At 61.9% G+C, this 42271-nt stretch carries 30 protein-coding genes and 1 pseudogene; 11 read left to right on the top strand and 20 right to left on the bottom strand.

The window, feature by feature from the left end:
• On the top strand, nucleotides 1-293 hold a 293-nt coding region (locus tag SB822_RS48960; RefSeq protein WP_410858136.1), incomplete at its 5' end, for a hypothetical protein.
• A gap of 1747 nt (nucleotides 294-2040) precedes the next feature.
• Here SB822_RS48960 and SB822_RS48955 read toward each other — a convergent pair.
• The 4 genes from SB822_RS48955 to SB822_RS48940 form a co-directional block, all read right to left on the bottom strand.
• Nucleotides 2041-3006, bottom strand: a complete 966-nt coding sequence (locus SB822_RS48955; protein ID WP_007738304.1) for a ParB/RepB/Spo0J family partition protein — start codon at nucleotides 3004-3006, stop codon at nucleotides 2041-2043.
• Nucleotides 3007-3018: 12 nt separating this feature from the next.
• A complete protein-coding gene (locus tag SB822_RS48950) occupies nucleotides 3019-4170 on the bottom strand; it encodes a ParA family protein (protein WP_007738302.1) in 1152 nt (383 codons plus the stop codon).
• An 84-nt stretch (nucleotides 4171-4254) separates the two neighbouring features.
• Nucleotides 4255-5559 carry a replication initiation protein gene (locus SB822_RS48945; RefSeq protein ID WP_007738300.1) on the bottom strand — a complete coding sequence of 435 codons (1305 nt, stop codon included), beginning with the start codon at nucleotides 5557-5559 and terminating at the stop codon, nucleotides 4255-4257.
• A gap of 1175 nt (nucleotides 5560-6734) precedes the next feature.
• The gene (locus tag SB822_RS48940) at nucleotides 6735-7577 is read right to left on the bottom strand and encodes a MipA/OmpV family protein (protein WP_086915675.1); all 843 of its coding nucleotides are present in this window, start codon (nucleotides 7575-7577) and stop codon (nucleotides 6735-6737) included.
• Nucleotides 7578-7708: 131 nt separating this feature from the next.
• Between SB822_RS48940 and SB822_RS48935 the strand changes: the two are divergent.
• Together SB822_RS48935 and SB822_RS48930 are read left to right on the top strand one after the other, a co-directional pair.
• Nucleotides 7709-8149: pseudogene (locus tag SB822_RS48935) on the top strand (helix-turn-helix domain-containing protein); the annotation flags it as partial.
• Between the two features lie 231 nt (nucleotides 8150-8380).
• Nucleotides 8381-9358: a zinc-binding alcohol dehydrogenase family protein gene (locus SB822_RS48930; RefSeq protein ID WP_410858135.1), complete on the top strand. Its 978-nt coding sequence runs from the start codon at nucleotides 8381-8383 to the stop codon at nucleotides 9356-9358.
• A gap of 8 nt (nucleotides 9359-9366) precedes the next feature.
• Here the strand turns inward: SB822_RS48930 and SB822_RS48925 are convergent, their stop codons facing one another.
• The 5 genes from SB822_RS48925 to SB822_RS48905 form a co-directional block, all read right to left on the bottom strand.
• Nucleotides 9367-11250: an ATP-binding cassette domain-containing protein gene (locus SB822_RS48925; protein WP_410858134.1), complete on the bottom strand. Its 1884-nt coding sequence runs from the start codon at nucleotides 11248-11250 to the stop codon at nucleotides 9367-9369.
• Nucleotides 11247-12119 carry an extracellular solute-binding protein gene (locus SB822_RS48920; protein WP_410858133.1) on the bottom strand — a complete coding sequence of 291 codons (873 nt, stop codon included), beginning with the start codon at nucleotides 12117-12119 and terminating at the stop codon, nucleotides 11247-11249. The genes SB822_RS48925 and SB822_RS48920 overlap by 4 nt, the downstream gene beginning before the upstream one ends.
• A 116-nt stretch (nucleotides 12120-12235) precedes the next feature.
• The gene (locus SB822_RS48915; RefSeq protein ID WP_079490748.1) at nucleotides 12236-13696 is read right to left on the bottom strand and encodes an efflux transporter outer membrane subunit; all 1461 of its coding nucleotides are present in this window, start codon (nucleotides 13694-13696) and stop codon (nucleotides 12236-12238) included.
• A gap of 19 nt (nucleotides 13697-13715) precedes the next feature.
• Nucleotides 13716-14957 (bottom strand): efflux RND transporter periplasmic adaptor subunit, encoded by a 1242-nt coding sequence (locus SB822_RS48910; protein WP_009771380.1) that lies wholly within the window; start codon nucleotides 14955-14957, stop codon nucleotides 13716-13718.
• A 9-nt stretch (nucleotides 14958-14966) separates the two neighbouring features.
• Complete coding sequence (locus SB822_RS48905) at nucleotides 14967-18164, bottom strand: efflux RND transporter permease subunit (protein WP_009771381.1); 3198 nt, start codon at nucleotides 18162-18164, stop codon at nucleotides 14967-14969.
• A 326-nt stretch (nucleotides 18165-18490) separates the two neighbouring features.
• On the opposite strand from SB822_RS48905, the gene SB822_RS48900 reads away from it, so the two are divergent.
• Nucleotides 18491-18817 (top strand): DUF4148 domain-containing protein, encoded by a 327-nt coding sequence (locus tag SB822_RS48900; protein WP_007738285.1) that lies wholly within the window; start codon nucleotides 18491-18493, stop codon nucleotides 18815-18817.
• 91 nt (nucleotides 18818-18908) lie between these two features.
• Here SB822_RS48900 and SB822_RS48895 read toward each other — a convergent pair whose 3' ends face one another.
• Together SB822_RS48895 and SB822_RS48890 are read right to left on the bottom strand one after the other, a co-directional pair.
• The gene (locus tag SB822_RS48895) at nucleotides 18909-21101 is read right to left on the bottom strand and encodes a molybdopterin cofactor-binding domain-containing protein (protein ID WP_410858132.1); all 2193 of its coding nucleotides are present in this window, start codon (nucleotides 21099-21101) and stop codon (nucleotides 18909-18911) included.
• A gap of 3 nt (nucleotides 21102-21104) precedes the next feature.
• Nucleotides 21105-21566 carry a (2Fe-2S)-binding protein gene (locus tag SB822_RS48890; RefSeq protein WP_007737278.1) on the bottom strand — a complete coding sequence of 154 codons (462 nt, stop codon included), beginning with the start codon at nucleotides 21564-21566 and terminating at the stop codon, nucleotides 21105-21107.
• A gap of 271 nt (nucleotides 21567-21837) precedes the next feature.
• Here SB822_RS48890 and SB822_RS48885 point away from each other — a divergent pair, with 271 nt between their 5' ends.
• On the top strand, nucleotides 21838-22518 hold the full coding sequence (locus tag SB822_RS48885; RefSeq protein WP_007737279.1) for a DUF4410 domain-containing protein: 681 nt from the start codon (nucleotides 21838-21840) through the stop codon (nucleotides 22516-22518).
• A gap of 22 nt (nucleotides 22519-22540) precedes the next feature.
• On the opposite strand, the gene SB822_RS48880 is transcribed toward SB822_RS48885, so the two are convergent.
• From SB822_RS48880 to SB822_RS48865, 4 genes are all read right to left on the bottom strand, one after another.
• A complete protein-coding gene (locus SB822_RS48880; RefSeq protein WP_410858131.1) occupies nucleotides 22541-25483 on the bottom strand; it encodes an EAL domain-containing protein in 2943 nt (980 codons plus the stop codon).
• Nucleotides 25480-26736: an ABC transporter substrate-binding protein gene (locus SB822_RS48875; RefSeq protein WP_236674313.1), complete on the bottom strand. Its 1257-nt coding sequence runs from the start codon at nucleotides 26734-26736 to the stop codon at nucleotides 25480-25482. The genes SB822_RS48880 and SB822_RS48875 overlap by 4 nt, the downstream gene beginning before the upstream one ends.
• 464 nt (nucleotides 26737-27200) lie before the next feature.
• On the bottom strand, nucleotides 27201-28784 hold the full coding sequence (locus SB822_RS48870; protein WP_410858130.1) for a Na+/H+ antiporter: 1584 nt from the start codon (nucleotides 28782-28784) through the stop codon (nucleotides 27201-27203).
• 33 nt (nucleotides 28785-28817) lie between these two features.
• Nucleotides 28818-29810, bottom strand: coding sequence for a helix-turn-helix domain-containing protein (locus SB822_RS48865; protein ID WP_410858129.1), 993 nt, complete (start codon nucleotides 29808-29810; stop codon nucleotides 28818-28820).
• A gap of 190 nt (nucleotides 29811-30000) precedes the next feature.
• Between SB822_RS48865 and SB822_RS48860 the strand changes: the two genes are divergently transcribed.
• Together SB822_RS48860 and SB822_RS48855 are read left to right on the top strand one after the other, a co-directional pair.
• Nucleotides 30001-30423, top strand: a complete 423-nt coding sequence (locus tag SB822_RS48860; RefSeq protein WP_009771389.1) for an ester cyclase — start codon at nucleotides 30001-30003, stop codon at nucleotides 30421-30423.
• A 1-nt stretch (nucleotide 30424) separates the two neighbouring features.
• Nucleotides 30425-31048, top strand: coding sequence for a TetR/AcrR family transcriptional regulator (locus SB822_RS48855; RefSeq protein ID WP_079502149.1), 624 nt, complete (start codon nucleotides 30425-30427; stop codon nucleotides 31046-31048).
• 19 nt (nucleotides 31049-31067) lie between these two features.
• On the opposite strand, the gene SB822_RS48850 is transcribed toward SB822_RS48855, so the two are convergent.
• The 4 genes from SB822_RS48850 to SB822_RS48835 all read right to left on the bottom strand — a co-directional run bounded on the left by SB822_RS48850 (nucleotide 31068) and on the right by SB822_RS48835 (nucleotide 34685).
• The gene (locus SB822_RS48850) at nucleotides 31068-32423 is read right to left on the bottom strand and encodes an epoxide hydrolase family protein (RefSeq protein WP_114223835.1); all 1356 of its coding nucleotides are present in this window, start codon (nucleotides 32421-32423) and stop codon (nucleotides 31068-31070) included.
• A 249-nt stretch (nucleotides 32424-32672) separates the two neighbouring features.
• Nucleotides 32673-33137 (bottom strand): MarR family winged helix-turn-helix transcriptional regulator, encoded by a 465-nt coding sequence (locus SB822_RS48845; RefSeq protein WP_410858128.1) that lies wholly within the window; start codon nucleotides 33135-33137, stop codon nucleotides 32673-32675.
• A gap of 70 nt (nucleotides 33138-33207) precedes the next feature.
• On the bottom strand, nucleotides 33208-33624 hold the full coding sequence (locus SB822_RS48840; protein ID WP_007737293.1) for an organic hydroperoxide resistance protein: 417 nt from the start codon (nucleotides 33622-33624) through the stop codon (nucleotides 33208-33210).
• A gap of 134 nt (nucleotides 33625-33758) precedes the next feature.
• Nucleotides 33759-34685, bottom strand: coding sequence for a LysR family transcriptional regulator (locus tag SB822_RS48835; RefSeq protein WP_007737294.1), 927 nt, complete (start codon nucleotides 34683-34685; stop codon nucleotides 33759-33761).
• 124 nt (nucleotides 34686-34809) lie between these two features.
• Between SB822_RS48835 and SB822_RS48830 the strand changes: the two genes are divergently transcribed.
• Nucleotides 34810-36930 (top strand): 3-hydroxyacyl-CoA dehydrogenase NAD-binding domain-containing protein, encoded by a 2121-nt coding sequence (locus tag SB822_RS48830; RefSeq protein WP_410858127.1) that lies wholly within the window; start codon nucleotides 34810-34812, stop codon nucleotides 36928-36930.
• On the opposite strand, the gene SB822_RS48825 is transcribed toward SB822_RS48830, so the two are convergent.
• Nucleotides 36925-37077 carry a hypothetical protein gene (locus SB822_RS48825; protein ID WP_410858126.1) on the bottom strand — a complete coding sequence of 51 codons (153 nt, stop codon included), beginning with the start codon at nucleotides 37075-37077 and terminating at the stop codon, nucleotides 36925-36927. The genes SB822_RS48830 and SB822_RS48825 overlap by 6 nt on opposite strands.
• 256 nt (nucleotides 37078-37333) lie before the next feature.
• Between SB822_RS48825 and SB822_RS48820 the strand changes: the two genes are divergently transcribed.
• The 3 genes from SB822_RS48820 (at nucleotide 37334) to SB822_RS48810 (ending at nucleotide 41928) form a co-directional block, all read left to right on the top strand.
• On the top strand, nucleotides 37334-39814 hold the full coding sequence (locus SB822_RS48820) for a type VI secretion system Vgr family protein (protein WP_410858137.1): 2481 nt from the start codon (nucleotides 37334-37336) through the stop codon (nucleotides 39812-39814).
• Nucleotides 39804-40685 carry a hypothetical protein gene (locus SB822_RS48815; protein WP_410858125.1) on the top strand — a complete coding sequence of 294 codons (882 nt, stop codon included), beginning with the start codon at nucleotides 39804-39806 and terminating at the stop codon, nucleotides 40683-40685. Before SB822_RS48820 ends, SB822_RS48815 begins: the two co-directional genes overlap by 11 nt.
• Nucleotides 40686-40764: 79 nt before the next feature.
• Complete coding sequence (locus SB822_RS48810; protein ID WP_410858124.1) at nucleotides 40765-41928, top strand: WD40/YVTN/BNR-like repeat-containing protein; 1164 nt, start codon at nucleotides 40765-40767, stop codon at nucleotides 41926-41928.
• Nucleotides 41929-42271 lie beyond the last annotated feature (343 nt).

Here is a 42271-nt window from a genome sequence, read left to right as displayed (position 1 = left end):
CGCTGTCGCTGTCGCTGTCGCTGTCGCTGTCGCTGTCGCTGTCGCTGTCGCTGTCGCTGTCGCTGTCGCTGTCGCTGTCGCTGCAACGTGTGCGGCGCCAGAGCCTAATTCGCTCCGGAGGTCTGGCTGCGGCCGTTATCGCAAATGATCTTGCCTCGGCCATGGAGATCCCGACGGGCGCCGAACGTGGAAAGTGGGTTCTCGTCGGAATCCCTGCATCAGCTCAATCGTCGTCCCATGTCATCCACAACCGCATCCACCGCGTGCCCATCAATGCCGTGGGCAGAACGTAGAGGTGGTTCGACGAAAGTGCCTTCGGTCGCCGCACGACCGCCGCCGTTGATGTGACATGTGACAAGCGAAGAACCGCAGTATCACCGGAGCCCACGTCGTCAGTTCGCCTACGACAGCGCGGCTGACCGTGGCTTCGAAGACTACGGCTGAGTGTTCGACGTCTTCCAGCTTATGGTCCGGTCATAATTTATCGGAGACGATTAACGCTCTGTGTACGTGGCATGTGGACTGATAGCGCATGGTCCACTCCTGAGGTGTGACTTCTCGCGCCGGGTCTCGAGGGAGAAGTTCGACCGCTGACCATATTCCCCAGAATCGGAAAGCGTCATTTTTGATCGATCGCGATTGGCCTACGTTGGCGTCTCATCTACACAATCTGCCCTGCGGATATCGTGCGGCGAAGTGCACTGGCAGTCGCCCTTCACGGCGACCCGCGCGCCTTCGAGCAGCAAACACGAGCCGTCTTTCATGACCAGACGAGCTTCCAGTATCTGACGCGCTCGTTCCTCTCAGAACACGGCAGCTCGCCACGGCGTATCAGCGCACCACACCGGGATTCGGTCGAAGTCCATTTGTCATTTTCACGGACGCGCCCGTAGGGCAGCTATTTACGGTAAATATCTCTGGGACGCGATGACTAGTGCACGGCGCCAACTAGCGCAGGTTATTTACGGTAAATAGCCCTATGCCCGCCCGACTTAGCGTTCACGTCGGACTTTCAATCGAGGCGAATTCCTCGTGCATTTTTCCCAATGCAAAGCCGCAGGAGATCGCACCTTCTGCGCACACTCGGCCACGTCCGCAGCCTTATTTACCGTAAATAACCCGACACTCTCCCAAACATCTACGAAGCATTCCCCCGCGAAGCCCCTAAACAAGCGAACCAGCAAGCGCGCTCGCCGGGCCCTCCGCGACGCAACACGCACACACGACGCGACGGGCCCGACCAACGAAATCCCACCCCAAAGAGCCGCGAACCATCGCCAGAGTCTGAAGCACCACCCACCAGCAACGCCGCGCCGAAGTACCCCAACTGGCGGAAGCGCCGTGCTGGACCAAATCGCGGAGAGTGAGGAAGAGACGTCGAACGACCGAGAAGAAAAGCGGCGTCACCAAAACAAACGCCGCAAGGGGAAAGCATTCAACTACCGAAACAAAACAAGCCACATCAGGCCGGGGGGCCCACCGCGCACACGACGTCACGGCCCCGATCAAGGAAATCCCACCCACAAGCGCCGAGCGAAGAATCGTCGTAGCGCAACGCCCCCACGAGCAACGCAACGCCAAAGCACGCCGGCCGGCGGCGCCGTGCTGGACCAAATCGCGGCGAGTGAGGAAGAGAGGTCGAACGACCGAGAAGAGAAGCGGCGTCACCAAAAATGAACGCCGCTAGGGAAAGGCATCCAGCTACCGAAACACAAACAAGCCACATCAGGCCGAGGGCCCACCGCGCACACGACGTCACGGGCCCGATCAAGGAAATCCCGCCCACAAGCGCCGCGCGAAGAATCGTCGTAGCGTAAAGCCCCTCACGAGCAACGCCACGCCAAAGCACGCCAGCCAGCGGAAGCGCCGTGCTGGATCAAATCGGGGAGAGTGAAGAAGAGACCGGTCGAACGACCGAGAAGAGAAGCGGCGTCATCAAAAATAAACGCCGCTAGGGAAAGCCATCCAACAACCGAAACACAAACAAACCACATCAGGCCGGGTGCCCACCGCCGATCAGCCAGGCACCCCGCCAAAACCTCAATCAGCTGCCGACTGCACGTCCTCCAGAAACCCGGTAATCAACTGCCGCAACTCTTCGACGCGATCTTGCGGCACACCGCTAGCACGCAGACGAATCACCAGCAGTTCGCCCTTTCGCTCTATCCCAACCTCCTCTTCCTTTCGAACAGGAGCCGCAGGACGAGCCGCCGCCAGCAACGCAGAAAGCACCTCAGGAGCCGTCCGCGACGAATCCTCGACAAGCTCTACCGCCCGCTGCACGATCTCGTCGGCTGCTTTCTTGAGCGCGACCGACAGCTTCCGCGCAGCCTGAAACTGGATATCGTGCGGCGACGGAAACGCACCAACCACCTCGGCCGGAAGCTCGGCCACGAGAAGCGCGCTGGAAATATTCCCCTGCGACAGACCACACGCCTTCGCCATCGCGTTCTGCGACGGCCACAACTTGTCGTCGAGCGCACGCTTGTACCAGACGCCCTGTTCCCACGGACTCAGGTTCTTCCGCGCGCGGTTCTCCTGATCCATCTGGACAAACTGGCCTTGCTCAGTGATCTCGCCGTCGACGATCGCGTTCACCGGCAAATCGAGCTCCAGACACGCGCGATGCCGGCGATGCCCGAACACAATCTCGTATCCTTCACCGTCGCCCGAAGGACGCACCTTGATCGGTTGCGTATTACCGCCCGCCTCCGCGATCAGCGACTTGAGTTCGGCAAAACTCTCGTCGCCGAAATCCTGGCGGTTCGCCCATTTCGACGCCTGGATCGTCTTCGGATCGAGCGCACGGATCGCAACGGCGCCGTCGTACTCCTTGAGCTGGGCTTCCAGCTGCGAGACCCGATCAGAGCTCTCCCGCATCGCGCTGCGAAACGCCAGCATCTGCCCCGGCGCCGTACGCGGTGATGCATTCCTTCCCGCCTCCTGGGACGGGGCAGGAACCATCAAGTCCCCCGTCTTCTTCGCAAGCCTGTCCTTGATCGACATTTACTCCTCCCTTTATTCTGACTTCGCCCAGAAGGCCACAATGGATTGCTCGACGATCTCCGTCACACGGTCATAGGCTTCGCGCGCCCTTCGGTACGTCTTCGCGTTGCCGTCGTATCGGGAAATGTCGTACACGGTGCCGAACTCAGCCGAGCTTGCCGCCGTCACCGCGGTCTTCGGAATCTCGACGGGCAGAACCTTCTCCGCATACGTCGCCGAGATCCATTCGCGCACGACGCCCGCCGCTGCATCAGCAGGGTCCACGCGCGAAAGCAGCACGTGGATGAACTCGAACGATTTGTCCGTGTTCGTTTCTGCCGTGAGGTTCGACGCGAGATCGCTAAAGAGTGTCCAGAATTGCGCCGAGCTGGCGAAGTCGAGCGCATTCGGCGGCGTCGGAACGATCAGGCCATCGGCGGCCATGAATGCGTTGACGGTGCCGTAGCTCAGCGCCGGCGGCGTGTCGATGATGATCACGTCATAGTTGCTGCGCGCCTGCTCGAGGCTCGTATTCAACACGTTCCAGAATTCGAAGTCCGGTTCCTTCATCTGCCGGCTCGGCAAGATGAATTCCACGTTGAAGAGCGACGACGACGCGGGCACGAGATCGATGCCATCCCAATAGGTCTCGCGGATCGCGTATTCGATGCTCGTTTGATCGCCCGTCGCCAAGGCCGTGATCGTCGAATCTTCCTCGACTTCGGTATCGGGAAGAATGCCGAACAGCGTCGTCAGCGAACCCTGCGGGTCGGTGTCGATCACGAGCACGCGATGACCGCGCAGACTCAAACCCTGTGCGAGCGTCATCGCCGTCGTCGTCTTACTGACGCCGCCCTTGAAGTTACCGATGGCGACTGTCATGGCCGGCGCCTTCGCCGGCCGCAGCGCGTTGCCGCGGTAGGCGCGTACCCATTCGCGGGCTTCCACCAAGGAGAATTCGCGCCGCGAGCCCGTTGCATTGACGGTGCCCGGGGGAAGGTCCCCCTTCGACGTGCGATAAGTGATTTGACTCTTGTCGACTTCACACAGCGCAGCGAGCTGCGAAGCGTTAAAAACAGGAGGGTTTTTGCGTGCGTTCGGGGCCAGCATGCGACCCCGAACCTGCGAGACGATGTCAGTCGCGCGAGCGGCCTGATCGACGATGTCTTGAATAGTGATGTTCATTAGCTGATCCGCAAAAGACGATGCAGTCAGCTTATATCAGATGGCTCGACAGAAAGCCATCCGCTCAACGGAAAATCGCTATTTTTATGAATTCCGTTGCAACGAAACTTCCTGGTGATTCTCAGAAAGCCAACCGTCGAACTTTGTCGCGTCGAATTCCGGACGCACGCGGTTTCTCAGCCACGACGCGAAATTCACACGTCCCACGGAGCCGGAAAAGAGTCCCGGGCTATCCGGGCGGAACTCACGCGCATACTTCGCTCCGTCGCCTTCGACGAACTGTCGGGCAAACGCGCGCTTCTCATCCTGCGTCAGCACCTTGACGGCCGAGGCGCACTGGAGGCGATCGAAGTCGATCCGCAATTCCTGCATGCGGGCGTCGAGCGTGCGCGTGCGCGCTGCCGCCGCCTGCTTCTGAGCCTTTTCTCGCTTTTCTTTTTCGTATTCCGGCTCAGAAACATCTGCCTTATTTTCGATCAGCGTGCGAATAAAGCCGGCTGTAGAACGCTTAATCTGACCTTTGCGGTCTTTCTCTTCCGCCAACTGCACAACCAGACGGGCCCGCTCCTCGTCCTCGATGACGAAACTGAGCGCCAGCTTGTCGCCAATCCCGTGAGCCCGAAGCTTCCGATAGATTTCGCTGTCACGCACGTGCGCGAACTCGTCTTCTGTCTCAGGCGTAAGAAGCGACTGCTGCGCGCCTTGCCGGATAAGAAACTTCACACCCGTCACTGACCTTCCGAGGCGCTGATATTCGACGTCGACGTTAATGTCTGAGACGTCGTTGATCTCCTTCACGGCCTTCTGAATCACCTTGCTGTTCAGTCGGCGAAAATCGTCGTAATACTCCTGGGTCGCACCCAGCAGTTTCCGAAGGACGGGTAGTTCGATCCAGCCGGTCGAGCCAACCTTCTGAAAACGCAGGCAGTTTTCGTAAAGCGTCAACGCATGCGACTTCGAAAATTTGCGCTGCACGCCGAGATTGACGGTCGCGTAAATCGACGGATCGAATAGCTTTTCCGCCAGCGCCTCGTCGTAGCGATATGAGCAGACGCCCGCGCGAATCTCCGCAAACGACAGAATCGGCATAACGCTCCACCGTTCCCGGCCGTCGTCCATGACGTTGAACTCGACGGCCGTGGTGGCAAGCTGCTTGAGCGCTTCTCGAAGCTTTTCGGTGTTTTCGCTTTCGGTCCAGCCGAGCACGAGCATGAGCGTCCGCACCGGTAGACGGTGGGTTCTCGTGTTCAGAAGGTTGTCGTATGAATGCAGTAGCAGCACGTTGGACAGCTTGCGCTCCAGCAGCGAAAGTTCGCCGCTCGTGTGGATGGCCGCCACGTGCTTTTTGACGCTTTCAGTACGAACCTCAGTCGGTGAAGATCTGGGCATGCCCGGGATTGTGCTCTAAATGACCCCACCGCGCAATCACCATACGGGACATCTGTTCGACGAGAAAGTTGAAACGTCCCAATTTGCGTTGCGCGACGAGACCTATCCACACCCCTTTCGATCGATTCACCACAAACGGGGACGCTTCCGCCGCATTTGGGGTCGCGAAACGCCCCAGACGGGGACGTATAGCCGGAAGTGACACCCCGAACAGGGACAGTTAACGCCCCAACCGGGGACGTTTACGTCTGGAAAGCCTTACTGGATAAGGGTTCTAGGTGTGTAAACGAAGTAAACGTTGTTTACCAAACGGTATACAAACCTCAATACACCCCATCCGGGGACAATCGCCGCGCTTTTGCTGCTGTTTCCTACCGAGAGATTCGATTGCAAAGCAAACATTCAGAGGTCGTGCAAATCGAACAAAGCTCGACGCGTTAACAGCAACCAGAGCTAACTCTCTGAGTGCAAAACGCAATTTTCTTGAATCGCAAAATCGCAAACGGGCGGCCCGTGTATTTATCGTAAATAAGTGCCAGCCAGTTCGGTGCTCGCCAGAATCTGTCGCCCCAGTTGGGGACAATTGGACGCGTTGTCCTTTGCGGCACCGGACGCCACCCCGAATGGGGACATTGAACCGATTCTGCCGTGATGGCGCGGCGGAAAGGGCTTCCATCCCGCCTTAGCAGCCTTGAACGGCAATACAGACACGCCGTTTCTAAAGAATCGCTCACACCGGTCACCCTAGATGGGGACATTCGCGCGGATGCCCTGCAGACAGCAGCGCATCGAGACCAGGGTCACCCCAAGCGGGGACATCACGCCGATCCGCCGTCTATTTACGGTAAATAATCGCGTGCCGTTACCCGCTCAACGCCAAAAGCGGGTCGCACGCGACGCAAACCTACGGCCAACATCACCAGCCGCTAGTCCGTTTTCGACCAGCAAGCGCTTGCATTCACTCATTCGCGGAGCCAGGAAACCTGCCAAAAACAGCCCCAAAAGCGTCTCGCCAACTGCCCGGCGGGCGCTACTCGAGCGCTGTCTCCAAATCGACCGTAAGGATCACCAGGTAATTCGAAGGGATAAAAACGACCGAAACAGACCGCCCAACACCCATCTCCCGTCCGCGCTACGACAATCCCTCGAAGCGCGAACCCCTGATCCGAAACACCCTAAAACTGATAATTGATCGACACATCGCACACGCCGTTCGTCTTTGTCTGCGTGATCGGGCTGTTGGCCGCGCTGCCCAACAACCGTTTGAGCGCACCATCCGCCGTCACGAACCAATGCTTGTTGACGAACCAGATCATCGTGACGCCGAACCCTGCCGATTTCAGCCCCGCGCTGGCGTCGTATTGCGAGTATTGGGAATTCGCCGCCTGCATCGCATTCACGCCGAACCAGCTATTCATATACTTCGAGTCGGCAAAAGTCACCGACGGTCCGGCGAACCAGAAGAAACTCTCCGAACTGCCCGGCAACGGCATATACGCGCCGAGGTCCGCGACCCATCCGTTGGACCCACCGAAGCTACGCGTCACCGCGCCGCGAAACACCAGCGGAAACTCCTTCGAAATCACATATTCCCCGGCCAGCTTGACCTCGGGCGCTGGATTGATATTGCCAAGGCCATCGAGTCGTGAGGGATCGTCGTGCGCGCGCCGGCCAAGATCGTAGACGGCCGCGATGCTCACGCGCCAGTTCGGGCCTTGCAGAACATTGACGCCCAGCCCTTCGCCTGTCGAAAGGAAAGCGAGGTCCTTGTAGCGGATGTCGGTACTTGGCCCAACCAGCGTGTGATAGCGGTTGGATCCGTCGTAGCGCGGCTCGAACGTTGAACCGATACCGATCCGCGCCTCCCAATCGGGCCGGTTGTTCGGCTGGAACAGCTTGTCGAGTGGGATACCTGCGGAGTATTGCCATTCGCCAAGGGGCGACGGCGTTTGCGCCAGGGCGGCTGGCGCGCTGCAGATGAGATAGGCGAGGCTGGCGTAGACCGGGAGCTTTGTCATGTCGACGAACGTCTTGGGTAATGGATCGCGGACGCGGTCCGTTGCGGCCACACATAACGTGTTCAATTCAGGAAGAGGGAATCCGGCGGGAATGCAGCAAACGCCATACCTGACCCTCAATGAATTGCGGATTTGCGTGTGCCGTCGTGTCGATCGAACTGCCTCCGTTGCGGCAGCGCGCCGACGATATTCCCGAACTGTTCGCCCACTTCGTGCGGGCAGCGTGCGCGCGATACGGCAAACCCGAACCCGCCTGGACGTCGGAAGACATGATGCGTTGGCAACTGCATGACTGGCCGGGCAATGTCCGCGAACTGAAGAACGTAGCGGAGCGCTTTACGCTCGGCCTCGATGATGGCTTGCCGCAGCCTCCCGCAGGCGCCGATTCGCTCGCATCGCGGATGGTGCGTGCGGAGCGCGGCTATATCGAGGAAGCGCTGCGCGGTGCAGGTGGACAGGTGATCAGGGCTGCTGAACAGCTGGGTTTGCCGCGTGAAACTCTGTACGACAAGATTACTCGCCATGGCATCGACCCAAACGCGTTCCGCCAGATGTCGCCTCCGAAGGCGTGACATTGCAATTCGGGACGCGGGCATATAGCACGTTCGCTACCCGCGCCGGTTGTGAATCGCCATCAAAACAGCGTGCTTTCATGATCTACGTCATGGAAGCCATACGTTGATCAGTTGAGTATCGCCACAACGAGAGAAATCTCCGAATAACCGCGAATTTTTCATCGCGCGCGGCACACACGCCGTGCCGCGTCGAATCGACATCCGGAAAACTACACAAGGGAGACAGTCATGGCGACGATGACGGCTGTAGTCATCCGTACACCTGGCGGACCGGAGGCGTTAAGGCTCGAAGAACGCATGGTGCCTGTGCCTAAAGTCGGCCAGGTGCTCATTCGCGTCAAGGCGTTTGGGCTGAACCGTTCCGAACTCTTCACGCGCCGTGGGTTTTCACCGGACGTGAGCTTTCCACGCATTCTGGGAATCGAAGCCGTCGGTGTCGTTGAAGACGCGCCCGGCGGCGAATTTCAAAAGGACGATGTAGTGGCCACGGCGATGGGCGGCATGGGGCGTCAGTTCGATGGCGGCTACGCGGAATACACCTGTGTGCCGGCAAGCCAGATCCAGAAGTTCGACGCGAACCTGCCGTGGGAAAAACTCGGCGCGTTGCCCGAGATGCTGCAAACAGCATGGGGATCGCTATCGAGGGCGCTCGGACTGCAACACGGAGATCGCTTGCTGATCCGTGGCGGGACGACTTCCATCGGCCTTGCAGCCGCAGCGCTGGCGAAGCATGCGGGCGCGTACGTGATCTCGACCACGCGCAATGCATCCAAAGGGCCATTTCTGCTGCAAAACGGCGCCGACGAAGTCGTGATCGATTCGGGCAGCATCGTGGAGGAAGTCAAAGCACTTCCGGGCGGCGGCGTCGACAAGGTAATCGACCTCGTCGGGACGACGACCTTGAAGGACTCGCTGCGTTGCGCGCGACCGAATGGAATTGTCTGCATGACGGGCATCGTCGGCAACGCGTGGACCTTCGACGATTTCGATCCGCTGGAAGCCATTCCGAGCACAGTGAAGCTGACCGTCTACAACGGCGGTTCACAGGAATTCGTCACGACACCTTTTGCACGCCTGATTCGCATGATCGAGCGAGACCAGTTGCGCATCAACGTCGGCAAGGTGTTTCGCCTGGACGAAATTGTCGAGGCGCATCGCTGTATGGAGCGAAACGAAGCGAACGGAAAGATCGTCGTGTTGACCTGACGCGACGGCTACGGCTGTGAGGCAATCGATAAGAGGCTTTCCGGTGGCGTGACGCGCGTGCCACTGGTCCACACGCTGACGCCGCGCGGATCGATTGCAAAGCGCGCGGGGCCGCGTTGTAGCACATGCGCCGGTTCGGCATCGCAAGCGATATCGAAGCGCATGCCGCCGATATCCGCGACCGCGAACAGATCGCCGTGCCGTAGCTCGACGGAATCGATATTTCCGACGTGCGCGCCGTCCGCCGCGATCGCAATCGAAGACGGCGCGACACGCCACATCACCCGCTGGCCGACAGGAATGGCTCGGTCCGCCGTGTCGATCGCGAGCCCCGACGCGGTTTCGATCGAACCCGGCGCGCGTATCGCGCCTTCGCCCACGTTATGCAATCCAAGCAGCGCCGCGACCTGCAGTGACGCGGGCTGACGGAAAACGTGATCGACGGCGCCTGCCTGCAGCACGCGCCCACGCTCGATGACGAGCACTTCATCCGCGAGCAATGCGGCTTCGTCGGGATCGTGCGTGACGAGCACGGTGACGGCCGAAATTTCGTGCTGCAACGCGCGCAGCGCCTGTTGAAGCCGGCGACGGCGCGGTGTATCGAGCGCGGAAAACGGCTCATCGAATAACAAGAGCTGGCTGTGCCGCGAAAGCGCGCGCGCCAGCGCGACGCGCTGCCGCTGACCGAACGATAGCTGACGCGGCAAGCGATCCATCAGCGCCGACAGTCCAAGATGTTCGGTCCAATAACGCGCGCTCGCGGCATCCGCATCGACGGGAAACGACAACTGGCGCTTCAGCGTCATGTGCGGAAACAGCCCGTAGTCCTGCGGCACATAGCCGATGTGGCGCTGCTCGGGCGGCAGCGCATCCAGTTGCGTTTCGCCGAAGCGCACGAACCCCGCTTCATTGTGTTCAAGGCCAGCGATCAACTTCAGCGCGAGCGATTTACCCGAACCCGACGGGCCAATGATCGCGAGCCGCCGTGTCGAAGGCGTCCATTCGATGTCGAGATCGAACGCGCCGAGATGACGTTTAAGCGCGAACGCGAGACGTGGATTCGGCAGGCCAAGGCGCGCTTCAACCCGCGCCTGTTGGTCCGACGCATCGCCGTTTTCGACAGTATCGAACAGGCTCGGACGACCATCACGCCACGCCACCGAGAGCGCCGCGCACAACACGGCGATGACGAGTGTCGGCAGCAACAACGGCATCATCGCGGGCAAGCCCTGGCCGCCGAATACGACGTACGTGTACACAGGCAGCGAATACGGATGATAGGCAACCATCACCGTCGCGCCGAATTCGCCGAACGCACGCAGCCACGCGAGCACCAGACCGGCGCGGATCGACGGCCAGGCGATGGGCAGCATCACGCGGAAAAAGCGGCTTGCCGCGCGATGTCCGAGCGTGGCCGCGACGTCTTCGTAGACGGGATCGATCGCAGCGAACGCCGAGCGCGCCGCGACGACCAGAAACGGCGCAGCCACGAACGTTTCGGCGAGCACGATGCCCGCGAACGAATCGGTGAGGGCGCCGTTCGTCAGTCGACCGAGCCAGCTATACGGCCCGAGTAGAAACAGCAGCAAAATGCCGCTCGTCAGTGGCGGCAGCGCCAGCGGCAACTGCACGATAAAGCCGAGCAGCGCCATGCCGCGCGACGTCGAACGCGACAGCCAGTAGCCGAGCGGCACGCCGCCTATCAGGATCACGAGCGCCGCGACACTTGCGCTGCCCGCCGAGACCGCCACAGCCGACCACGTGCCGCGCCAGTCGACGCCCGTCCAGTCCGCGTGACCAACCTGTGGAATGCTCGCGATGAACGGCGCGCACAGATAGACGGCGAGCAGGCAGGCAAGCCACAGCAGCGGCCGCGCGGTCTTGCGTGTCATTGCGCGGCGTCGAGCACGGCTTGCACGGACGACGGCACGGCTTGCGCGTTACCCGTCACGACCGGCTTGACGATATCGACGCCATGCTGCTTCAGCAACGCACGACCGGACGCGCTCAGCAGAAAGTCGACGAAGCGCGCCGCGCCCGCCTGATTGGGCGCGTCATTGAGGATAGTCAGCGTATAGCTGGCCTTCGCTTGAAGCTCGGGCGCGGGGCGCAGCGCGGGAATCTTCAGATCGGAGGTCTCCGTCGAATAGAAGAAGCCTGCATCGAGCTGACCCGATTGCAGCCGCCCGACCAGCGTCTCTTCGGGCAACACCTGCGCGGGGTTCTCCGGATCGCCGAGCGTCTTCTCGACGAGGTCCGGATGTTTATAGAGCTCAGCCGCCTTCGTCATCATCTGGACCGTGAAGGCGCCCTTCGGATCGAGCTTCGGATCGGTGCGCCCGATGCGAATGCCCGGCTCCTGCAGCACTTCATCCCAGCGCTTCTTTTTGAAGTCGGCGGCGAAGCGGCTTTGCGGGTTGTAGCCGATCATCAGCGGCGACTCGGCGAACGTCACGTACCACGAGACATGATCGCCGTTCGCCGCGCCCATCAGGCCCGGGTTGACGGTCGGGCTCGCGCTGATGAACACGTCGCCGCGCCGCAGCTTGCCCTTGATCTGATTGGCGATCAGGTTCGAGCCCGCCGCATAGCCCTGAAAATGCAGACCTGTTTCCTTTTCGAAAGCCGGACTGACGCTGCGTTCCATCAGATTCACCAGCGAACCCGCGTACAGGACCTCGACCTTGCCTTCATCGGCGGAAGCGGCGCCCGTAAAAAGAAGACCCGTCAAAACGATTCCCGACAACAACAGCTTGCGCATTACGATTTCCCCGGTGCGTTATGAACGGCCATATATTACGACGACCGTCATTGACGCTGCAGTCGAGACAACACGCGACAGCGCGTATTTGCACGCCACGTGTGCGCTAGCGGCTGTCAATCCGTTGCGCGCGCATCCGTCAACGAGGCACGATCCCAGCCGCCGCCCAGCGCCTTCAGCAACCGCACGCTTGCGTCGATGCGTCGCGCGTCGATTTGCTCGGCCGTACGCTCATTGGATAACGCGATGGTCTGCGCCGTGACGACATCGAGGTAGTTGACCGCGCCTGCCTGAAAGCGATTGGACGTCAGCTTCAGCGAAAGGTCTGCCGCTGTCGTTGCACGTTGCTGGCTGTCGGCTTCGTTCGCGAGCGTATCGAGCGACGACAGGTTGTCTTCGACCTGCTGAAATGCGACCAGTACCGTTTGCCGGTAATCGGCGACCGTACCGTCATACTGCGCGTTCGCGCCCTTCAGTGCCGCTGTGCGGCGTCCGCCGTCGAACAGCGTGCCCGCGATCTGCGAGCCAAGCGACCAGAACAGACTCGACGCAGTGAGCCACGGCGCAAAGAACGTGCTTTCGAGCCCCGCTGTCGCCGACAGGGTGAGATTCGGATAGAACGCCGCGCGCGCCTGGCCGATCTGCGCGTTCGCGGCGGCCACGCGCCGCTCGGCGGCAGCGATGTCGGGGCGGCGCTCAAGCAATTGCGACGGCACGCCTGCCGGAATCTGCGGTAGCGCGATGGTCTCGACCTTGGGCGACAGCGAAAACGACGAAGCGGGCTGCCCGATCAGCGTCGCGATGGCGTGCTGAAGCTGCGCGCGCTGCACGTCGATATCGCTGTCCTGCGTGCGCGTGCTTTCAAGCTGCGTTTGAGCCTGCGCGACGGCCGACGCATCGATTGCGCCGTCGTTCAACTGCTGTTGCAGGATGCGCAGCGCGGCCGCGTACGCGGTGACGGTATCGTCGAGCAGCTTCTTTTGCCGGTCGAGCGAGCGCAGATCGAAATAGTCGGTGGCGAGATCGGCGGCGACGGCAAGGCGCACCGATTGCAGATCCGCTTCGCTGGCCTGCGCGTTATCGCGCGCGTTGACCGTCGCATCCTTTACACGACCGAACAGATCGGGCTCCCAGCTCGCCGCAACGCCCACCGAAAAATCGGGCACGGTATGGCCCGCCAGGCCCCGGTGCACGATGTTCTGCGAGGTTCGAAAGCGCTGCGCCGACGTTCCCGCCGTCACAGTGGGCGCATAACCGGCGCGCTGATAGTCGACCATCGCGCGCGCCGCTTCCAGTTGCGCGACGGCCTTGGCCACGGTCTGGTTCGACACGTCGACCTGCGCTTCGAGTTTGTTCAGCTCGTCGTCGCCGTAGAGCGTCCACCACGGGCCGCGCGACTGCGCGTCGGCAGGCGAGGCGAGCGTCCATCCCGCCGATGCCTGCGGCGTGCTCGCGAAATGATCGGGAACAGCCGTTTGCGGCTGCGAGTAGTGTGGCAGCGTCGAACACGCCGTCAGCGCGCTTGCGACAGCAATGACGACCGACTTGCGAACCAGCGACGCACGGACATTGAACATGATGAGTCTCGCCTCGCGCTTAACTGTGCTTCGCCGGCGTCGCCGACGTCGCCGGTGCGATGCGCACCGTTTCGCCGTTGCTGATCGCGTCGCCGGGATTGTTGATGACGCGGTCGGTCGCATCGAGCCCCGTTGCGACTTCGACATACGTGCCGAAGTCGCGGCCGATGGTCACCGTCTTGAGTTGCACCTTGTCGTCCTTGCCGATCGCGGCGACGGTCACGCCGTCCGGCCGGAACAGCAGGGCGCTGACGGGCACTTCGAGCGCGGGATGCGCCGTAACCAGCGCGAGATGAACCTGCGCATACGCGCCAGGCAGCAACGCGCCGTCGCGATTGTCGACATCGACTTCGACGTGCAGCGTGCGACTCACAGGGTCGATCGAATCGGCGCTGCGCGCGACGCTCGCGTCGAACTGACGCCCCGGATATTGCTGCGTCGTCAGATAGACCTTCGTGCCCGGCGCGATGCTCTGCGCGTCGTTTTGCGGCACGTCGACATAGACGCGCAAACGGTCGGTCTGTTCGATATGAAAGAGCTCGCCGCCGTTGGCCGCGATGCCGGGCGAGCCGCCCGCCGTCACCAGCGCGCCGACATCGACTTTGCGCGCGGTGATGACGCCGTTGAACGGCGCCGTCACTTTCTCGTACGACACCAGTTCGGAGAGCCGCGCCACGTTCGCTTGCGCCGCCTGCCATGCGGCGAGCTTCGCCGCGCTGTCGCTCGTCTTCGCGTTCGCGTCCTGTTGCGAGACCGATTGCGTTTGCAGCATCGTCTGCCAGCGCTGCGCCGTGCTGTCCGCGAAGCTGTAATTGGCTTTGGCGTTCGCTTCGTCGGCGCGCGCCTGACGCAGTTGCGCGTCGAGTTCCGGCGTCTGGATATCGGCGAGCGTTTGGCCCGCCTGGACCTTCGCGCCGATATCCGCATACCAGTGCTGGATGTAGCCGCTCGTGCGCGCGTAGATCGATGCATCGGCGTACGGCATCACATTGCCCGGTAACAGCAGTTCTTGCGATGCGGGCGCGCGCGTTGGCGTCAACGCGTCGACGCTCAGATAGCGCTGCGCGTCGACCTGCTGCGTGAGCGCCGTGCTGGCGTGAAGCCGCGGCACGATGCCGATCGCGAGCAGCGCGGCAGCGACGGCTGCGAGCGCGACAGGCAGCACGAAGCGCCGCTTGTGGGGCAAAGGCGCGCCGTTGGATAGCGCGAGGTCGGTGCTGGCCGATGGCTCGTGACCGGTCGGCAGATTGGGCGTGGTCATGAAAAGTCCTTACTGGGCGTGTGTGGTCACTTCGGCGGAATCGGCGGCACGCTTTGCGCGGCGCTTCGCGAGCCACGCGTGCACCATGCCGAACACGACGGGCACGAACAACAGTGTCGACACCGTGCCGATCGCGAGACCGCCGATCACCGCGCGGCCGAGCGGCGCGTTCTGCTCGCCGCCGTCGCCAAGTCCGAGCGCCATCGGCAGCATGCCGATCAGCATCGCGAGGGCCGTCATCAGCACGGGGCGGAAGCGGTTGAAGCCTGCATCGAGCGCAGCGGCGAGCGGCGCCATGCCGTTCGCGAGCGATTCGCGCGCGGTGTTGATGACGAGAATGCTGTTAGCGGTGGCAATGCCGATGCAAAGAATCGTGCCCGTCAACGCGGGGACGCTGAGCGTCGTATGCGTGGCGAACAGCATCCACGCGATGCCCGCCAGCGACCCCGGCAAGCCGCTGATGATGATGAGCGGATCGAGCCACGACTGGAAATTCACGACCATCAGCAGATAGACGAGCGCGATCGCAAACACGAGACCGGCGCCGAGACCCGCGAACGACTCGTTCATCGACTGCACCTGTCCGCGGATCACGATCGACGAGCCGGGCGGCAATTGCGCGCGCGCGGCGTCGACGAGCTTCGTTACGTCAGTTGCGACGCCGCCCAGATCGCGCCCCTGCGTCGACGCGAAAATGTCGAGCACGGGTTGCACGTTGTAGTGCGACACGACGGCCTGCTGCATGGTGCGCGACATCGTGCCGAGCGTGCCCAGCTGATTCTGCGGATTGACGCTCACCTGGTTCGTCGTCAATGGAATGTTGGCGAGCGTTTGCAGCGAGTGAATGTCGTATTGCGGCACTTCCGCCAGCAACGGATAGCTGACGCCGTTCTTCGGATCGAGCCAGAAATTCGGCGTGGTCTGCGAGCTGCCCGACAGCGCGATCAGCATGTTCTGCGCGACATCCTTCTGCGTGAGGCCCGCCTGCATCGCCTTGGTGCGATCGACATTGATGTCGATGGTCGGCTCGTCGCCGGGCTGCTGGATGCGTGCATCGACGAGACCGCGCACGCCGCGCATCTGCGCGAGCAGTTTGTCCGCGACGACGCGGTTCTGATCGAGCTTGTTGCCGACGATCTGCACGTCGATAGGCGCGGGCAGGCCGAAGTTCAGAATCTGGCTGACGATGTCGGCGGGCAGGAACGCGAACGTCACGCCTGGAAACGATTGTGCGAGCACGTTGCGCAACTGCGCGACGTATTGTGCCGTCGGCTTGTGATCGGGCTTCAGCGTAATCATGATGTCGGCGTCTTCCGGGCCGACTGGGTCCGACGAGTCGTACGTCAGGTTGATGCCGCTCACGGGCACGCCGATGTTGTCGAGCACGGCCGCCTGTTCCGGCTTCGGAATCACGCTGCGAATCTTTGCTTCGACTTCATCGGTGATACGCGCTGTCTGCTCGATGCGCGTTCCCGTTGGTGCGCGCAGATGCAGGCGGATTTCGCCCGTATCGACGGCGGGGAAGAAGTCGCGCCCGGCGAACGGAATCAGCGCGAGCGACGCGAAGCACAGCGCGAGATAAACCGGAATGAAACGGCGGCGATTTGCGATCGCGCGTTGCAGCACGTTGTGGTAGCCGTGGCGCAGTGCTTCGAAGCGACGCTCGAAACCTGCCTGAAAGCGCGCAAAGATCGCGAAGGGTCCTTTTGCTGCGTGACCGTTCTTCGAAGGCGCGCGCATCAGATACATCGCGAGTGTCGGAATCAGCGTGCGCGAGAAGAAGTACGACGCACACATCGCGAACACGACGGCTTCCGCCAGCGGCACGAACAGATAGCGCGCAACGCCCGAAAGAAGAAACATCGGCACGAACACGATGCAGATCGACAGCGTCGAGACGAAGGTCGGCACGGCGATTTCGCCCGAGCCGTTCAGAATAGCGTCGTGCAGCGGCTCGCCGTTTTCGAGGTGATGCGTGATGTTTTCGATTGCTACGGTCGCATCGTCGACGAGTATGCCGACGGCGAGCGCAAGGCCGCCCAGCGTCATGATGTTGATGGTCTGTCCGAGGGCAGCCAGCGCAATCAGCGAGGTGAGCACGGCAAGCGGAATCGACACCGCGATGATCAACGTCGCGCGCCAGCTGCCGAGAAACAGCAGGATCATCGCGGCCGTCAGGCACGCGGCGATCAGCGCTTCGCGCACGACGCCCGAAATCGCGGACTTCACGAACACCGACTGATCGGAAAGCGGCGTGATCTTCAGCGCGCTCGGCAGACCGGCGGCGATCTTCGGCAACATCGCCTTCACTTGCTGGATGATGGTGAGCGTCGATGCGCTGCCCGTCTTTTCGATTTGCAGGAGCGCTGCGCGCTTGCCGTCGCTGCGCACGATGTTCGTCTGCGGCGCATAGCCATCGATCACATGCGCGACGTCGCGCACATAGACCACGCTGCCGTTGACCGTCTTGATGGGCAAATCGTTGAGCGCGGCGACCGTGCTCGTGCTGCCGTTCATCTCGACGTTGTATTCGCGCGCGCCGATCTTCGCCGTGCCGCCCGGCAGAATCAGGCTTTGCGCGTTGACGGCGTTGACCACGTCGATGGGCGCGAGGCCTTTGGCCTGCAGTGCTTTCGGATCGAGCTGGACCATGATCTGGCGGATCTTGCCGCCGTATGGCAACGGCACGGCCGCGCCTTGAATCGTCGCGAGCTGCGTGCGGATGAAGCTGTTGCCCAGATCGTAGAGCGTCTGTTCCGGCAGGGTGTTGCTCGACAGACCCAGTTGCAGCACAGGCACCGTCGATGCGTTGTACGAGATGATGTTCGGCGGCAGCGTGCCTGGCGGCAGCACGCGCAGAATCGACGCGGAGTTCGACGCGGCCTCGGCAATCGCGCGGTTGATGTCGGCGCCCGGATGAAAGAACACCTTCACCACGGATACGCCATTCAAAGATTGCGATTCGATATGTTCGATATCGTCGACATCGGTCGTGAGCGCGCGCTCGTAGTTCGACGTGATCCGATGCGCCATGTCCTCGGCGGAAAAGCCGTTATACGACCAGACGATGCTGACGACAGGAATATTGATGTTCGGAAAGATATCCGTCGGCGTGCGCAGGATCGCGAGCGGCCCGATGATGAAGAGCAGCACGGCCAGCACGATAAATGTGTAAGGCCGCCGCAGGGCCAGTTTGACGATCCACATGAGTTTCCTTGGACGATGATCTGTCGGTACGCCCAGACGCGGATCTCGCGCGGGCAATGCATAAGGTCGCAGTGTGGAGGCGGGGCACTTACTGATTAGTGACTGTGACATTACGAATCCGACATCTAACGCGGAGGATAAATGGCCGCGATGCTTCGCGATTTCGTAAATGACCGATTTGTCATCTGGGAGACAGGGTTAGGTCAGCAGTCAGTGCACACAATGGCGCTAACCCTTCGCACCCCGCGACGGGGCAAAGGGAATTGGGGTCACACCCGCAAGGATGTGGCGCTGGTCGAGCACTCCTCACTTGCAGGTGAACCATCATGAAAGCACTGATTCAAGCCGTAGTCGTTTCGTGCGCGCTGGCTGCGCCGGCACTTTCCTTCGCTCAGGCCGACCAGGGCCAGGTCACGCGCGCTCAGGTGCGCGAAGACCTGCAACGCGTCGAACAGGCGGGCTATCGCCCGGTCTCCGACGACGCGACTTATCCCGCCGATATCCAGGCAGCCGAAACCAAGGCCTCGGCAGGCGATCAGCCGATGGAACACACGGCAGTGGGCGGTGTCGCGCCGAGCGGCACGATGCAGATGGGCTCGCCAAGATCGACGACGACGGACGGGAATCCGCAGCCGGTCTTCTTTGGAAATTGAAGTTAAGGCAGCGGGCGCTTCGCCCGCTGCCTGCCCTGACGGTCAGCGCATCGCGTAGCCGCCTGCCAGAGGCGGCTCGCGATCGCTTGCTTCAAGCAAGGCTTTCCGTCGAGAACGGCATCGCATAGACCCGCTTGCCCGTCGCCGCGAAAATGGCGTTTGCGACAGCGGGACCAACAGGCGCGACACCCGGTTCGCCGATGCCCGTCGGCGCTTGCGTCGATGCAACGATGTGCACCTCGACCTTCGGCATCGCATCGATGCGCAGCACGCGGTAGCCGTCGAAGTTGTTCTGCTCGACGTGGCCGTCCTTCAGCGTGATCGCGCCATACAACGCTGCGCCCAGCCCGAAGCCAATGCCGCCTTCGATCTGCGCCGCGATCACGTCCGGGTTGATCGCCGTGCCGCAGTCGACCGCACACACCACGCGATCGACCTTGACCTTGCCGTCTTTATCCACGGACACCTCGGCGACCTGCGCGACGAACGTCTTGAATGCTTCGGCGACGGCGATGCCGCGTCCCTTGCCGGCCGGCAGAGGCGCGTTGCTCCAACCCGCTTTCTGCGCCGCGAGGTCAAGCACGCCACGCATGCGCGGCTCGTGTTCGAGCAGATCGCGCCGGAACGTGTACGGGTCTTTGCCTGCCGCGTGCGCCGCTTCGTCGATGAACGCTTCGACCGCGAAAGCCGTGTGCGAACTGCCGACCACCCGCCACCACAGAACAGGCACGCCCGTCTGCATCGTCGACAGTTCGACCGAGATGTTCGGAATCGCATACGCGATGTTCGCGGCGCCTTCCACCGAGGTCCCGTCGATCCCGTTCTTGATCAGCCCCGCGAACGGCGTGCCGGCGACGATCGACTGCCCGACGATCCGATGCTGCCAGCCGACCAGCTTGCCGTCGCGCGTCAGGCCTGCATCGAGCTTGTGGAAATACATCGGGCGATAGAGGCCGCCGTGGATGTCGTCCTCGCGCGTCCATTGCAGCTTGACGGGCGTGCCGTTCGCGCCGAGCGCCTTCGCGATCGACACGGCTTCGACGATATAGTCCGAGCCGGGATTGGCGCGCCGGCCGAAGCTGCCGCCCGCGTACAGCGTGTGGATGCTGACCTGCTGCGGCTGCAGGCCTGCGACGCGCGCCGCGTTCGCCTGATCGACGGTCTGGAACTGATCGCCCGCCCAGATTTCGCAGCTATTGGCCGTCAGCCTGATGACGGCGTCGAGCGGCTCCATCGGCGCGTGCGCGAGATACGGAAATTCGTAGCTCGCGGAGAGCTTGCGCGCCGCGCCCTGGATCGCCTTCGACGCATCGCCTTCGGTGCGCGCGGGCAGGCCGGGTTTGTCGGCGGCCTTGCGGTACTCGGCCATGATGTCCGCCGAACTGCGCTTTTCCGCGTGCGTGTCGTCCCATTCCACTTTCAGCGCGTCGCGGCCCTGCTTCGCGGCCCAGAAACTCTTTGCGACGACAGCGACGCCGCGCGGCACCTGCACCACGTTCACCACGCCAGGGACCGCTTTCGCCGCCGATGCATCGAACGAGCGCACCGTCGCGCCGAACAGCGGCGGACGCTGCATCACGGCGACGAGCATGCCGGGAAGCGTCACGTCGAGCGTGAACTGCGCGGTGCCGTCGGTTTTCGGCGGCACGTCGACACGCGGTGCCTGGCTGCCGATCAACCTGAAGTTCTTCGGGTCCTTCAGTATCACGTTTTCCGGTACAGGCAATGCGGCGGCCGCCGATGACAGCGAACCGTACGTCGCATGCTTGCCGCTCGCGTCGTGATAGACGACGCCGCGCTCCGTGCGCAATTCGGATGCGGGCACCTTCCACTGCTGTGCCGCCGCCGTGACCAGCATCACGCGCGCGGTCGCGCCCGCTTCGCGCAGCTGCGTCCACGAATTGGCCATCGCCGAGCTGCCGCCCGTGCCCTGGATCGTGCCGAATGCGAGATTCGCGTAGCGCTTCGCATCGGCGGGCGCGCTTTCGACGCGCACGCGCGACCAGTCTGCGTCGAGCTCTTCCGCGACGATCGTCGCAATGCCCGTGTACGCGCCCTGGCCCATTTCGACGTGCTTTGCGATCACGGTCACGCTGTCGTCGGCGCCGACGCGCAGGAAGGCGTTCGGCGCGAACGTGCCGCCAGGCGCTTGTGCGGCGATCGCGCGGCGCGACGTGCCCGCCCATTCGAAGCCGATCGTGAGCGCGAGAGCTGCTGCCGTGCCCGCGCCTTTCAGGAAGGTGCGCCGCGACGGGCGCTGAACGTCAACGATATCTGTCGTCATCGCTTACGCTCCCATCGCGTCGGCGGCGTCGTGAATCGCCGCGCGAATGCGCGTGTAGGTCGCACAGCGGCAGATGTTGCCGCTCATCGCGGCGTCGATGTCGGCGTCGGACGGCTTGGGGTTTTGCACGAGCAGCGCGGCAGCGGACATGATCTGCCCGGACTGACAGTAGCCGCACTGCGGCACCTGCAGTTTCACCCACGCGGCCTGCACGGCCTTGGCCGGCTTGCCCTGCAATCCTTCGATCGTCGTGATGTGACGGCCTTCGACAGCTGCGAGCGGCGTGATGCACGAGCGGATCGGCTGGCCTTCGAGATGAACCGTGCACGCGCCGCACTGCGCCATCCCGCAGCCGAACTTTGTTCCATGCAGACCGGCGACTTCGCGGATAGCCCAGAGCAGCGGCATGTTGGGATCGGCGTCCAGTGTTGTGGACTTGCCGTTGAGAATCAGAGTGGTGGACATCGATGACTCCGAGTAGGTTCGGGTTCTGGTTTTACACGGTTGCCCGCGCTCGCGCTTGCCGCATGCACAGCGATGACGAAGCAGTGGGAACGTGTCGGAGTGTGGCTCAAAGCGGCCGTTTCTGTTGTTCGAAAACTCCGGAAGTCTTGCCTAATCCTGTGGGTCTCGCAGAGTCATCGAAGCGCCCGTGTCGGTCGCTTTGCGGCGGGCGGCGTATATTCGTCTCTGGCGCAAACAGTTTCCGCGCGACGGCCACAATCAGGAGATCGCGATGAACAATCGATGGTGGACATGCCCGGTTGCAGCGTTCTGGCTCGCCGCGTTTGCGTCCGTTGCGCTCGCGCAGCAAGGCGGCGCGACGGGCGCCTCGGCGCCCGTCGTCTATGTGTCGGACTTCGAACTCGATGCCGCCGACATCACACCCGATCAGAGCCGCTTGAGCCGCGCGCGACGCCTTGCGGGTAGCCTGTCGCCGCTGCATCTGTCGGAGCAGGACCCGCAAAAGAAATCGCAGGAACTGGTCGCGAAGATGTCGGAAACGCTCGTCGCCGATTTGCAGCACGACGGCATCGACGCGCGCCGTCTTCCCGGCGACGCGCCGCTTCCCGCGCAGGGCTGGCTGGTGCGCGGCGTATTTCTGAGCGTGGACGAAGGCAACCGCGTGCGGCGCGCCGTCGTGGGTTTCGGCGCGGGACAGGGCAAGATCGAACTGGCGGTCGCCATCGATCCGCTGCCCAACGAATCGCCCACGCCGCTTTATCAAACGGTAGAAGGGCAGTCGGACCGGCACGTTCCCGGTGCGATCGTCAAGCTCAATCCCTATGCAGCGGCCGCACGATACGTGATGGCGGGCAACGATCAGCAGGCCGATATCAAACAGGTTGCCGGGCAGGTTGCGGATGCCGTGCAAGCGCGCGTGAAGCCGCGCGCCGCACAAGCGCCGCAGCAATAGCGCGAGCCGGCAGCGCCGCGCATCAGTTGCTTGCTGGGCTGACTTCGATCCGCGGCCAGACGAGCGCTTCGAACTGCTCGGGCGGAACCGGCTGCGAGTACAAAAAGCCTTGCGCAAAATCGCAGCCGACTGCCATCAGGAAATCGCGCTGCTCGATGGTTTCCACGCCTTCGGCAATGACCTTCAGCCCGAGCTTGTGCGCCAGCACGACCATCGCCTCGCAGAGCGCCTGATTGTCCGCATCGAAGCCGAGGTTCTGCACGAAGGACCGGTCGATCTTCAAAAAGTCGATCTCGAAGCGCTTTAGATAGGCCAGCGACGAATAACCCGTACCGAAGTCGTCGATCGAAATGCGGATACCTGCATTGCGGAACGTCATCAGCCTTTCGTCGATCTTCAGGTCGGCGTGCATCAGCAGCCCTTCGGTGATCTCGACGGCAACGCTCTGTCCCGGCATGCCTTCGTGATGCAGATACTCGGACCATTGCGTGCACACCAGATTGTCCTGGCGAATCTGCACCGGCGACACGTTGACGCTGATCTGGAACGACGAATGGAAGCGGTTGCGCCAACGCTTCGCCTGCTGCACGGCCTGCCTGAACACCCAATCGCCGATCGGCACGATGAGGCCCGTGTCTTCGGCCAACGGTATGAAGTCCAGCGGGCTGATCATGCCGCGCTCGGGATGCAGCCAGCGGATCAGCGCCTCGGCCTTGTAGATGTCGCCCGTCGTTAGATCGACGATTGGCTGGTAGTAGAGCCGGAACTGATCGCCCGGCAGCGCGGCGCGCAGATCGCTCGTCAGACGCAGGCGTTTTTCCGCCGCGATCTGCAAATCCTGCGTGAAATAGCTGAGGCAGTTGCGACCCGCGTTCTTGGCCGCGTACATCGCCTGATCGGCGTTCTTGAAGAGCACGTCGAGTTCGCTCGCGTCGTCCGGGTAGAGCGTCACGCCAATGCTCGCCGAAATGAACGCCTCGTCCGGGCCGAGCGTGAACGGCTCGGACAGCTTGTCGATGATCGTCCGCGCAATCCGCTCGATGCTGCCAATGTGATCGAGATTCGGCAGGATCACGGTGAACTCGTCGCCGCCAAGACGCGCGACGATGTCCGCGTCACGCACGCACGACGTGATTCGCCGCGCGGCTTCGATCAACAGCGTGTCGCCCGTATCGTGTCCCAGAGAATCGTTGACTTCCTTGAAGCGGTCCAGATCGATCAGCATCAAGGCCATCCGATGCCCGGAGCGCTGAGCGATCTTCGCTTCCTGTTCGAGACGGTTCTGGAACATCTGGCGGTTCGGCAGTTGTGTCAGCGTGTCGAAGTTGGCCTGCTTCCAGATGGCGGCTTCGAACGCCATCCGGTCCGACAGGTCGCGGCCCACGGCGAGCACCGAATTGACCCGACCCGACGGATCGATTTCCGGCGTGAGGCGAATATGCGAGCACTGCTCCTGTCCGTCCTTGCTGACCCAGCGCAGCTCGAATTGCCCGCTTTTTCCCGTCGAAATCGCTTCGCTGATCTTGCGCTCGTAGATCAGCGCGTTCGATCCGCCGGGTATTTCCGAAGGCCGCTTGCCGAGCGCTTCGCCTAGGGGGCGCCCCGCCGACGTGCAAAAAGCCGGGTTCGCATACGTGCGGCGCAGATCGCGGTCGTAGCGCGTGATCGTGTCGGGCGAATTCTCGATCAGCGTGCGCGATTCCAGTTCCCGGCTGACCAGCTCCGCCGTGCGTTCGACGACGGTCTGCTCCAGCGACGCATTGATCTCGTTGATCTTCTGGATCTTCTGCCTGATCGCCCCGCGCATTCGTTCGAAGCGGTGCGCGAGTCTGCCCAGTTCGTCCTGTCCGTCGGCATCGACGTGAGCTTCGGCAAGCGCCTGCTCTTCGGCGCCCGCATCGCTGCCCGTGTCGTGCATTTTCCGCACGAGATCTTTCAGCGGCGACGAAATGCTGTGCGAGATGAAGTAGGCGAAGAAGATCGACAGCAGAAAGCCTGAAATGCCGACCAGCACGATCTGGTTGCGCACGGATTGCGCCTCGACCGTCAGCTTCTTTTCAGGAATCGTGCTGACGACGAACCATGTCGTGCCGGGAATTCGTGTGTAGGCCGCGAAGTAGCCCGCGTGGTTCTTGCCTTCGAAGCTGACGAAGCCATTAGGTTGGCCGAGCATCTCGGTGTTGTGCGCGATTCCGTCTATCAGACCGGGTTCGGCCGTCGCGTTCGTGCTGGCGGGCATGTCGTCGCCGCGCACGATCAGCTTGTTGTTGCTGCTGTCGAGCACGTAGATTTCCGTTCCCGTGCCCAGGGCGACGTCGTTGAAGATCGTCGAGAAATGCTCGGGGCGAATCACCAGCACCAGATTGCCGAGACGCCGGTTGTTGCTCTTGCCGATGACCGCGCGCACCATCCCCAGGTTCAGTTGTCCGACGCCGTTGTCGTAACTGCCCCAGTACGGGCGTCCGTTGCGATCGGGCGCCTGCTTGACGAAGCGCATCACGCCGCGCGTCAGTTGCGCGAACGCCTGCGTGTCCATCACCCGGTCGTGCGTGTCGAGCAGATACTTCGCGTTGATGAAATCGACAGAGCCGTAGTGATCGAGCAGCAGACGCGTCATGTCGAGGCGCGCCTCGTTCTGTTCCTTCGCGCTGCCGTTCGCGACCTTCATCAGCGAGGACTGAACCTGATCGGAGAGCACGAGCAGGCTGCTTTCCGTTTCGATCTGCTCCATGCGCAGCACGATGTTCCGCGACACCTGCTTGACGACCTCTTTCGAGAATATCTCCGCCTTCTCCTTGATGGCCGCCGTCGACTCCGCATACGATATGTAGCCCGAAATGAGTACGGGCAACAGCGACAGCAGGATAAACGCGGTGATCAGCCGGTAACGTATTTCGACACGGCGCAGCAGATCCTGCGACAGGTATTCAAGAACGCGTTGCAGTGAACCGATGATCGAGCTCATTTGTAATGCATCTTCGCTTCATTCTTGACGGACGCATCCAGCAGCTGGGCCGCCTGCCTGGGCGTGATCCTGTTCAACAGGACATCCTGCATCAACCGGTGCAAGCGCTCGATGGAGTTGGACGGAAGCACCGAATAGTACGGGCTTGCGGTGACGGGATAGCGACTAACTTCATTAGTGTATTCGACGATCTTCGGGTCGCCCGCCATCGCGCCCGTGCTCTGTCTGAACGGCGAAATGTTCTGGCGCTTCGCCTGGAGAATGGCGAAACCCTTTGCAGCGATGAACTCGAGAAAGCGCATGGCGGCAACCTTGTTCGGCGTTTCGCACACGGCAAAGCCCGTTTCGCTGCCGACAATCGGCACGACCCGCTTGCCGGGCGCGTTCCATGGCGGAATGAAAACGCCTGTTTCGAAGGGATTGCCGTGCAGCAGCAGACCGGCTGCCCAGCTGCCGTGAATCGCCATTGCGACCTTGCCTTCCTTGAACAGCCGGATGCCGCCGTCGTAGTCCGTCGCCATGAATCCGTCCTGCACGTAGCCGCGTTCCGGCATCAGCGCCATTTTGGCAAAGATATCGGCGACGGCAGGCGTGTTCAGATTCAGCGTGCCGTCGTCGATTTTCTTCTTCCACGCGGGGTCGCGCGCCACCACGTTGTTCGCGAAGCCGGAGCTGAACGGACCATTGCCCAGCATATTGGGAAACCCGCCGTTCCACATGATTGGCGTGAAGCCCGCGCGCTTGAGCTGCTCGCAGACCGCGAGGAACTCGCGAAAGTTGGTCGGCAGTGTCTTGATTCCCGCCTTCGCAAACATATCCTGGTTGTAGTACATCAGCACCGTCGCGACGCCGCCGGAAATGCCGAATGCTTTCGACTGGCGGCTCGTCCAGTCGCCCTTCAACGGATCGATCATGTTGTTCCACGCTGCCGTCTGACTGACGTCGGCGAGGATGTGCTGGTCGGCCAGTTCAGCCGAGTACGCATTCGGATTCACGCTGACGAGATCCGGCAGATTTCCCGACGCGACCCGGGGCTTGATGTTTGCCTCGACGGAATTGCCGACCATGAACTGCACGTTCACGCCGATGTCCGGATTTTCCTTGCTGAATTCGGCGGCGATCTGGAGCATCTCTTCCGGCCAGTCAGGCGCCCAGATCAGCGCGGTAATGATCGTCTTCGCCGGCGCGGACGCGCCCGGCGAAGCAGAATCCTTCTGGTGACAACCGTACAACGACAAAAAAATCAGAGTCACCAGGCCAGATAGCAGGGAGGCAAGCGCAAGTCGTCGCACGTGAGAATCGCTTTCAGTTTCGGAGTGGATCGGGCGGCACTTAGCAGCGAGCGGTCGCGCATCGGGCGCAACGCCATCGCAATCTGCTTCGCGAGAAAACCGGTCGCGTCGCCATGAACGCGTGCGCATCCGCTTCGCAGCAAACGCAAACGCGAGCGGCTCTTCGGATCGAAGAGCATGGCTGTTTGAGCGACGGAATGGGCGAAGCGGCGAACGGCAAACGATTGCCGTGAAACAAGGGCCCGATTACATAACGTGACGTTGCGGTCGAAACCTGTAAAGAAACGCTTGCGGCGAGTGCGACACGCATATCGGGCCCTGACGGCGGCTAGGAAATCGGGCGAGGCGATACCTCAATTGCATATCGGCAAGTCAGGTCATTACTTGAGGCGGCCACGCGTCGGTGCGTGGTGCGCCTGCGGCGCCTAGCCTCGGGCGTGGCGGGACGAGATTTCCTGCAGGTCGAGATCGTGTTCCATCACGTGCAGCAGATCGTCGTGAATCAGGCCGCTCCGATGCAGGCGCAACAGTTCGACGCGGCCTGCGGCGATTGCGGCGAGGATGACGTCGTAGTGCGCTTTGCGCGCCTCCAGCGGAAAGCTCGGCGCGTGCTGGAACTCGTCCGTGAGACGCGCGCGATAGCTGTACTGTTCGAGCAGCCGCGGATGCAGGACGCTGCCGTCCGGCGCGTAGACGAGCGGCTTGATCGCTTCCAGCTGCGCTGCCTCCAGCCGTGCCCATGCCTGCATCTCATTCAGATAAGTCGACGCGTGTGCATCGCTTGCCGGTTTGACGAGCCGGATTATCATGCCGATCGTCGTGCCTTGCAGCAGCACCGTAAAAAGAATGACGACGAACGCGGAGAACAGAATCAGATCGCGGCCTGGCATTGTTTCAGGCAGCGAAAGAGCGATCGCCAGTGTTACGACGCCGCGCATACCCGCCCAACTCACGACGGCAGCGGAACGCCAGTCGGCGGGCGGCGCGGCGCGACGCGAAATGCGGTGCAGCACCGCGTTGATCGATTCGAGCGTGAACGTCCACACGCAGCGCGAAACGACGACCGTGACCACGGTCGCCATCGCGGCGGGGCCGAGCAGCGCGAGCGCATTGTCGAGGCCGCCAAGCCGCTGCATCACGCCGCGCAGCGACAGGCCGATCAGCACGAACACGAGCGCCTCGAACACGAACACGACGACTTGCCAGAACGCGGAGCCACGCGTTCGCGCGGTCGCGGAGAAGACTTCGTGCTGATGCCAGCCGAGCAGCATGCCGCAGGTCACAGTCGAGATGACGCTCGATACGCCGAGCATTTCGCCCGCGATGTAGCTGATCCACGCAGAGATCACTGAAGTCGTGATGATCAGATAGTCGTCGTCGAGCAGGCGCAGCAGACACACGACGCCATAGCCGACCACGCATCCGACCACCACACCGCCTACCGCGAGCCCCGCGAAGCTCAGCACGGCATGCGACGCGCTGAACGCGCCCGTGAGCGCGGCGGCGACGGCGAAGCGGAACAGCACGAGGCCGGCGGCGTCGTTCAGCAGGCTTTCGCCTTCGAGCAGCACCATCAGGCGGCGCGGCAGCGCGAGCCGTTCGAGCACCGCTTTCGCCGCGACGGCATCCGGCGGCGAGACGACGGCGCCGAGCGCGAAGCAGGCCGCCCACGGCAGCGACGGCACAACGACATGCACGACGACGCCGACTATCCATGTCGTGAACGCAACCGCACCGATCGCGAACAGCAGAATGGGCTTCAGATGCCGCTTGAAGTCGGTCCAGACGAAGAAGTACGCGCCATCCATCAGCAATGGCGGCAGGAAAACGATCAGCACGAGGTCGGGATCGAGCACGACGGGCGGCAGGCCGGGCGCGAACGCCATCGCGGCGCCGCCGACCAGCAACGCGGCCGCGGGCGGCAGCCGCAGACGCTTCGCGATCAGTTCGAGCGCGATGATCGCAATCAGCGAAAGCAGCACCAGCTTGAATGCCGACACAGCCGACATGGCTTCTCCTGTTGAGCGTTTGTGGCAGGGACGTTAAAGCGTGAACATCCGGAAATCGAGCGGCGACATATCGAATGCGCGGCGGAACGCGCGATTGAAATCGGACGCGCTGTTGAAGCCGAGTCCATACGCGATTTCGACCACCGCCTTGTTCGGATAGCGGCGCAGTTCGTCCGCTGCCTGGCTCAGCCGGCGGTTGCGAATATACGTTGCAAGCCCGCCTTCGCTCTCGAACAGCCGGTAGAGCGTCGGGCGCGACAGCTGCGACGCGAGCAGCACGCTTTCGGGCGAAAGATCGGGTTCATGCAGATTGGCTTCGATGTAGCGCCGGAGGGTGCCGAACACGGCGGCGCGCGCGACCGCGCGTGCACCGCCCGCGCGGCCCGTCCGCTTGCCGAACGCGGCCGCAATCAACATGGCGCAGGTTTTCAGCGCGTCGTGGAAGTCGGCGGGATTTATCGACTGACCGGTTTGGGACAACGCGGCGAGATAGCCCGGAATCAGGCGCGCGAGCGGCGAGTCGTATTCGATGACATGACCGTGAATCGACTCAGGCTCGGGTAGCACGGGCGCGAGCCATTCGCGCGGCAGGAAGATCGCCAGCAAACGGCAGTCGGTGCGTTCCATGCGCATCGGCTGCCCCATGTCCAGCGCGAGAATGCCGGGCTTGATCTGCGTGGAAACGCGCTTGGGATACATGCCCGTCGTCGTCTCGATCTGGCCATCGACAAGCACATGGAACACGAATTGGCGCGCGCTATCGGTGGAGATTCGCGCGGCGGTGCGAGTTTGCAGGACCGCGTCGGTGCGGCAGTCCATGAAGGCGAGATCCGCGGAGCGATAGCTGTCGATGGTCCCTCGAAAGCCGCTTTCCCGCTGACTCTTTGCGACGGGCACATCCAGGATATGACCGATGCGATTTCTCCAGGCGAGCAATTGCTGCTGCGGCGACTCGCTGGCGGTGCTGAAGTAGTCGTGTGCGTATGGGAGCCGCGTCGGGCCGTCGGTCGGATGCTCGATCTTCAAGGCTGTGAGTGAACCCGAATGAGGTGATTCCGATTGCAGGGAAGACTGCCTGGACCGCGCTTGGATCATAGCGTCGATGTCGGACAAAATTCTACCTGAGGTTAAAACTACATTACGATCTTGTAATGAGATGCGAGTCTCACTAGAATGAATTGGCAAACGGTGCGAATGCAATCGCGAGGAGCCAATCATGACGCTGACGCCTGTGCAGATGGACGGGAAGATCGAAGAGCACTTCGGTTTCGAGAGACGCGACGATGTCGAAGGCGTGCTCGCCACGCTCGCGCCGGACGTCGAGCATGACGTTGTCGGCTGGCCTGTGGGGCCGGTGCGTGGCCGTGGCGAAGTGCGGCCGTTCTACGAGGCGTTATTCGCGGATTTGTCGGAGAGCCGGGTCGAGTGCTTGCGCCGCCTGTATGGCGACGGTTTCGTCGTCGACGAATCGCTGTGGCGCGGCAAGGCGCCGGGGCGGCCATTCGGACTCGAAGGGCGAGGGCGCCCGCTGGAATTCCGAATGTTGCATGTGCTCGAGTTCGCGGAAAGCGGGCAGATCACGCGTGAGAACGTATGGGTCGATCTCGCGGCGATCATGCAGCAGTTGCCGCAGGCCTGATATGGCGGACGTCACGACCAACGGGCGCGAGAACCAGAAGCGGCGCACGCGCAAGGACTTGTTGCTGGCGGCTTCGCGTTTGATGAAGCAGGGGCGCAAGCCGAGTCTTGAGGAGATCGCGGAGGAAGCGATGGTGTCCCGCGCCACCGCATATCGCCATTTTCCGAGCATGGATGCGCTGCTGCTGGAAGCGTCACTCGATGTCGCGACGCCGGATGCGTCGACGCTGTTCGGCCCGCGTGCGTCGGATGATCCCGTGGCGCGGCTCACGCGCGTCGATACGGCGCTTCACGACATGATCCTCGCCAACGAAGCGCCGCTGCGGATGATGCTCGCGCATTCGCTGGAGCGCGTGGCGAAGGGCGATACCGACAGTGAAGTTCCGCTGCGGCAGAATCGGCGGACTGCGCTGATCGAGGCGGCGCTGGAACCTGTGCAGGATCAGTTCAAGCCCGCCGCGTTCGAAACATTGACGCAAGCGCTCGCGCTCGTGATCGGCACCGAGGCGATGGTGGTGTTCAAAGACGTGTTGCAACTCGACGACGCGCGGGCCCGGAAAGTGAAGCGCTGGGCGATCCGCGCGCTGGTCGATGCGGCGAGGCGGAGTCGCGTAGAGGGGGAGTGACGACTCGCCGCTCAGCCCTCTATCTACGCAACGGCCTCAATCCCGCCCGCACTTCTTCGGCAAACAGTTGCGGCTGTTCCCACGCCGCAAAATGCCCGCCCTTGTCGAGCCGGTTGTAGTAAATGAGGTTGTGATACGCGCGCTCGGTCCAGCTACGCGGCGCCTGATAGTTCTCGCGAGGAAAGACGCTGACGGCGGCGGGGACGGACACATCGGCGGCGGCGAGGAAGTTGAAATGGGACTCCCAATAGAAGCGCGCCGCAGAGATACCCGTGTTCGTCAGCCAGTAAAGCGTGATGTCGTCGAGCACGTCGTCGAGCGTCAGCGCGCCTGACGATTCTCCATTGACGGCCCGGCCGAATACAGCGGAAGTAAGCGCCGCTGCCGGCTGCTCGTAGCCGTCGCCGTGATCGAGCAGCCAGCCGGCCAACCCGATCGGCGAGTCCGAAATGCCATAGAGCGTTTGCGGGCGCGTTCCCATCTCCAGCGCGTAGGCGCGCCGCTTTTTGGCCGCGCTGCTCAACTGGTCGTATGCATGCTTTTCGTCCTCCGAAAGGCTGGATGGAGGCGGGTCGCCCGCCTGAAGCGCCTTGGCGATCTCGGGCGGAATTGTCGCCGGGAAGTTGACGTGGATGCCCAGCAACTCGGGCGGCGCTTGCTTGCCCATCACGTTCGCGACGACACCGCCGAGGTCGCCGCCTTGCGCCGCGAATTTGTCGTATCCGAGACGCTTCATCAGCACGACCCACGCGCGCGCCGTGCGCTCCGGGCCCCAGCCCGTCGTTGTGGGCTTGCCGGAAAAGCCATAGCCCGGCAACGACGGGATGACCAGATGAAATGCATCCGATGCGCTCGCGCCATAAGCGGTCGGGTTGACCAGCGGCTCGATGATCTTGAACTGCTCGATCACCGAGCCGGGCCAGCCGTGCGTGACGATCAGCGGCATCGCGTTGGCATGCTTCGAGCGCACGTGAATGAAATGAATATCCAGTCCGTCGATCTCGGTCACGAAGTTCGGCAGCGCATTCAGCTTTGCCTCGCATTTGCGCCAGTCGTAGCCGGTGGACCAATGGCGCGCGAGTTCCTGCATCATCGCAAGCTGAACACCCTGCGTGTTGTCGGCAACCGTCTCGCGCTCGGGCCATCGCGTCGCCTTGATGCGTCGACGCAAGTCGATCAGTTGCGCGTCGGGCACATGCACACGAAGCGGACGAATCGCCGTCTTGTCGCCGCCCGTTGGCTGTGCGACTGAGGTTATCGCCTGATCTGTTTGTGCAAATGCAAGCTGGCTCAACGAACCTGCGGCGACGGTGGCCGCGGCGACACCGACAAAGCGTCGACGCGACGGCGATTGAGGAGGAAGGTGGTCTGACATAAGAACTCCGATTGGCTTTGCGCCAATGATTCCAGGTAATGGCCGCGTAGTTGCGCGAGCCATTGGACGCACGATCCGGACGCGGCGCGCGTCCGGCGAGAGCGCATTGGAACGCGCGGATGTATCGCGCGTGTTTTCTGAAACGATGCCTTTGTAGGCGCAAGTACCGGCTGGCACACAGCGGATACTTTGCGCTACGCGGACCGAACGTGCTACGTGTTGCACATACAACATCAACAACAGAAAAAATCAGCTGATTCGAGTCGGCAGGTCGCCCGCGATGCCCATCAGCGCGTTTGCGCCCACTTCGCCAAGCAGCGACTGAGCTTTCGATTGCGCCGCCGACCACGCGGACGCGGCGTCGTGCAACAGGGCTTTGCCTTGCTTCGTGAGCGAAAGAGGGCGGCTGCGGCCGTCGTCGCCTGGCATGCCTTCGACGACCCATCCCTGCGCGACTAACGGCTGAAGATTTCGCGTCAGCGTCGAGCGATCGTGATGATTTTTGCGCCCGAGCGTGGCGCGGCTAAGCGGTCCAAATTCCATGATCAGCACCAGCAGCGTGAATTGCGACGCGTTGACGCCAAACGGCCTCAATGCTTCATCGTAGATCGCGGTCAGCACTCTTGAGATCTGCCGCGTGCGCGTGAGCAAACAGCTTTGCGCGATCTTCCGGCTGACGTTGGCACAGGTGTCGTGCCGATGGTCTGAACTCATCGTCGAGGCTCGTGTTGCATATGCAATATCGTGGCAAGGGCAGTGGTCGCACTGCCCTTCTTCATACGGCTTAAACGAGCGTGATCGTGACGCCGATGTTGCCGCGCGTTGCCTTCGAGTACGGGCAGGTTTGATGCGCGCGGTCGACCACTTCCTGGGCCACATCGCGCGGCAGGCCGGGCAGGCTCACGTTCAGGCGTGCCTGAATGAAATACGCGTTGTCGGTGGTGCCGAGATCGATTTCGGTATCGACGCTGGTGTCAGCCGGCAGCGAGATCTTCAGCGCGCGCGCAGCGCCGCCCATCGCGCCAATGAAACATGCCGACCAGCCGGCGCCGAGCAGTTGCTCGGGGTTCGTGCCCGCGCCATTGCCGCCCGGCGTCGATAGCTTGATATCGAGGCGTCCGTCTGAACTAAGTGCGGCACCTTCGCGGCCGCCCGTCGTGTGAACCTTGCCTGTGTACAGTACGTTGTCGATACGCGTCATGGTGCGTGCTCCGTTGAGTAGTTGAGGGGCAAACAATCGATGACCGTATTGAAGCGTGCGGATGTATCTCGCTTGTGTCGTGGAAACGGACGTGTGTATGCGTATGTATCCGCTGCTGCGGTGGATACATTGCGCTACAAATTGGCGGGTCGGGTCGGCATGGCGCCGCGTCCGGCCTTGCGCGCTTCGTCGAGCATGAATTCGATGAACTGCGACGTCGCGCGCGTATGGTGAAGATTCGGCATATACAGCATGTACATGTTCGTGCCGAAGATGCTGAGCCGCCACGGGTCGAGCGCCGTGACGACGTCGCCGCGCCGGATGTCGTCGTGTACGACGTAATCGGGCACGAGTCCGACGCCGAGGCCGGCGAGAATCGCCTCGCGCAGAAACAGGAAGTTCTCGGAGATGAGGCCGGGTTCAAGCAACACCTCATGCCGTTCGTCGCGCAGATACGCGGCGACGCGCAGTTGCCGGCCGACCACGGCGGACGTAATGATCGGCGCGGTGCGAAGCTCGTCGAGTTGCACAGGCATGCCATGTTGCGCGGCGTAAGCGGACGACGCGCACGCGACCCATCTCACGGGCCCCATGTCGCGGGCGACGAGATTTTGCGGCGGCTCCGACATCACGCGCACGGCAATGTCCACTTCGTCGCGCAGCAGGTCTTCTACGCGGTTCTCGAACATCACGTCGAGCACGATGCCGGGATATTCGCGTTTGAAGGCGATCAGCCACGCCGACATCACCAGTTGCCCGTAGCCGCTCGGCACCGACAGGCGCACACGCCCTTGCAGGCTTTCGCCGAGCGTCGATATCGATTCCTTCGCGGCCAGCAGCGAATTTCGGATCGCGCGGCCATGCTCGTAGAGCTTCAGCCCGATCTCGGTCGGCTCGACGCGGCGCGTCGTGCGCCGGACCAGTTGCAGGCCGATCGACTTTTCGAACTGGTTGAGGTGGTAGCTGACGTTGGCGCGGGTCATCTTGAGCCGCCGCGCAGCCTCGCTGAGATTGCCGGCATCGATGATCTCGACCAGCAGCGTTAGCGCGTTGACGTCCACGGCAGTCCTACTGTCAAAGATTCTTTGACACTCTGTCAATTGGCGATGCGATTGTCAATTCCCGTTGTCCCCAAGACAATCGATGGCAATTTCGTTTACATGCTGCAACGAGGAGACAAATCGTATGACGCCGACCGCCGCATCCGCATCGCCTGTTACTCATGAGCTACGCGGCACCATCCTGCTCGTCACCATCGACAATCCGCCCGTTAACGCGCTCGGCGTGGACGTCCGGCGCGGCCTAGTCGCGGCGATCGAAGCCGCGGAAGCGAATCCGGCCGTGCGCGCGGTGCTGATCGTCGGCGCGGGCCGCAATTTCATCGCGGGCGCGGACATCCGCGAATTCGGCAAGCCGCCGCAAATGCCGACGCTGCCCGACGTGTGCAACCGCATTGAGACGTGCGGCAAGCCTGTCGTCGTCGCGATTCATGGCGCCGCGCTCGGAGGCGGGCTCGAGATCGCGCTGGCATCGCATTATCGGATTGCGGTCGCGGGCGCGAAGCTTGGCTTGCCTGAGGTGCTGCTCGGCCTGCTGCCAGGCGCGGGCGGCACGCAGCGCGCGCCGCGTCTGATCGGCGCCGAGGCGGCTTTGTCGCTGATGCTGAGCGGTAAGCATATCGGCGAGCAGGAGGCGTTGAAAATCGGGCTTGTCGATCGCGTAGGCCAGAGCGATGACGTGCTCGCCGAGGGGCTCGCGTATGTGCAGCAACTGCTCGTCGAACATGCACCCGTGCGGCGTACGCGCGATGCGCAAGCGCTCGCGGACCAAGAGGCGGGTGCAACCGCTATTACCGCCGCGCGCGCCGACACCGCGAAGAAATCACGCGGCCTGCTGTCGCCGCTGAAGATCGTCGATTGCGTCGAGGCCGCGCTGAACCTGCCGTTCGACGATGGCCTGCGCTTCGAGCGCAAGCAATTCCTCGAATGCCTCGATAGCCCGCAGCGCGCAGCCCTCGTCCACGCGTTCCAGGCGGAAAGGGAAGTGCAGAAGGCGCCTGAAACGCGCCGCGCGCAGCCGAGGCCGATCGCGTCGGCGGGCGTGGTGGGCGGCGGCACAATGGGCGCGGGCATCGCCGTCGCATTGCTCGACGCGGGCTTGCCCGTGACGATGATCGAGCGCGACGACGAATCGCTGGCTCGCGGCCGCGCGCACATCGAAAAGGTCTACGACGGCCTGATCGCGAAAGGACGTCTGACCAGCGACGCGAAGGCGAAGAAACTCGCGCGCTTCATCGGCAGCACGTCGTACGAGGCACTCGCCGATGTCGATATCGTGATCGAAGCCGTGTTCGAAGACATGGCCGTGAAGCAGGCGGTGTTCGCGGAACTCGACCGCGTGTGCAAGCAAGGTGCCGTGCTCGCGACCAACACGTCGTATCTCGACATCGACGCGATCGCAGCCAGCATGTCGCGGCCGCAGGATGTGATCGGGCTGCACTTCTTCTCGCCCGCGCACATCATGAAGCTGCTGGAAGTCGTCGTGCCCGCGCACGTGAGCGCGGACGTCGTCGCAACGTCATTCGACCTGGCGAAGAAGCTGCGCAAGGTGCCCGTGCGCGCGGGCGTGTGCGACGGCTTCATCGGCAACCGGATGCTCGCGGTGTATCGCGCGGCGGCGGACCATCTGATGGAGGACGGCGCGTCGCCGTATCAGATCGACAAGGCCGTGCGTGAATTCGGCTTTCCGATGGGACCGTATCAGGTGATCGACCTCGCTGGCGGCGACATTGGCTGGGCGACGCGCAAGCGCCGCGCTGCGACGCGTAATCTCGATGCGCGATATGTGCAGATTCCCGATCGCCTCTGTGAGCGCGGCTGGTTCGGCCAGAAGACGAAGCGCGGTTTCTACCGCTATGACGAAGGCAAGCGCGCCGGCACGCCCGATGCGGAAGTGGAAGCGATCATCGTCGCGGAGCGCGAGCGCGCGGGCGTCACACCGCGCACGTTCAGCGACGAGCAGATCGTGCGCCGCTACATGGCCGCGATGATCAACGAAGGCGCGAACGTGATTCACGAGCGCATCGCGTTGCGGCCGCTCGATGTCGATGTGACGTTGATTAACGGCTTTGGTTTTCCGGCGTATCGCGGCGGTCCGATGCATTACGCCGATACGATCGGTTTGCCTGCGTTGCTCGCCGATATCCGTGAGTTCGAGAAGCAGGATCCTCTGTTCTGGAAGCCTTCGCCGTTGCTGGTGGAACTGGTCGAACGCGGGGAGACGTTGGCGAGCTTGAATCAGTCATAGATCCGCCCGTTCTGTCCACGGCGTCGGCAGAGCGCGCGCCACGCGGCGCGCGAGCGGCTGTCCATCATCGAGCATCGTCGCGTCACCATCCAGCACTCGGCCTCCCGTGGTGGTCAGGTTTCCTTTGAGTGCGATCAATTTCGTCATCCAGTATCTCCTGATTTTCGCATCGGTGATTGGTTCTGGAAAACCATATAGAACGTACTACGAATGGAAATTGTCAAGGTTTGCAAAGGTTGATGAAAAGCAACACATGAATAAATAGTAGGATAACTACGCTTTTTAATAAATCGGGCACGTCTTAACCTCTTGACCCAAAGCGACCGCGTTGCGTTTACCACGGATGCGGTGTCGTCATACACGAGACAGTTTCGTGGCACTGGGTTACGACGGAGAAGAAACGATGGCGAGCCTGTTCGGGGAAAGCAGAGCGTATGCAGCCGACCTGATGGCGGTGACAGGGCGTCAGGCCTATTTTCTTGAAGTGCCGGGCGCGGCGAGTGCGGCGGAACTTTCCGTAGTCTCGTTCGAAGCCACCGAACGTATGGGGGCGCCCACCGAGGTCCGCATCCAGCTCACACATCCGGGCAAGCTTGCACGCCAGGACTATCTGAACCGGGACGCGGCATTCCTGATCGATCCCGCCCTCGGCACGCCACGCCGCTTCTCCGGCTTCATCGCGTCGCTCTCGACACTCAAGGCGACGAAGGACTTCATCCGCTACGAAGTCATCGTCAGGTCCCACTTCGCCCGGCTCGATGCGGTCACCACGAACCAGATCTATCAGCATCAGACCACGCCCCAGATCATCGAGGCCGTTTTGCGACGTCATGGGCTGAAGGGCCATCAGTTCGCCTTCCGGTTGCGTCGGGCGTATCCGCAGCACCTGTTCCGCTTCCAGTACCGGATGAACGATCTCGCGTTCGTCCAGATGCTGATGCAAAAGGCGGGCATCTACTGCTACACGGTCGAGACCGAGCACGGCGACCAGATCGTGCTCGGAGACGACATCGACCACTACATCTATGAACCGCAGCTCGATGTCCCATACCGGGAGCATGCGGGACTTGAAGCGGCAATCGAGTCGGTGTTCGCGCTGGAGACTCACGCGCGGACCGTGCCGCAGTCGTTCCTGGTGGCCGACTATAACCCCGAACAGGCGTGGGAACGCTTCAGGGACGAGGCAAACGTCGCGCCTCAGGATCCCACCACCTACGGCCAGCCGTACATCTACGGCACGCATCACCTCGATCAGGCGAGCGCGAAGTGGGAGGCGCAACTTCGTCACGAAGCGGCGATAGCATGGCAGGTCGTCTACGAGGGCGAAAGCAATGTGCTGGCGCTGCAGCCGGCGCGTATCCTGCGCGTCGACGAGGCGTTGTCCGACGCGCCCGATGGTCAGGTCGTGATCGCGGTCACGCATCGTGGCGCGCGCGATACGGCCTACACGAACACCTGGCAGGCGATTCCGTCCGACCGGCGTTTCCGGCTGAAGCTGGAGGAGTCGGCGTGGGCGAAGATCCCCGGTTCGCTCTCGGCCCGGGTGACGTCGCCCGATCAATACAAATACGCCTATCTGACTTCCGCCGGTTACTACACGGTGCGCTTCGACACGGATTTTGCACCATGGCCCGCGGGCGGCGAGAGTGTGCCGCTGCGTCTCGCGAAACCGTTCGCGGGGGCGTTGCAGACGGGCTTCCACTTTCCGGCGCTGGACGGCACGGAGGCCGTGATCGAGTTCAGGGATGGCGATCCCGACAAGCCGTATATCGCGGCCTTCCATCACCACAGCCAGGCCGTGGACCACGTCACGAGCGACCGGCGTTGGCTCTCGCGCAACGTGATCCGCACGCAGGGCAATAACAAGCTGCGCATGGAGGACTGGGAAGGTCAGGAAGGCATCAAGCTGTCGACCGAGCATTCGGGCAAGTCGCAACTGAACCTCGGCTGTCTGGTCAACCAGAAGCTTGAACAGCGGGGCGAAGGCTTTGAACTGCGCACGTCGGGCTACGGCGCAATGCGCGCAGGGAAAGGGCAGTTCATCACCGCCTTTGACCGGCCTGCGGCGGGCGGTCAGCAACTGGACATGCAGGAGACCGTCGCGCAGCTTGAAAGCGCGCTGGAACTTGCAAGGGCACTGGCGGACTCGGCGCGCAGCGCGAAGGCGGTTCCCGCCGACACTGACGCGCAGCATCAGGTCAATGACGAACTCAATGGCCTGAAAAAGCCGGGGGTGCTTGCGAGCGCGCCCGCATCCGTGGGCATCGTCTCGGGCAGTGGTGTTCAGGTCTGCGCAAAGGACAACGTCAACGTGGTGACCGGGAAAAGCGCAGATATCAGCGTGGCGAAACGCTTCACCGTTGCGGCGGGCGAACTCGTATCAATGTTCGCGCAGAAACTCGGAATAAAACTGATCGCATCGAAAGGTCCGATCGAAGTGCAGGCTCAAAGCGATGCGATGTCATTACTGGCTGACAAGGATGTGAGCGTGGCGAGTGTCAACGGCACGGTACGTATCAGCGCGAAGAAGGAACTCATCCTCGAATGCGGCGGTGCGTTTGTCCAGCTCAAGGACGGAAGCATCACTTTGGGCGGTCCGCTCGACCTGTTTCTGAAGGTCATTACGGTCCAGAAGCAAGGAGCGCAGAGTCTGCCAGCCGCCGTTCCCGCACCACCGGAATCGAAGGGCGCGTTCGACGAAGCGCTTGTGGTGCACTGGGCCGGAACGGATATTCCTGTGCCCAATACGCGATATCAGATGTTTTCGGAGGGCAAGCTGATCGCCGAGGGCATTACCAATGCGTACGGCGAAACGTCACTGGCGCAGAGTCACGTCCCGCAGGGCATCTCTATCAAACTGAAGGCAGATACATATGGCGGATGAAAACGACGTCGTCGGTTACGCGGAATCGTATATGACGTTGAAATCATACACAAAGCGCGCACAGGTGGAGCGAACCGCGTGTGACGTTCGCGTGCCGCCAGCGGCAGACTCGATTATTGGGAATTGCGAGTACTACTACAGGCCACTGCATTGCGCGTATACAGAGACCGTCGAAAAGGTTACCACCTCTAGCGCGTGGGCAACCGTAAAGGCTTTTGCCACGTCCTGGGATCCATGGACCGACAAGGAAGTTTCGGCCCGTCTGCTGCGTCAGCGACAGACGCTGATCCAGCCGGACTGCACCGCCTCCGATTGGTCCCGGCACAGCAACTTCATGATGCGGCACATTGGTTGCGGGCACAAGCCGCCAGCCTATTACCTCAGTTACGGCTACTACTATTGTTCGAATTATGGAGCAAAGCTGAAACCAACGCTGTCCAAAGCGGGCAGGGATTGGCTCGACAATGCGAGGTGGTATCTGCAAATCCACATGGAAAAGGGACTGGCATTGAATATGACGGGAGATGTCATCAAGGTGAGCAGTGCGAAGCCGGGGAACGGCAGTTTCAGGATGGGGGTAAAGCAGTACGGGCTGGAACTGGACAACGAAACATTCAAGTCCTTTGCGTTCAAGACACATCCGCTAGCCTATCTCGACGGGGGGCTGGCGGATTTGCAGATTGGAGACATGGTCAAGATCATGGGCGGTCCCGCTCTAGAGGAGTGGGGCGATCGACGCACCTATGAGCAGGTGTGGGACAGCGGCAAGGTAGTTGTCAACAAGACCTTGGGCGACGCATGGAGCGCCACCAAGGACGATATCGATGATCCCGTGAGCAAGGCGCTCGGACGTTTGATGGGCGCTAAGTGAGATGCGAATTCCCAGGAAAAGGACATTGATTGCGGGTGGTCTACTGACGGCCGCGCTTCTAACGTATGGATTTCATGGCATGACCACACCAGGCTGGCAAACGATTTCAACGGCGTTCATGAAAAACGATAAGCCGTACGGAGGCGGCGACTGCCGGATTCAGGGGAACGAGGTCATTAGCCTTAAGCTTGCCGATCCCGTCATTACGTTTAAGCCTGTCGAGCAAAGAAAGAACCCCGAATATGCGGAACCTACCGAAGCATGGATGAGCAATGTTTACGAGGTACTGAACAGACAAACGATCAGCTTTTTTCGCGGAACGGTTGATGGCGGATTGAAACGCTACTTCCAGCAACCAGGCCAAGATGCGGCTTGGTGGTATTCGAAGGATTGGGGTGCGCAGTACATCAGCACGAGCTGGATGGATTACAAGGTTCCGCAACCCAAAAACGGCCTGTCGCCGGAAATTACAAGGCTCTGGACTTCGCGCGATGGAGGCAATAACTGGTTGCAGCTCAAATGGCCCGAAGAGCAGAACATTGGCCAGTTGCTTTTCCTTGATCCCGGCCGTGGTTATGCAGTCGGCTGGGGGCCACGCGTGTGGCGTACGGCCGATGGCGGACGTTCGTGGAAAGAGATCCGCGTCCCGGAACTCGCACGTGATCGTGAGCAACCGCGGCAGAGGTTCAGCGGTGTGGATCTCGGCGCTGACGGCGTTCTGCGCGTTGCTTATTACGTCGACCAGATGGGAGAAGTTCGCCAGTCGAGCGTCGTTGACCGCTTGCGATGGGATAGTGAAGCATTTGAGCGCGAGGTGGTGCTTCCGGGGCAGACAGTCGCCACGATCCAGTCGGAGCAAAAGTCCCCGGGCGTGTATTCCATCTACGCCCTTTCCCGCCTTGGACTGCCACGCGACTGGAACGACCGGACCGATAACGGCCACCGTACAGGCGCCATCTCCCAATGGGGCAGCTACGCGAAGCCTGAAGTCAGGCAGTTGCATACGTTCGATGCGCGCTTCACGCTGGACGGTCTGAGTGTGGGCCAGCGCGGCGTACTACTCGTATATGCGACAGACGCGACGGGTGAACGCGCACCGCGCGATTTCACACTTGCCAGCAAGGACTACGGAAAGTCGTGGGACGAGACGGATGATGGTATTACGCAGGGCGTCTATTTCGATCCCGCAACGAACACTCAGTACGGACTCTATGCCTTTACGCTGAAAAAGCGGACGTGGTAATGCTTGACCTCGGGGGCGTCAGCCCGACGCCGACGCTGCAGCGTCTCGAGCCGAGAGACCACGAGAATGGACGGGAAGCTTGCCATCGCTCCTATGGTTCGAGCCCTCGAGCAGGTTGACGTCGATGCTCCACCAAACACCGCTTGTTAAAGATAGTCAAATCCGCCGATACGACGTTGATGCATTCAGCGCAAAGTCAGAGAATGAAACTGCGGTGACCGTACCGCGAGTGGCAAGTTAGAGCCGCAGCAATTGCGCTGCGGCTTCTTTTTTTCGTGCGCCCGGCAGGGCGCACTCACTCGGAGGTGAAAGTCCTCTACACACCCGGCAAGGGGAAGTGTTA

Origin of the sequence: Paraburkholderia sp. SIMBA_054 (assembly GCF_046534875.1) — a bacterium.
In the GTDB taxonomy this organism is placed as follows: domain Bacteria; phylum Pseudomonadota; class Gammaproteobacteria; order Burkholderiales; family Burkholderiaceae; genus Paraburkholderia; species Paraburkholderia hospita.
The sequence above is the reverse complement of the archived record's forward strand: the minus strand, read 5'-3'. Positions and strand labels throughout refer to the sequence as shown.

Bases quoted from the DNA above. Each gene is read 5' to 3' on its own strand.
- SB822_RS48825 (WP_410858126.1), bottom strand. From the start codon at position 37,077: ATGACGAAATTGATCGCACTCAAAGGAAACCTGACCACCACGGGAGGC.
- SB822_RS48925 (WP_410858134.1), bottom strand. From the start codon at position 11,250: ATGACACGCAAGACCGCGCGGCCGCTGCTGTGGCTTGCCTGCCTGCTC.
- SB822_RS48890 (WP_007737278.1), bottom strand. From the start codon at position 21,566: ATGTCCACCACTCTGATTCTCAACGGCAAGTCCACAACACTGGACGCC.
- SB822_RS48920 (WP_410858133.1), bottom strand. From the start codon at position 12,119: ATGCGCAAGCTGTTGTTGTCGGGAATCGTTTTGACGGGTCTTCTTTTT.
- SB822_RS48945 (WP_007738300.1), bottom strand. From the start codon at position 5,559: ATGCCCAGATCTTCACCGACTGAGGTTCGTACTGAAAGCGTCAAAAAG.
- SB822_RS48850 (WP_114223835.1), bottom strand. From the start codon at position 32,423: ATGTCAGACCACCTTCCTCCTCAATCGCCGTCGCGTCGACGCTTTGTC.
- SB822_RS48860 (WP_009771389.1), top strand. From the start codon at position 30,001: ATGACGCTGACGCCTGTGCAGATGGACGGGAAGATCGAAGAGCACTTC.
- SB822_RS48855 (WP_079502149.1), top strand. From the start codon at position 30,425: ATGGCGGACGTCACGACCAACGGGCGCGAGAACCAGAAGCGGCGCACG.
- SB822_RS48900 (WP_007738285.1), top strand. From the start codon at position 18,491: ATGAAAGCACTGATTCAAGCCGTAGTCGTTTCGTGCGCGCTGGCTGCG.
- SB822_RS48840 (WP_007737293.1), bottom strand. From the start codon at position 33,624: ATGACGCGTATCGACAACGTACTGTACACAGGCAAGGTTCACACGACG.
- SB822_RS48915 (WP_079490748.1), bottom strand. From the start codon at position 13,696: ATGTTCAATGTCCGTGCGTCGCTGGTTCGCAAGTCGGTCGTCATTGCT.
- SB822_RS48810 (WP_410858124.1), top strand. From the start codon at position 40,765: ATGACCACACCAGGCTGGCAAACGATTTCAACGGCGTTCATGAAAAAC.
- SB822_RS48955 (WP_007738304.1), bottom strand. From the start codon at position 3,006: ATGTCGATCAAGGACAGGCTTGCGAAGAAGACGGGGGACTTGATGGTT.
- SB822_RS48950 (WP_007738302.1), bottom strand. From the start codon at position 4,170: ATGAACATCACTATTCAAGACATCGTCGATCAGGCCGCTCGCGCGACT.
- SB822_RS48885 (WP_007737279.1), top strand. From the start codon at position 21,838: ATGAACAATCGATGGTGGACATGCCCGGTTGCAGCGTTCTGGCTCGCC.
- SB822_RS48930 (WP_410858135.1), top strand. From the start codon at position 8,381: ATGGCGACGATGACGGCTGTAGTCATCCGTACACCTGGCGGACCGGAG.
- SB822_RS48870 (WP_410858130.1), bottom strand. From the start codon at position 28,784: ATGTCGGCTGTGTCGGCATTCAAGCTGGTGCTGCTTTCGCTGATTGCG.
- SB822_RS48820 (WP_410858137.1), top strand. From the start codon at position 37,334: ATGGCGAGCCTGTTCGGGGAAAGCAGAGCGTATGCAGCCGACCTGATG.
- SB822_RS48880 (WP_410858131.1), bottom strand. From the start codon at position 25,483: ATGAGCTCGATCATCGGTTCACTGCAACGCGTTCTTGAATACCTGTCG.
- SB822_RS48815 (WP_410858125.1), top strand. From the start codon at position 39,804: ATGGCGGATGAAAACGACGTCGTCGGTTACGCGGAATCGTATATGACG.
- SB822_RS48830 (WP_410858127.1), top strand. From the start codon at position 34,810: ATGACGCCGACCGCCGCATCCGCATCGCCTGTTACTCATGAGCTACGC.
- SB822_RS48845 (WP_410858128.1), bottom strand. From the start codon at position 33,137: ATGAGTTCAGACCATCGGCACGACACCTGTGCCAACGTCAGCCGGAAG.
- SB822_RS48940 (WP_086915675.1), bottom strand. From the start codon at position 7,577: ATGACAAAGCTCCCGGTCTACGCCAGCCTCGCCTATCTCATCTGCAGC.
- SB822_RS48910 (WP_009771380.1), bottom strand. From the start codon at position 14,957: ATGACCACGCCCAATCTGCCGACCGGTCACGAGCCATCGGCCAGCACC.
- SB822_RS48905 (WP_009771381.1), bottom strand. From the start codon at position 18,164: ATGTGGATCGTCAAACTGGCCCTGCGGCGGCCTTACACATTTATCGTG.
- SB822_RS48895 (WP_410858132.1), bottom strand. From the start codon at position 21,101: ATGACGACAGATATCGTTGACGTTCAGCGCCCGTCGCGGCGCACCTTC.